64 protein-coding genes, 1 pseudogene and 1 riboswitch (1 of these 66 only partly in view) are annotated in these 56,130 nt (G+C 45.8%); of the genes and pseudogenes, 21 read left to right on the forward strand and 44 right to left on the reverse strand.

The features are described 5' to 3' along the window. Positions 1-330 precede the first annotated feature (330 nt). Both EJA10_RS12030 and EJA10_RS12035 read left to right on the forward strand, forming a co-directional pair. Entirely contained in the window at positions 331-828 is a 498-nt protein-coding gene (locus EJA10_RS12030; protein WP_125480265.1) for a GNAT family N-acetyltransferase, read from the forward strand. Between the two features lie 86 nt (positions 829-914). Then, a complete protein-coding gene (locus EJA10_RS12035; protein ID WP_125480266.1) occupies positions 915-1,265 on the forward strand; it encodes a hypothetical protein in 351 nt (116 codons plus the stop codon). 51 nt (positions 1,266-1,316) lie between these two features. On the opposite strand, the gene EJA10_RS12040 is transcribed toward EJA10_RS12035, so the two are convergent. Beyond that, the gene (locus EJA10_RS12040; protein ID WP_125480555.1) at positions 1,317-3,671 is read right to left on the reverse strand and encodes an immune inhibitor A domain-containing protein; all 2,355 of its coding nucleotides are present in this window, start codon (positions 3,669-3,671) and stop codon (positions 1,317-1,319) included. A 289-nt stretch (positions 3,672-3,960) separates the two neighbouring features. Between EJA10_RS12040 and EJA10_RS12045 the strand changes: the two genes are divergently transcribed. Further along, positions 3,961-4,905, forward strand: coding sequence for a Gfo/Idh/MocA family protein (locus EJA10_RS12045; RefSeq protein ID WP_125480267.1), 945 nt, complete (start codon positions 3,961-3,963; stop codon positions 4,903-4,905). A gap of 55 nt (positions 4,906-4,960) precedes the next feature. Here the strand turns inward: EJA10_RS12045 and EJA10_RS12050 are convergent, their stop codons facing one another. Continuing rightward, on the reverse strand, positions 4,961-5,458 hold the full coding sequence (locus tag EJA10_RS12050) for a GrpB family protein (RefSeq protein WP_125480268.1): 498 nt from the start codon (positions 5,456-5,458) through the stop codon (positions 4,961-4,963). Next, complete coding sequence (locus tag EJA10_RS12055; protein ID WP_246017792.1) at positions 5,459-5,902, reverse strand: NUDIX domain-containing protein; 444 nt, start codon at positions 5,900-5,902, stop codon at positions 5,459-5,461. 199 nt (positions 5,903-6,101) lie between these two features. On the opposite strand from EJA10_RS12055, the gene EJA10_RS12060 reads away from it, so the two are divergent. Together EJA10_RS12060 and EJA10_RS12065 are read left to right on the forward strand one after the other, a co-directional pair. Beyond that, positions 6,102-6,473: a hypothetical protein gene (locus EJA10_RS12060; protein WP_125480269.1), complete on the forward strand. Its 372-nt coding sequence runs from the start codon at positions 6,102-6,104 to the stop codon at positions 6,471-6,473. 209 nt (positions 6,474-6,682) lie between these two features. After that, positions 6,683-8,341 (forward strand): PAS domain S-box protein, encoded by a 1,659-nt coding sequence (locus EJA10_RS12065; RefSeq protein WP_125480270.1) that lies wholly within the window; start codon positions 6,683-6,685, stop codon positions 8,339-8,341. Positions 8,342-8,390: 49 nt separating this feature from the next. Here EJA10_RS12065 and EJA10_RS12070 read toward each other — a convergent pair whose 3' ends face one another. Both EJA10_RS12070 and EJA10_RS12075 read right to left on the reverse strand, forming a co-directional pair. Next, positions 8,391-8,621 (reverse strand): excisionase family DNA-binding protein, encoded by a 231-nt coding sequence (locus tag EJA10_RS12070; RefSeq protein ID WP_125480271.1) that lies wholly within the window; start codon positions 8,619-8,621, stop codon positions 8,391-8,393. A gap of 6 nt (positions 8,622-8,627) precedes the next feature. Next, the gene (locus tag EJA10_RS12075) at positions 8,628-9,212 is read right to left on the reverse strand and encodes a DUF1836 domain-containing protein (protein ID WP_125480272.1); all 585 of its coding nucleotides are present in this window, start codon (positions 9,210-9,212) and stop codon (positions 8,628-8,630) included. A gap of 131 nt (positions 9,213-9,343) precedes the next feature. Between EJA10_RS12075 and trhA the strand changes: the two genes are divergently transcribed. Further along, entirely contained in the window at positions 9,344-9,991 is a 648-nt protein-coding gene (gene trhA, locus EJA10_RS12080) for a PAQR family membrane homeostasis protein TrhA (protein ID WP_125480273.1), read from the forward strand. A gap of 117 nt (positions 9,992-10,108) precedes the next feature. On the opposite strand, the gene EJA10_RS12085 is transcribed toward trhA, so the two are convergent. From EJA10_RS12085 to EJA10_RS23355, 6 genes are all read right to left on the reverse strand, one after another. Next, complete coding sequence (locus EJA10_RS12085) at positions 10,109-10,723, reverse strand: exonuclease domain-containing protein (protein WP_125480274.1); 615 nt, start codon at positions 10,721-10,723, stop codon at positions 10,109-10,111. 103 nt (positions 10,724-10,826) lie between these two features. Further along, the gene (gene thiW, locus EJA10_RS12090; protein WP_125480275.1) at positions 10,827-11,330 is read right to left on the reverse strand and encodes an energy coupling factor transporter S component ThiW; all 504 of its coding nucleotides are present in this window, start codon (positions 11,328-11,330) and stop codon (positions 10,827-10,829) included. Between the two features lie 13 nt (positions 11,331-11,343). Continuing rightward, complete coding sequence (gene thiE, locus EJA10_RS12095; protein ID WP_125480276.1) at positions 11,344-11,991, reverse strand: thiamine phosphate synthase; 648 nt, start codon at positions 11,989-11,991, stop codon at positions 11,344-11,346. After that, a complete protein-coding gene (thiD, locus tag EJA10_RS12100; RefSeq protein ID WP_125480277.1) occupies positions 11,964-12,800 on the reverse strand; it encodes a bifunctional hydroxymethylpyrimidine kinase/phosphomethylpyrimidine kinase in 837 nt (278 codons plus the stop codon). Before thiD ends, thiE begins: the two co-directional genes overlap by 28 nt. A gap of 1 nt (position 12,801) precedes the next feature. Further along, positions 12,802-13,617, reverse strand: coding sequence for a hydroxyethylthiazole kinase (thiM, locus tag EJA10_RS12105; RefSeq protein ID WP_125480278.1), 816 nt, complete (start codon positions 13,615-13,617; stop codon positions 12,802-12,804). Positions 13,618-13,687: 70 nt separating this feature from the next. Continuing rightward, a riboswitch (TPP riboswitch) is annotated at positions 13,688-13,797 on the reverse strand. Between the two features lie 63 nt (positions 13,798-13,860). Beyond that, positions 13,861-14,013 (reverse strand): hypothetical protein, encoded by a 153-nt coding sequence (locus EJA10_RS23355; protein ID WP_170169121.1) that lies wholly within the window; start codon positions 14,011-14,013, stop codon positions 13,861-13,863. Between the two features lie 122 nt (positions 14,014-14,135). On the opposite strand from EJA10_RS23355, the gene pepT reads away from it, so the two are divergent. The 7 genes from pepT to EJA10_RS12135 all read left to right on the forward strand — a co-directional run bounded on the left by pepT (position 14,136) and on the right by EJA10_RS12135 (position 22,198). After that, a complete protein-coding gene (gene pepT / locus EJA10_RS12110) occupies positions 14,136-15,368 on the forward strand; it encodes a peptidase T (protein ID WP_125480279.1) in 1,233 nt (410 codons plus the stop codon). 207 nt (positions 15,369-15,575) lie between these two features. Beyond that, positions 15,576-16,445, forward strand: a complete 870-nt coding sequence (gene liaG, locus EJA10_RS12115) for a LiaG family protein (RefSeq protein WP_125480280.1) — start codon at positions 15,576-15,578, stop codon at positions 16,443-16,445. A gap of 505 nt (positions 16,446-16,950) precedes the next feature. Further along, positions 16,951-18,687, forward strand: coding sequence for a sensor histidine kinase (locus EJA10_RS12120; protein ID WP_125480281.1), 1,737 nt, complete (start codon positions 16,951-16,953; stop codon positions 18,685-18,687). Then, positions 18,688-19,425: a LytR/AlgR family response regulator transcription factor gene (locus tag EJA10_RS12125; protein WP_125480282.1), complete on the forward strand. Its 738-nt coding sequence runs from the start codon at positions 18,688-18,690 to the stop codon at positions 19,423-19,425. 158 nt (positions 19,426-19,583) lie between these two features. Beyond that, positions 19,584-21,035, forward strand: a complete 1,452-nt coding sequence (locus EJA10_RS12130) for a carbon starvation CstA family protein (protein ID WP_125480283.1) — start codon at positions 19,584-19,586, stop codon at positions 21,033-21,035. A gap of 2 nt (positions 21,036-21,037) precedes the next feature. Beyond that, positions 21,038-21,193 (forward strand): hypothetical protein, encoded by a 156-nt coding sequence (locus tag EJA10_RS23360; RefSeq protein WP_170169122.1) that lies wholly within the window; start codon positions 21,038-21,040, stop codon positions 21,191-21,193. A gap of 69 nt (positions 21,194-21,262) precedes the next feature. Then, entirely contained in the window at positions 21,263-22,198 is a 936-nt protein-coding gene (locus EJA10_RS12135; protein WP_125480284.1) for a ketopantoate reductase family protein, read from the forward strand. 114 nt (positions 22,199-22,312) lie between these two features. On the opposite strand, the gene buk is transcribed toward EJA10_RS12135, so the two are convergent. From buk to EJA10_RS12150, 3 genes are read right to left on the reverse strand one after another with little or no spacing between them, the layout of a single operon-like run. Continuing rightward, positions 22,313-23,371, reverse strand: a complete 1,059-nt coding sequence (gene buk, locus EJA10_RS12140) for a butyrate kinase (protein WP_125480285.1) — start codon at positions 23,369-23,371, stop codon at positions 22,313-22,315. A gap of 14 nt (positions 23,372-23,385) precedes the next feature. After that, positions 23,386-24,306, reverse strand: coding sequence for a phosphate acyltransferase (locus EJA10_RS12145; RefSeq protein ID WP_125480286.1), 921 nt, complete (start codon positions 24,304-24,306; stop codon positions 23,386-23,388). A gap of 20 nt (positions 24,307-24,326) precedes the next feature. Beyond that, positions 24,327-24,734, reverse strand: coding sequence for a Rossmann-fold NAD(P)-binding domain-containing protein (locus EJA10_RS12150; protein WP_246017770.1), 408 nt, complete (start codon positions 24,732-24,734; stop codon positions 24,327-24,329). A gap of 17 nt (positions 24,735-24,751) precedes the next feature. Between EJA10_RS12150 and EJA10_RS24060 the strand changes: the two are divergent. After that, a pseudogene (locus tag EJA10_RS24060) lies at positions 24,752-24,871 on the forward strand (leucine dehydrogenase); the annotation flags it as partial. A gap of 66 nt (positions 24,872-24,937) precedes the next feature. On the opposite strand, the gene EJA10_RS12160 reads toward EJA10_RS24060, so the two are convergent. From EJA10_RS12160 to EJA10_RS12190, 7 genes are all read right to left on the reverse strand, one after another. After that, entirely contained in the window at positions 24,938-25,402 is a 465-nt protein-coding gene (locus EJA10_RS12160) for a Glu/Leu/Phe/Val dehydrogenase dimerization domain-containing protein (protein WP_425462088.1), read from the reverse strand. A 600-nt stretch (positions 25,403-26,002) separates the two neighbouring features. Beyond that, positions 26,003-27,127 (reverse strand): NADH-dependent flavin oxidoreductase, encoded by a 1,125-nt coding sequence (locus EJA10_RS12165; protein WP_125480290.1) that lies wholly within the window; start codon positions 27,125-27,127, stop codon positions 26,003-26,005. A 127-nt stretch (positions 27,128-27,254) separates the two neighbouring features. After that, a complete protein-coding gene (locus EJA10_RS12170; protein WP_125480291.1) occupies positions 27,255-27,713 on the reverse strand; it encodes a DUF1259 domain-containing protein in 459 nt (152 codons plus the stop codon). Between the two features lie 98 nt (positions 27,714-27,811). Then, positions 27,812-30,052 carry a sensor domain-containing protein gene (locus tag EJA10_RS12175; RefSeq protein WP_125480292.1) on the reverse strand — a complete coding sequence of 747 codons (2,241 nt, stop codon included), beginning with the start codon at positions 30,050-30,052 and terminating at the stop codon, positions 27,812-27,814. 146 nt (positions 30,053-30,198) lie between these two features. Further along, positions 30,199-31,503 (reverse strand): DUF2254 domain-containing protein, encoded by a 1,305-nt coding sequence (locus tag EJA10_RS12180; protein WP_125480293.1) that lies wholly within the window; start codon positions 31,501-31,503, stop codon positions 30,199-30,201. A 111-nt stretch (positions 31,504-31,614) separates the two neighbouring features. Next, positions 31,615-32,685 carry a lipocalin family protein gene (locus tag EJA10_RS12185; protein WP_170169123.1) on the reverse strand — a complete coding sequence of 357 codons (1,071 nt, stop codon included), beginning with the start codon at positions 32,683-32,685 and terminating at the stop codon, positions 31,615-31,617. Positions 32,686-32,786: 101 nt separating this feature from the next. After that, the gene (locus tag EJA10_RS12190; RefSeq protein ID WP_246017771.1) at positions 32,787-33,227 is read right to left on the reverse strand and encodes an SRPBCC family protein; all 441 of its coding nucleotides are present in this window, start codon (positions 33,225-33,227) and stop codon (positions 32,787-32,789) included. A 124-nt stretch (positions 33,228-33,351) separates the two neighbouring features. Here EJA10_RS12190 and rluF point away from each other — a divergent pair, with 124 nt between their 5' ends. Continuing rightward, entirely contained in the window at positions 33,352-34,077 is a 726-nt protein-coding gene (gene rluF / locus EJA10_RS12195) for a 23S rRNA pseudouridine(2604) synthase RluF (RefSeq protein WP_425462089.1), read from the forward strand. 36 nt (positions 34,078-34,113) lie between these two features. On the opposite strand, the gene EJA10_RS12200 is transcribed toward rluF, so the two are convergent. After that, on the reverse strand, positions 34,114-35,382 hold the full coding sequence (locus EJA10_RS12200; protein ID WP_125480295.1) for an MFS transporter: 1,269 nt from the start codon (positions 35,380-35,382) through the stop codon (positions 34,114-34,116). Continuing rightward, on the reverse strand, positions 35,383-35,853 hold the full coding sequence (locus tag EJA10_RS12205) for an ArsR/SmtB family transcription factor (RefSeq protein WP_246017772.1): 471 nt from the start codon (positions 35,851-35,853) through the stop codon (positions 35,383-35,385). A 226-nt stretch (positions 35,854-36,079) separates the two neighbouring features. Here EJA10_RS12205 and EJA10_RS12210 point away from each other — a divergent pair, with 226 nt between their 5' ends. Together EJA10_RS12210 and EJA10_RS12215 are read left to right on the forward strand one after the other, a co-directional pair. Further along, positions 36,080-36,520 carry a MarR family winged helix-turn-helix transcriptional regulator gene (locus EJA10_RS12210; protein WP_125480296.1) on the forward strand — a complete coding sequence of 147 codons (441 nt, stop codon included), beginning with the start codon at positions 36,080-36,082 and terminating at the stop codon, positions 36,518-36,520. Positions 36,521-36,535: 15 nt separating this feature from the next. Further along, the gene (locus tag EJA10_RS12215; RefSeq protein ID WP_125480297.1) at positions 36,536-37,744 is read left to right on the forward strand and encodes an MFS transporter; all 1,209 of its coding nucleotides are present in this window, start codon (positions 36,536-36,538) and stop codon (positions 37,742-37,744) included. A 236-nt stretch (positions 37,745-37,980) separates the two neighbouring features. Here the strand turns inward: EJA10_RS12215 and EJA10_RS12220 are convergent, their stop codons facing one another. Continuing rightward, positions 37,981-38,496, reverse strand: coding sequence for a CBO0543 family protein (locus tag EJA10_RS12220; protein ID WP_125480298.1), 516 nt, complete (start codon positions 38,494-38,496; stop codon positions 37,981-37,983). A 111-nt stretch (positions 38,497-38,607) separates the two neighbouring features. Here EJA10_RS12220 and EJA10_RS12225 point away from each other — a divergent pair, with 111 nt between their 5' ends. Beyond that, complete coding sequence (locus EJA10_RS12225; RefSeq protein ID WP_125480299.1) at positions 38,608-38,982, forward strand: hypothetical protein; 375 nt, start codon at positions 38,608-38,610, stop codon at positions 38,980-38,982. Here EJA10_RS12225 and EJA10_RS12230 read toward each other — a convergent pair. From EJA10_RS12230 to EJA10_RS12245, 4 genes are all read right to left on the reverse strand, one after another. Then, a complete protein-coding gene (locus EJA10_RS12230; protein WP_125480300.1) occupies positions 38,967-39,923 on the reverse strand; it encodes a 5-oxoprolinase subunit C family protein in 957 nt (318 codons plus the stop codon). The genes EJA10_RS12225 and EJA10_RS12230 overlap by 16 nt on opposite strands. Continuing rightward, the gene (locus tag EJA10_RS12235; RefSeq protein WP_125480301.1) at positions 39,920-40,687 is read right to left on the reverse strand and encodes a LamB/YcsF family protein; all 768 of its coding nucleotides are present in this window, start codon (positions 40,685-40,687) and stop codon (positions 39,920-39,922) included. Before EJA10_RS12235 ends, EJA10_RS12230 begins: the two co-directional genes overlap by 4 nt. Before the next feature lie 2 nt (positions 40,688-40,689). Continuing rightward, the gene (gene pxpB, locus EJA10_RS12240; RefSeq protein ID WP_125480302.1) at positions 40,690-41,409 is read right to left on the reverse strand and encodes a 5-oxoprolinase subunit PxpB; all 720 of its coding nucleotides are present in this window, start codon (positions 41,407-41,409) and stop codon (positions 40,690-40,692) included. 105 nt (positions 41,410-41,514) lie between these two features. Beyond that, positions 41,515-42,147: a pyroglutamyl-peptidase I gene (locus tag EJA10_RS12245; RefSeq protein ID WP_125480303.1), complete on the reverse strand. Its 633-nt coding sequence runs from the start codon at positions 42,145-42,147 to the stop codon at positions 41,515-41,517. A gap of 128 nt (positions 42,148-42,275) precedes the next feature. Between EJA10_RS12245 and EJA10_RS12250 the strand changes: the two genes are divergently transcribed. After that, positions 42,276-42,722 (forward strand): GNAT family N-acetyltransferase, encoded by a 447-nt coding sequence (locus EJA10_RS12250; protein ID WP_125480304.1) that lies wholly within the window; start codon positions 42,276-42,278, stop codon positions 42,720-42,722. A gap of 39 nt (positions 42,723-42,761) precedes the next feature. Here EJA10_RS12250 and EJA10_RS12255 read toward each other — a convergent pair whose 3' ends face one another. The 3 genes from EJA10_RS12255 to EJA10_RS12260 form a co-directional block, all read right to left on the reverse strand. Beyond that, the gene (locus EJA10_RS12255; RefSeq protein WP_125480305.1) at positions 42,762-43,280 is read right to left on the reverse strand and encodes a GNAT family N-acetyltransferase; all 519 of its coding nucleotides are present in this window, start codon (positions 43,278-43,280) and stop codon (positions 42,762-42,764) included. Positions 43,281-43,302: 22 nt separating this feature from the next. After that, complete coding sequence (locus tag EJA10_RS23915; protein WP_281274497.1) at positions 43,303-43,431, reverse strand: hypothetical protein; 129 nt, start codon at positions 43,429-43,431, stop codon at positions 43,303-43,305. A 102-nt stretch (positions 43,432-43,533) separates the two neighbouring features. Beyond that, the gene (locus EJA10_RS12260; protein WP_246017773.1) at positions 43,534-44,154 is read right to left on the reverse strand and encodes a cell wall hydrolase; all 621 of its coding nucleotides are present in this window, start codon (positions 44,152-44,154) and stop codon (positions 43,534-43,536) included. 480 nt (positions 44,155-44,634) lie between these two features. Here EJA10_RS12260 and EJA10_RS12265 point away from each other — a divergent pair, with 480 nt between their 5' ends. After that, complete coding sequence (locus tag EJA10_RS12265) at positions 44,635-45,840, forward strand: MFS transporter (RefSeq protein WP_125480307.1); 1,206 nt, start codon at positions 44,635-44,637, stop codon at positions 45,838-45,840. A 131-nt stretch (positions 45,841-45,971) separates the two neighbouring features. Here EJA10_RS12265 and nadR read toward each other — a convergent pair whose 3' ends face one another. Next, positions 45,972-47,003: a multifunctional transcriptional regulator/nicotinamide-nucleotide adenylyltransferase/ribosylnicotinamide kinase NadR gene (gene nadR, locus EJA10_RS12270; protein WP_211340564.1), complete on the reverse strand. Its 1,032-nt coding sequence runs from the start codon at positions 47,001-47,003 to the stop codon at positions 45,972-45,974. Continuing rightward, the gene (gene pnuC / locus EJA10_RS12275; protein ID WP_246017774.1) at positions 47,000-47,707 is read right to left on the reverse strand and encodes a nicotinamide riboside transporter PnuC; all 708 of its coding nucleotides are present in this window, start codon (positions 47,705-47,707) and stop codon (positions 47,000-47,002) included. Before pnuC ends, nadR begins: the two co-directional genes overlap by 4 nt. Before the next feature lie 131 nt (positions 47,708-47,838). On the opposite strand from pnuC, the gene EJA10_RS12280 reads away from it, so the two are divergent. Beyond that, a complete protein-coding gene (locus EJA10_RS12280) occupies positions 47,839-48,561 on the forward strand; it encodes a DUF3784 domain-containing protein (protein WP_125480308.1) in 723 nt (240 codons plus the stop codon). 35 nt (positions 48,562-48,596) lie between these two features. Here the strand turns inward: EJA10_RS12280 and EJA10_RS12285 are convergent, their stop codons facing one another. The 11 genes from EJA10_RS12285 to EJA10_RS12335 form a co-directional block, all read right to left on the reverse strand. Further along, positions 48,597-49,157: a maltose acetyltransferase domain-containing protein gene (locus tag EJA10_RS12285; RefSeq protein WP_125480309.1), complete on the reverse strand. Its 561-nt coding sequence runs from the start codon at positions 49,155-49,157 to the stop codon at positions 48,597-48,599. Between the two features lie 35 nt (positions 49,158-49,192). Next, positions 49,193-49,849 (reverse strand): DsbA family oxidoreductase, encoded by a 657-nt coding sequence (locus tag EJA10_RS12290; RefSeq protein ID WP_281274505.1) that lies wholly within the window; start codon positions 49,847-49,849, stop codon positions 49,193-49,195. Positions 49,850-49,979: 130 nt separating this feature from the next. Continuing rightward, positions 49,980-50,432, reverse strand: coding sequence for a GNAT family N-acetyltransferase (locus EJA10_RS12295; protein WP_125480561.1), 453 nt, complete (start codon positions 50,430-50,432; stop codon positions 49,980-49,982). A 2-nt stretch (positions 50,433-50,434) separates the two neighbouring features. Beyond that, entirely contained in the window at positions 50,435-50,956 is a 522-nt protein-coding gene (locus tag EJA10_RS12300) for an AAA family ATPase (protein ID WP_125480310.1), read from the reverse strand. A 106-nt stretch (positions 50,957-51,062) separates the two neighbouring features. After that, positions 51,063-51,911: an STAS domain-containing protein gene (locus tag EJA10_RS12305; protein ID WP_125480311.1), complete on the reverse strand. Its 849-nt coding sequence runs from the start codon at positions 51,909-51,911 to the stop codon at positions 51,063-51,065. Between the two features lie 141 nt (positions 51,912-52,052). After that, on the reverse strand, positions 52,053-52,880 hold the full coding sequence (locus tag EJA10_RS12310; RefSeq protein ID WP_125480312.1) for an SPL family radical SAM protein: 828 nt from the start codon (positions 52,878-52,880) through the stop codon (positions 52,053-52,055). A gap of 117 nt (positions 52,881-52,997) precedes the next feature. After that, entirely contained in the window at positions 52,998-53,609 is a 612-nt protein-coding gene (locus EJA10_RS12315; RefSeq protein WP_125480313.1) for a protein kinase family protein, read from the reverse strand. Between the two features lie 24 nt (positions 53,610-53,633). Further along, a complete protein-coding gene (locus EJA10_RS12320; RefSeq protein ID WP_125480314.1) occupies positions 53,634-54,026 on the reverse strand; it encodes a sporulation protein in 393 nt (130 codons plus the stop codon). Between the two features lie 19 nt (positions 54,027-54,045). After that, positions 54,046-54,171 carry an FbpB family small basic protein gene (locus EJA10_RS12325; RefSeq protein WP_342773913.1) on the reverse strand — a complete coding sequence of 42 codons (126 nt, stop codon included), beginning with the start codon at positions 54,169-54,171 and terminating at the stop codon, positions 54,046-54,048. Between the two features lie 270 nt (positions 54,172-54,441). Next, positions 54,442-55,296 carry a pirin family protein gene (locus tag EJA10_RS12330; RefSeq protein WP_125480316.1) on the reverse strand — a complete coding sequence of 285 codons (855 nt, stop codon included), beginning with the start codon at positions 55,294-55,296 and terminating at the stop codon, positions 54,442-54,444. 124 nt (positions 55,297-55,420) lie between these two features. Then, a protein-coding gene (locus EJA10_RS12335) for a M20 family metallopeptidase (RefSeq protein WP_342773914.1) crosses the window boundary here: on the reverse strand, positions 55,421-56,130 show its 3' portion. Its footprint extends 439 nt past the window's final position; 710 of the gene's 1,149 nt are visible here — the last part of the coding sequence; its start codon lies beyond the right edge, outside the window — the gene reads right to left on this strand; its stop codon occupies positions 55,421-55,423.

Raw genomic sequence — 56,130 nt, forward strand, 5'->3', positions numbered from 1 at the left:
CACTGCTTCTCCATGGGATTTTGTCCGAAGTCCTATCAACTTCGGACATTTCCAGTGCTTCTCCACCGGATTTTGTCCGAAGGCATGCCATCTTCGGACATTTTCACTGCTTCTCCATCGAATTTTGTCCGAAGGCCTTCCATCTTCGGACATTTTCATTGCTTCTCCACCCTATTTTGTCCGAAGTTTTTTAATTGTTTTTTTGTAAAACAAAAAAACCTAATCGATGGCCCCAAACACAAAGTTTACGAAAAGAGCCTATTTTTAAAAGGAAATCTTCCATCCAATCTAGAATTTAACTTTTCATGCTATTTAACAGAGGTGACCATTATGGAAATCAGAAGATTGAATGCAGGGGATGCGGAGAAATACCGGATCACCCGGCATGAAGCTTTAAGGACTAATCCTGAGGCTTTTAGTTCGAGCTACGAGGATGAAATGTCATATGAAGTGGCGGAATACCGGTACAGACTGGAACGCCAATCTACGTATACTTTTGGAGCGTTAGATCAGGATCGGCTGGTCGGGATTGTGACGCTCGTTCCAGAAGGCAAACAGAAGTTAAAACACCGGGCACCGATTTTTGCGATGTATGTCACTCCTGGTGTGCGTGGCCAGGGCATCGGGCGGTTCCTGATGAATACGGCGCTGAAACAGGCTGCTGAGTTGATGCAGGTTGAGCAGGTGTATCTGACAGTGACAGCCAGCAATGAGGCTGCCAAAAAGCTTTACACCTCCCTTGGGTTTAAAACATATGGGGTAGATAGAAATGCCATGCGCATTGAGGACACTTACTTTGACGACGAACTCATGGTGCTATTTTTATAAAGGCCAGCTTTGGCCTTTTTTTCATGTTTAAATTTCGCTGGAAAAGGAAGTAGATAAGGGATGAGTTTTTTGAAAGGAGACTGCCCATGTTTTTAGATGCATACGTAAACCAGAAAATCCAAGTGAAATTAAGGAACTTCCCCGATAATATGGTTGGGGATATTACAGGAATCTATCAGCCGGACGAGTGGTATCTCGTAAAATTGGTTCATACGGAGAATATGGGGATCTGGGTAGAGAACCCTTGTTATAAGCGGACTCCAATCCAAAAGGAAGATGGAACCGCCATCCCTGCCGAAAGCCAGGTCGAAGAAACCTGCACCACCCATATGTTCCTGCGCTGGGATTACATCGCTTCTGTGATCACATTCCCCGATGCGGACCCGATGGCTGATAAAAAAGCGAAATTGATTGGATTTCAGCCTGATCTTGATTAGCTTAATACAGAAAAACGCTGCCGAGAAATCCGGCAGCGTTTTCTTCTCTTATTACTTGTGGATCAGTACCTTACCGACTGTTCCGTCTGGGCTTGAACCTAGAACACGGAATTTCAGGCCGTAAGATGTGATGTTACGTCCAGCTTGAGGCAGGACTGGTGAAGTGTACTTAGAGCTGTCATCGAAAATCGGCGTCCTTTGTGTTGCGTTATCCGTCAGGACGGATCCAAAGATCGACTTATAATCCAAATACATATTTTCAGTTTTACCCTGGTTGAACGCTGCATCATGGACCTGGTAGCGTGAAGAAGCAAGTGCGCCATCACTCCATCTGTTGATCGTCTGATCTGCGTCAACAACGCCAAGGAATCCGTCACCCGGGTGAACTCCTGTCCAGTTATTATCGAATGCTTCGTCCACATACCAGACAACAAGCCCTGAATCATAAGTCATCAGGCTGGCACCGCGGCGGATATTCTTCAACCCTTCATCCACACCATTGTGTGATCTCCACTCCAATAGGTAGTAATGTTTTGTGGAAGTTTTACCTTCGTGCTTTTTAAAGCCATTCAATGCAAATGTTGTTTCACCCTCAGCACCATCGTTGAAAAGCACAGCACCGTCAGCCGTTACCTTTACATTATCCACAAAGAAGCCATCCATATTTGTGCCCCAGTCCGTCATATAACGGAATTGCAGCTTGACTTTTTGTCCTGCATATTCACTTAAATCCACTGATTCGTGAATCCAGCCATTGCTTGAGCCTGTGTATCCAGGAAGATTTTCCATGATTTCTGGATATCCATCTGACACAATGTCAGAGTCAGTATTTGGTGTTGACAGGGACTTCCAAGTAGCTCCGTTATCCGTAGAAACCTGAACCATCGCATAATCCCAATTATCTTCGATTTGATACCATGCATCATACTCAAGCGTAGCTTTTGATGCGTTTGTTAAGTCCACTACTTTGACCATCTTGTGATCGATTTCATCGCCATTGCCGCCATAATATTCCCATGCACCTGCAGCCGGCTTGTTGATGACCCTTTCCTTATTCGGCAGGTCAACTTTTACTGCATCATTGTTTGTGCCTTTGGAGTTTGCCTGGTCAAGCAATACTTCAGTGCCTTTTTTCGTCACTTCATTCGCATGGACAGTTGTACCAGTCAGCCAGTTGCTGCCAGGCATTGAAGCATGCAGGAATTCCCTTGCATATGGACTGAAGCCCGTAGGTTCTGTTCCTGGAACCTTTCCTGCCCAGCTTCCCGCTGACATGATCGACCAGTACGCAACCGGCTCACCTGCAGAGCTGCTGTAAATGGTGTCATATTCATCTGGTAGTCCAAGGTCATGGCCGTATTCGTGAGCAAATACACCCGCAGCGCCATCAGCTGGTTCGATTGTGTAGTCGTAAGCAGCCATGACACCACCCCAATATGGGACTTCTGCTTTTGTACCCGGTAAAACTTTAACACCTCCAAGGTTCCAACGGTGGGACCAGATCGCATCCGAGCCCAATTGTCCACCGCCAGCTTCCTCACCTACTGAAGAGTGGACCACCATCAAATGGTCGATGAGGCCATCTGGCTCACGGTAATTTCCGTCGCCATCAAGATCATAACGGTCTTCTTTGTCATAATCCTGAAGGTTGACATCTGGATCCTGAGCAGCTGCCAGCAAGGCTTCATAGACTAAGCTGCGAGGAGCTGCATCATTATCAGAGGTATTATTACCACCATAGTATGCAGCTGGATGTTCTGCTTTGTACCATCCTGCAACCTGGCCTCCAATAGAATAGCTTCCGCCAGATTGTTGTTCATAGTATTGCTTTACAGAGATTAAATTCTCTCCATTAGGACCTGCATAACCTTTGTCCCCAAAAATCATATCTGTATAGTGCTCTTTTAAATACTCATCATAAAACATGTCCGTTTCGCCAGGCTGGATATTTGTCGCTGGGAAATCTGGATATTCAATTAATAGTACAAGAACATTATCTTTCCGTTGACCTCCATCCCACTTTTCTTCCTTTACCGGGTCGACGCTTGTCCCTTTTGTTTGCCCGACCTTATTTCCCTTGCCATTAACAAGGCCTGTTGTGTTAAGCTTTTCTTTCAGGGTGCTGTCTAACTCCTTTTCATGGCCGTGAAGCTCGCCATGCTCTTTTGATGAACCACCTGCTCTGTTCTGCAAATATTTCTGCAAAGCCTTCTCTGCTTCCGCTGGCTTTGCATCCTTCGCAATCTTTCCTTCTTTCTTAAGCATTTCTATCAATCTCTCATCGTTCGCGATGCCTAAATCGATTGGTGCTCCTCCATGGGCCTGGTAGCTTTGCTTTTCAACTGCTTTTACTGTCGCCGGTCCCGCAGACGCGAATGAGAGCGTGCTTGCAAGCATAGCAGTCATTGTAATGCTTGACAGGACCTTTAAGCCTAGATTTTTCTTCAATTTCCTACCCCTCTCTTAAAATAGAGTCAGAATATTTAGTACACTACTATTCTACCAATCGGTCAAATTGTTTAAAATAATTCGAATTATCTAATTATTATCCAAAAACCACCCTATACCAATGTTAAACCCACCCTAAAAGACCCATATATTTCGGAACATTGAAATTTAGACACACTAAACTATTTAATTATCAAGATAATTTGTATAATAAAAATTAAGTTCTATTAATCAAGGGAGGCTCCTTATGATAAAAGTCGGAGTGATTGGCCTTGGTGCCATCGGCCAGCGTTTGATAAAAGGGTTTGAAGATCATCCTGAAACGGAGATTGCGGCAATTTGTGATTCGATGGAAAGCAGAGCGAAGGATACGGCTGCAGAGCTTGGCGGGACCCCTTTTTTCACAGATCATCAAGCAATGCTCGATCAGGCTGAGTTGGATTTAGTTTATGTTGCTGTTCCGCCTAAGTTCCATCATCAAGTTGCTTCTGATGTCCTCTCAAAAGGGATACATATTTTATGTGAAAAGCCGCTGGCAAACTCGGTGGAAGAAGCGGAGAGTCTATTGAAACAGGCTGAAGAGGCTGGGGTCATCCATGCGATGAATTTCCCGCTGAATTACAGCGCTGGCAGTAAGTCCTTCGAGAAATTGATTAAGGAAAACTATGTCGGAGAGCTGAGAAGGATTCAGCTGAAGATGCATTTCCCACAATGGCCGCGCCCGTGGCAGCAAAATGCCTGGGTTGCAAGCAAGGAACAGGGCGGCTATGTTTTGGAAGTCGGGGTTCATTTTATCCAGCAGCTTCAAAAAATCTTTGGTGCTGTTAAAGTAAAGGATGTTCATCTGCAGTTTCCAGAAGATTCGCAGGCAAGCGAGAATGCGATTCTGGCAATCTTGCAGCTTGAAGATGGAACGCCGGTTTTGATTGACGGCATGAGCCAGGTTGCCGGAAAAGAGGAAATCGCTTTTACCGCTTTTGGAGACGAGGGTACACTGTCGCTGCTGAACTGGGCCCAGCTTGAGGGCGGCAAGGTAGGCGAAGAAGTCCAGCCATTGGAGGCAGACACTTCCCTGACAGATTCATTGATTGAAAATCTTGTAAAAGCCATCAAGGGCGAACCTGCTGTCATCATCGATTTCAAGGCAGGATATGAAGCACAGATTGTATTAGAACAATTACGAAAAGGTTGAATCTGGAGCGCCCCGCAAGCGCTCCTTTTCCTATTTTTACGAAGGTTCACTTCAACTATAAACTTCTAAATTCCTCAGAATCCATCACCTTTTGAAAAAACAGACTCTTCTCCTGCCTGTACTCTTCCATCCTCTTTCCATGGCAGGAACTCTTCAATTGGTCGTACTCTGTTCTGAGATGTTCATTCTTCATTAAAACATCACGTAATCTCCAAAAGATATCTAAGTCACTATCAATGACGGTTAACTGGATTCCAAGCGGAGGAGTTGCGCAATCATCTTTGAAAGACTGGAATGATTTTGTCTGTGTACTTCCATCATTGATTTCATATATGGCTGAAAGTGCCTCGGCTGTATCCTGAAAATCTTCAGGGCTGACACGTACCTGTATGTCCAGGTCTCCTTTTGTCATACTGCCTGGAATGGCTGTGCTGCCTACATGTTGAACATCCGACCGCGGAATTAATTCCAGGATTCTCTTCTTTGTTTCATTAAATGCTTGTTCTGCAAGATGAAATACTTCTTCAGAATTGGTAAACCGTAGAACTTCCATTCATTCACCATGCTTTCTCACCCATCCAGTATTCCATTGGAATAGGGTTTTATCTTGTTTCACTTCCATGAAAATACTCTTAGGATAAGGCAAGGCCAGTTCAGGCATGTGATCTAAGCTAAAGTAAGCGAGTTCTGCTGTTTCACTATCGACAGGCTCCAGCACTCCTCCCACTGCCTTGCAGTCAAAAACAAAGACTACATATTCCACTTTGTGCCCGTTTGGATATTCGTAGCGGTAATCCTTCCCGCCAAATACCCCAAGTAATTTTTCCGGTACGACATGAAGGCCGGTTTCTTCGCATACTTCACGGACAACTGCTTCTGCAGGGGCTTCGCCTGGTTCGATTGCTCCTGCCGGCAGGCTCCATTTTTCCCCACTCCCTTTGTTTTGGAATAGGATTGCACCTTTTTCATCCCGGATGATTCCGGCCACACTAGGCATGAAAATCAATTCACTGCCCACTTTCTTTCTGAGTTCCTAATAATAATTTGACATTCCCATTCAGATCACCGCCTGTTCATCCATTCGCCACCGCCCCAATTTTTTCCTCCTTTAGGCTAATGCCCTTCACCCTCCGCGGATACCCACATATTTTATAAGGAATTACTTTGTCATTAACAGAAATAAGGAGTGTGCCAAAATGAACCCTTATCAATACTTTTACAGCCCGCAGCAGTTTGACCCTTATACGTATTATGATTATAACTATTCTCAACAGCCAGGTCCCAACGATTATGAAAGACAGCCTGCGCTTGAGCGCAGAGTGACACAGCTTGAACGCCAGTTCCAGGTGCAGAAAACCGAGCTGGACAGACAGAATAGGGAGATTGGACGGCAAAATCGGGAAATCACCCGCCTCAATAAGGAGATTGGACGCCTGAACCAGGAAATATCCAGGCTGAACCAGAACGACGAGCGGCATACACGCCGTTTGAACCGTCTGAATCAGCGGCTTCGTGCAGTCGAAAACCGTTTGAATATCCCATTTACAGCCACTGACGGGGATTTTTAAACACTCAGTTCATTTAATCTCTAACACTTGTTGATTCAAGAAGACAGCAAAGGGCCACAAGTAACTGGTCCTTTGTATATTTTTACCAAATCAATGGGATGATAATTTAAAAATAATCTGCATCTTAATTTGACAAATTTATGCTACTATAAACAAGTATACTTACAATAATCTTTTGGGCATCCGATGCTCATTTTAGGAGTTCAGATATGAAAAAAACGCGATATGTCCTGATCTTTTTCATCCTCAGCATCGTCTGGATTTTCGGGACAAACTATCTGCTTGAACTATATGCACCGACCCCTTTCATTCAAGTGATCGAGCATACAAAGGAAATCCTCTATGTCGTTCTTGCGGGGTGGTTTTTCTACTTCTTCATCTCGAAAATGGAGGAATTGAGCGCATCAAAGGAAGAAGAAAAGCGGCTTTCCACCCTGATTAATTCGATGGTTGATTTCGTTAACTTCAAGGATGGCGAGGGTCGCTGGATCCAGGCCAATAATTTCGGCTTGAAGCTGTTTGATATAGAAAATGTCGATTATCGGGGCAAAAAGGATTCGGAGCTTGCCGAGTACAGCGATTTTTTCGCCGATGCGCTAAGGTATTGTGAAACTTCCGACGAAGAGGCCTGGAAAGCAGGAGGAATCATCCGGGTGGAAGAAGTACTGCCGCAGAAAGATGGCAGCACGAAGACTTTTGATACAATCAAAGTTCCTCTGTATAATGATGACGGCAGCAGGCAGGGACTCGTCATTATCGGCCGTGATATTACCGAGCGGAAAATTGTCGAGAATCTGCTGGAAGAGAGCCGTCAGCAATATCGCTCATTGTTCGAATACAGCCCTGATATCGTCACGATGCTCGACCTGAATGGCACCATTACGAATCTCAATCCACAGTTTGAAAAAATAACCGGATACAGCCGGGACGAATACATCGGTAAAAATCTCTCTGAATGGCTGCCGGATTCCCATAGAGATATGGTACTAAGCAAGGTCAAAAGTGTTGTTGAAGATCGCTGTCCGCAAATGTTCGAACTGGAAATTCAACATAAGAGCGGAAAAACGCTAATTTTCCAAAGCACGTCACTCCCCATCATTGTGAATGACAAGATTGCCGGCATCATCTGCAATTCTCGGGATGTCACCGAATTACGTCAGACGGAGGAACGTCTGCGCAGAACGGACAAGCTATCTGTCGTCGGCGAGCTGTCCGCGAGTGTCGCGCACGAAATCCGCAATCCGCTCACATCTTTGAAAGGACTCGTCCAGCTGTTGCAAATGGAGGATGAGCGGCATCAGCTGTATTATCAGATCATGATTGATGAACTGAACAGGATCAATCATATCGTCAGCGAACTGCTGCTCCTGGCCAAGCCACAGCAGATTAAATATACGGAAGCAGATTTACAGGTGATCTTGAACGATGTCATTTCTTTGTTAAAAACGGAGGCCAGCCTGCATAATATCCAAATTGAGTTCGATGCAAGGGCAGAGCCAGTGATAATCGAGTGCGAACCTAACCAGCTGAAGCAGCTGTTCATCAATATCGTCAAAAATGCGATCGAGGCATCTTCAGCAGAGGATGTTGTCCTGCTTTCACTGCAAAGCTCCGACAATCATGCTACCGTTCGAATTAAAGATGAGGGTATTGGAATTTCAAAAGAGTTGCTTGAAAGAATTGGCGAGCCTTTCTATTCCTCCAAGGAAAAAGGCACCGGCCTTGGGATGACCGTCAGCTTCAAGATTGTCCAATCCCACAACGGTACGATCAAATTCAACAGCGAGCCTGAAAAAGGAACCGAGGTCATTGTTCAATTGCCGATTAAACAAGAAGGCAAAGTGACAAAAGTCGGAAAAACCCATTAAAAACGCGAAAGGACTCTGTCCTCTCGCGTTTTTGTGTGGCTGCGTATAATTAATCCTCATCCTTGATATCAATATCCTCGGGCACCGGTTCGTTCATAACTTCTTCCACCAGCTTTTTATATTTCTCGACCTGCTTTAAGTGCGTGTTGAACTGGTCTTTATAAATCAAATAGTGGTCCCCATCATGGATTGCTCTGATTTTTCTTTGGAAAATCAGTTTTTCCACCTGTGCTTCCGGCATCGATAAATATTCTGCTGCTTCTTTAACGGTCAAGTACACTTTCGCTCATCCCTTTTTCGTATGTTTGTCAGCGAGCTGGTCAACAAGCTTCTCAGCTGTCCTTCTGTAAAAATTGCTGATGTTAATCATGGAAGCAATCAGCAAAATCGTTTCCAGCTCTTCGGAGTCCTCAGCATCCAATTTCTTTACTTCTGCTTTTGCATCTTTTTCCCTCTCCAGCACATCCTGATTGAAAACCTCAATATTCTTCTCGTGGAGATTCAAATAGCTGCGGTAGAACTGGTCCAGCGGAAATTCACCGGACTCTGTCCTGCTGTTGATCCCTTCCAGTGTCTGCTTGATATCCTGGATGGAAAGGCCGCCCTTCAGCTGGTAAATCAGGCTGATCAGGATGAGATGCTCTTTTGAGTACTTCTTGTTTTTTATTGGAAAGAAGAGTTTTCCCTTAGCATAATTGTTGATCATTGTCTTCGTAAGGACTTTTTCTTCCTCATTCCTTGTTGAGTTTCCGAAATTCTTTTCGAACAGCTGGATGACCTGGTCCATGTAAAGATCAATTCCAGGAATATCTTCAAGCGCGATATTATTTTCAAGGCCGAGATCGGCAAGCAATTCTGCTAAATTGTTCAATTGAATCCCTCATGTTTTTATTTTTAGTATAAATCAAAAAAACACAAACGTAAACCTTGACTACATGTTATTATGGTTATATCATTATAAGTAGTTATTAAAACTATATGATGAAATGTGGAGGTTTTACAATGAACAGCTTTATCCGTGAACCGATTAACGGTCTGACACACCTGGCCGGTGCTTTTCTTTCCTTTGTTGGACTGCTGGCACTTGTCATCAAAGCTTCGTTGACGACAGGCTCGGCTCTGGCCATCTCTTCGGTAATCATCTTTGGCATCAGCATGATTCTTCTATATACAGCATCCGCTACTTACCACATGGTGATCAGCAAGGACAGTGTGATTGCCTTCCTTCGGAGGATCGATCATTCAATGATCTTTGTACTGATGGCCGGATCCTATACACCTTTTTGCCTGATCAGCTTAAATGGAGTGACAGGCTGGACGCTGTTCGGCATCATTACGTTTGCTGCTGTCTGCGGAATCCTCTTTAAAATGATTTGGTTCAGGAGTCCGAGGTGGCTTTCGACCTCCATTTATATCATCATGGGCTGGATGGTCATTTTCGTAGTCTCTCCCCTTTCCTCCGTCCTGAGTCCCGGCGGTATTTTCTGGCTCGTAACCGGCGGAATCATGTACACCATCGGCGGCGTCATCTACGCTTTAAAACCAGAAATCCTGCGTTCAAAGCATCTTGGTTTCCATGAGATTTTCCACATCTTCATCATGCTCGGAAGCCTTGCACATTTCCTGAGTGTCTATCTGTATGTTTTGTAAAAAAGGTGCCTGCACATTTGCGCAGGCACCTTCTCGAATTTTAATAAAAGCTGTTTTCGCATTGATTGTTGCTTTTCTCATGTAACCTTGAAACCAACAAAGTTTACGAAAAGATCCTTAATAAAACATCCGTCTCCGCTGTTTGACAGCAGGCTGGTATTTCCTCATCGGACCGTAGTCGAGGACTTCCTTCAAGTAATAATCACCGTTCGGATTTTGCTGTTTCAGCAGTTCAGTCAAATATGTAATGTCATCCATCGCCCGGTGCGTCTGGTATTTCGAGATGTTATGCGCCTGCAGCAGCGTCAGGAGTTTGCTATTCGGGAAGCCATGGTTTTTCCATTGCACATTTTTCATTGTGCAATACCATTTCATCTCATTGACCTCTGGATACATCCTGAATAAAAAGCTGCGGTCGAATGATGCATTATGGGCAAAAATCGCATCGGTGCGGTTGAAATATTCGATGATTTTTTCATCATAAAATGTCTTGCCCCTGACGAGATCATAGGAAATCCCATGAATCCTGTATGCTCTGTCATAATTGCTTTGTGCTGTCTTGGACAGCGGTTCTCTTAAGTAAGAGTCCTCATCAAGAATATCAATGATCTCTCCTGTTTCCTCGTGAAAAGAAAACAGCTTCAGCGCCAATTCGATGATTTCATCTGAATCGGGACCCAGTCCAGTTGTCTCTACGTCCACTACCAATCCGAGCTTGCTATCTGTGTTCAATCATGTCACCCATTTCAGCTGGAATATATGAATCTATTTATTATCATATCGGAGGTTTTCCTCCATTTCCAGCTTTAGCAAAGGCAATGAAATCATTTCCAGCTTACAGCTTGTTCACCATCTCTACCCGGTGTGCTGCGTTCTTCATGAAAATTTTCAGCAAAGCAAACCCAATCGCTGCTCCGGCAACCGAGCTCGCCAAAAAGGCAGGGACAAGACCGAATAAGGCTGCCTCCTTGCCAAGAAACAGTGTCGCGATCGGGTAGCAGGCAATCGCCCCAAGAATTCCAGTGCCAACAACCTCGCCTGCAAACGCATATCCCATTTTTTTCGTCTTTTTGTATAGATAGGCAGCCAGGAATGCGCCAATCATGCTGCCCGGAAAAGCGAACACCGAGCCGGTGCCCATTAGATTCCGCAACAACGATATCCCTAGAGCCTGCACTACTGCATAATACGGCCCGAGCAGGACGGCGGCTAATACATTGATAAAATGCTGCACCGGAAATACCTTGACGATGCCAAGCGGGATGAACAGCATATGGCTGGTCAGCGTGCCAATCGCCATGAACATGGCAGTTAAAGTTAACTTTTGTGTATTCTTCATGTTTCTCTACTCCTTAATGAAAGATTTTGCCTCTTAATCTAGCAGCCGCTTCTTCGACGCTTTCCGAAAGACTGATGGCGGTTATGACCGAAACACCGTCCGCTCCAGCTTCGATGACAGCTGAAGCATTATCTGCGTTGATGCCGCCAATTCCTACAATCGGAATGCCAAAGCCTTTCATTTCTTCAAGCAAAGCTGTTCCCTGCACAGGTCTTGTGTCTTTCTTGGTTGAAGTCGGAAAAATCGGGCCGACGCCAAAATAGTCTGCACCGGCACGCCGGGCTTTTTCTGCTTCTTCGACGCTGTGTACGGAAACACCCAGGATCTTATCGCCGATTCTTTCGCGAACGAGCAAAGCCTGTTCATCCTCCTGGCCGATATGGACACCATCCGCATCCAGTTCAAGCGCCAGCTCGATGTCATCGTTGACGATGAACGGTATGCCGTTTTCCTTGCAAACCATTTGCAAGCTCCTCCCCAGCTCCCTTTTCTCCTCTCCAGTTAGGCAGCCTGCCCCTTTTTCCCGATATTGAAAAAGGGTAATGCCTCCGCGTATTGCTTCTTCTACGACACGTTTTGGCTCCTTCAGGCAATTCGTGCTGCCTGCAATGAAATAAACCTTCAGCAGTCTCCTCATTTGTTCAGGACTGATTCTTGCCATGATTCGCTCTCACTTTCCTGTTTAAACTTATAAGCCCAGTGGTTCGTCGGTCCATGCCCACTGCCAATCTCAAGTGGATGGGCAATCGCAGCCTGGATGAAATCCTTTGCCAGAGCGACTGCATCATGGACAGCTTCCCCTTTCGCCAACTGTGCGGTTATAGCCGCTGAAAAAGTGCAGCCGGTTCCATGGGTGTTCCTCGTTTCAATCCTTGCTGTAGAAAAGTACGCAAATTCCGTTCCGTCAAACAGCACGTCTACTGATTCATTGGCATCGTCGTCATGGCCCCCTTTTATGACGATGTTCTTTGCTCCCAGAGCATGAATTCTCCGTGCTGCTTCCTTCTTCTCCTGCTCACTCCTTATGGACATCCCAGTGAGGACTTCAGCTTCAGGAATATTAGGAGTGATGACGAGGCAGAGCGGCAGCAAGTGCTTTTTCAAAGCGGCAACCGCTTCCTGCTGAAGCAGCGGTGCCCCTCCTTTCGCGATCATGACAGGGTCGACAACCACCTTATCCCAGCCAAATGACTTTATTTTTCCAGCGACAGCCTCAATGATTTCAGCATTGAAGAGCATCCCTGTTTTCAACGCATCCGTACCGATGTCCTCTCCCACAGACTGGATTTGCTTGGCAACGGCCTCTGCCTCCATCGGGTAAACCCCTTGGACGCCAAGTGTGTTCTGAGCGGTAACAGCCGTCAGTGCCGACATCCCGAAAACATTCAGTTCCTGAAACGTCTTAAGGTCAGCCTGAATTCCTGCACCGCCGCCGCTGTCCGATCCCGCAATTGTCAATGCCTTATACATATCAATCTACCTCCTTTTGGAAGAATGAACATTTACTGATAAGATCCTCTGCACCAACCAAGTAAAGCTGATTCAAAAGTTCAATCTGAAAGCTTCCTGGTCCCTGTTCACTGCATTTTTCTGCAGCAATTTCAGCAGCCACTCCATAAAACGAAACAGCTGCAGCTGCGGCATGAAGATGATTCTTTTCTACAGCCGCAAACGCTCCGATGAGTGACGTAAGCAGGCAACCTGTACCCGTTACCTTTGTCAGCAGCCGATGACCGGTATGGTTGATGAATATAGAACGGCCATCGGTAATGATGTCTTCTTTCCCAGTGAGGACGACAATCGACTTCAATTTTTTGGCCGCCGAAATGGCAAGTTCAGAAACATCACCGCCTGATTCTCCGGCATCCACTCCGCGAATATCCCACTTTTCCCCGGCAATATTGGCAATCTCGGCTGCATTTCCTCTAACGATCGCAATCTCCAATTCTTCCAGCAGCTTCCTGGCGGTTTCAGTTCGATAGGCAGTCGCCCCTGCTCCTACGGGATCAAGGATGACTGGCACTCCAACCTCGTTTGCCGCTTTCCCGGCAATGAGCATCGCTTCCACCACGTCTGGCTTTAATGTACCAATGTTCAGCACAAGGCTGCCTGCAATTCCAGCCATCTCGGCAGCTTCCTCATGGGCATAGGCCATTACTGGCGAAGCCCCCAGTGCCAGCAGGCCATTGGCGGTGAAATTTGTGACCACCACATTTGTGATGTTATGGACGAGCGGTTTCTCCCGGCGGACCCTGTCCAGCAGTTCAGCAATCTCTTTCTTTTCCATTCTCTTAACCTCCTTAAAAATAAAAAAGCCAGATCCACAAAAGGACCTGGCTTAAAAGCAAAGTAAGAAGAAATCTCTCACACTACTTTCCTACGCTGGTATTACCCAGATCAGGTCCGAAGGGTCAAAAAACTGACTGTTTTTCTCTCAGCCCGAAACAGGGCACCCCTAGTAGTACAACGAATATTCAACTAATTTCATCCTAGCCTTAACTCTTATATATGTAAAGCGAAAGATTCCTATTCAGCTATTTTTGTCTTTGGATTCAGGGACCTTTCCCTCAGTAAGATCATCAAAAGGTGTATAGTGGTTGCTCGGCATTTTTCCAGAGCGGATCATTTTAAAAATGGAATAGAATACGACAGCGATTACGAAAAATAAAAAGATGTACCCCAATTTACACTCCTCCTTTCTCCCATTATACAATACAAAAAATGGAATTTTCATTCTTTTTCGAATGGCCTTCCTCCTCTTCTATGCTAATATGAAAATAGATTACTGATAGGAGTTGAATGGATTTGAAAAACGAGATCATTGAAAGATTTACTTCCTATGTAAAAGTGGACACGCAGTCGAATGAAAACAGTGAAACCTGCCCGTCTACAGAGGGCCAGCTCACTCTTGCCAATATGCTCGTAGAGGAGCTGAAGTCGATTGGCATGGAGGAAGTCACAATTGACGAAAATGGATATGTGATGGCGACGCTTCATGCCAATACAGATAAAGAAGTGCCCACAATCGGATTTCTTGCGCACGTTGATACAGCCACAGATTTTACCGGCAAGAATGTCAGCCCGCAGGTCATTGAGAACTTTGATGGCAATCCCATCGTTCTGAACAAGGAATTGAATATCATTCTTTCACCAGCAGATTTTCCGGAACTGCCTCAATACCAAGGGCATACACTGATCACCACAGACGGGACGACACTCCTTGGCGCGGACAACAAAGCAGGAATTGCCGAAATCATGACGGCAATGGATTATCTGATCAAGCATCCTGAAATCAAGCATGGAAAGATTCGTGTCGCCTTCACTCCTGATGAAGAGATCGGCAGAGGACCGCATAAATTCGATGTCACATCCTTCAATGCGAAATTCGCTTATACCGTTGATGGCGGCCCGCTTGGAGAGCTGGAGTATGAAAGCTTCAACGCCGCGGGTGCCAAGGTTGTTTTTAAAGGAAAGAATGTTCACCCTGGGACGGCAAAAGGGAAAATGGTGAACTCCGCCAAAATCGCGATGGAATTCAACAGCAAGCTGCCTGCTGAAGAAGCACCGGAGCATACGGAAGGGTATGAAGGCTTCTTCCACCTCAGCTCCATCCATGGTGATGTCGAGGAAACGACTCTGCATTATATCATCCGTGATTTCGACCGTGACCGCTTCCAGGCCAGAAAGGATCTTATGCAGAAAATCACCAATGAACTAAGGCTTACATATGGCGAATATCGCGTGGAGCTTGAAATGAACGACCAGTATTACAATATGAAGGATAAAATTGAACCTGTAAAAGAAATCGTCGACATCGCCTATGAGGCAATGGAGAACCTCGGTATCAAGCCGATCGTCAAACCGATACGCGGCGGTACGGACGGTTCGCAGCTCAGCTATATGGGACTGCCGACACCGAATATTTTTACAGGCGGTGAAAACTTCCACGGCCGCTTCGAGTACGTTTCCGTTGATAATATGCTGAAGTCGGTTGAAACCATTGTGGAGATCGCTAAATTGTTTGAAGCAAAAGCATAAGTTACGGTTTGCGAAGCAGTGCGTGCCAAACATCATGTGGTGTTTGGCCTTTTTTTACCTGCTATACACATCATGTTTCCTCTCACAAAAAGCCTTATAGCCAAATCAGCCTCAGGTCTTATCGAGATTTAAATCCAAGGTACATTGGGAAAAGGAATGATTTGCCTTATCCTGAATATAGAAAGTGATTGAGGGGAGTTTTAGAAAATGATGAAACGAATATTAATAATTTTTTTAGTTATTACTGGTGCTTACCTTGTGTTGAATTATCTGGTTGAAGGCGGGTTTGGAATCAATCTGGCAAAAGGACAGGACTCAGCCAGGGTAACGGATCGGACGGAAACGATTTCGATTGATATTTCCTCTGTGAAAACAGAGATTGTACCCGAAGATCGGGACGACGTCCGAGCAGAACTCAAAGGCAAAGGAACGGTAAAAGTAACGACACATGGCGATGAGATACATGTTAGCGCCAAACGCAAAGGGTTCTTCTGGTTCAACTGGTTTGAGCTTGATCAAACCTCATTAATCGTTTACATTCCTGAGAATTTTAAAGAAGAGATGGCAATCAGGCTAGGGTCTGGTGATGCAGTATTCAAAGGGCCTTCCGCTAACGAACCGATGGAACTCAAGAAGCTGGCATTGGATATTGGTTCTGGCAGCATGGTGCTAAAAAATATCGATGCTGACATACTTGAACATCATAGCTCATCAGGCGATGTTCAAATGGACGCCATCACGGCCGGCTCCGGCACATTCAAGGTGAGTTCTGGAAGCGTGAACGTCCAAAACTACGCTGGACAACTCGACGCCAATGTATCATCAGGCGAGCTGGAAATCCAGATGAATGAACTAAAGGATTCCATCAACTTAAACGTAAGCTCCGGCGATATCGAGCTCGATCTGCCGGACGATGCCGACTTTACGCTAAAAGGAAAAATGAGCAGCGGCGATGTCACCAGCAGATTCCCGCTTGAAAATAAAGAAGAAACCAAAAACCACCTTCGCGGCAAGCACGGAAGCGGAAAATACGAAATCAACGCAGACGTATCAAGCGGGGAAATTGAAATATTCTAATGAAAGAATGTGCGAACTGGAAAACATAGATTTTCCAGTTCGTTTTTTGGGGGCGCTATTATAGCGCAACTTTAATTTTCTCACCAGTTGATTGTAGTGGAAGGCGCGTAGACTCCCGCGGGATCAGCGGGACAGGTGAGACCCCACAGGCGCTACTAGCACCAAGGAGGCTCACCGCCCGCCCCGCGGAAAGCGAAGCGCCTGGAACGGAAATCAACAACCGAATTGAACAGAGTTTTTTTTGGTAAAAAACACGGATATTTTCCAGTTCGCTATAAAAACGAATTTTTCGCTATAATAATTTGTTTTTCGCTATTAAAATAAGATTTTCGCTATAAAAATTCCGCTTTCGCTATAAAATCATGATTTTCGCTATAAACTTAATGAAAGAAGGATATTGTTACCCCAGAATCGAACTCTTTGACCCCCTTCCGCATCAAAATCTTTGTTTTTCCCACTTCTTCTATTAAAATGAATGCAAACATGTTCCCTGAGGTGTACGTTTATGTTCGAATTACTGATCACGATGCTGGAACGTCTCGGCATCATCGTGACGATTGCCTTCATACTGACAAGGTTCCGCTTTTTCAGGGGATTGATTTACCATGATACCCTGAAGCGGCGCCAGCAATATTTTGCGATTGTCTTCTTCGGCTTTTTCGGAATCATCGGTACGTATTCCGGAATGAGCTTTTCCACCGATACATTGCAATTCAACCGCTGGGCAGCCGATCTTGCTTCGGACGAAGCGATTGCCAATTCCCGCGTCATCGGGATTGTCATTGCCGGATTGCTTGGCGGCTATAAGGTTGGAATTGGCGCCGGATTGATTGCCGGCCTTCACCGTTTTACACTTGGAGGCTTTACTGCCCTGGCCTGCGGGCTTGCTGCGATTGTTGCCGGGGTCCTGGCCGGGCGTTTCCAAAAGAAGAAAAAGAATATCAACCTGACGACTGCTTTTATGGTCGGTGCGCTGGCCGAAACGCTGCAAATGCTGATCATCCTTCTGATTGCGAAGCCTTTTGATCAGGCGCTGACACTCGTCGAAATTATCGGGGTGCCGATGATTGTCGCGAATGGACTCGGCTCCGCCTTATTCCTGATGGTCATCAAAAACGTTGTTTCCGAGGAAGAAAAAACCGGAGCGATGCTGGCGCAAAAGACGCTGCGGATTGCCGATCAGACTCTTGCCTATCTTCGCAAAGGAATCAATCCCGAGTCAGCACGGGCCGTCTGTCAAATCCTGCACAATGAAGTGCAGACAAGTGCTGTGGCGATTACGAACCAGACAGAAATTCTCGCCCATATCGGCCTTGGCGATGATCACCACCGTTCCAGCAGCCCAATCCAAACCCAGATCACCAGGGATGTGCTGCAAAGCGGCAAGCTCGTTATTGCCAATGATGAAACGATCCATTGCCGCCAGCAGAACTGTCCTCTTGGTGCTGCCGTCATCGCGCCTTTGAAGCTGCGGGACGAACCGATTGGCACCCTGAAGTTTTATTTTAAATCGGAAAAAGAAATCACCAATGTTGTCATTGAGCTGATTTCCGGACTCAGCATCCTCCTCAGCAACCAGCTGGAGATCGCTGAAGCAGATAAGGCCTATCAGCTTGCCAAGGAAGCAGAAGTAAAAGCACTGCAGGCCCAGATCAGTCCGCATTTCCTGTTCAATACATTGAACGTCATCACGTCACTCATCAGGATCGATCCGGCAAAAGCAAGAAAGCTGCTAGTATCTTTATCCCACTTCCTGAGGCAGAACCTTACGGCCACTACGCAGCCAATCACTACCCTTGAACAGGAACTGGGCCATGTCAAAGCCTACCTTTCCATTGAAGAGACGAGGTTTGTGGAAAAACTGAAGGTTACCTATGATGTCGAGGATGAAGCCCTGAGTGTAAAAATACCTCCCCTCACCCTTCAGCCAATCGTTGAAAATGCGGTGAAGCATGGGATTAAAAATATGGATCACGACAGTCATATCCACATTGCCATCCATAAAAATATAAGTGGGACAAGAGTATGCGTGGAGGATAATGGCCAGGGAATGAACCAGGACAGAATGAATTTATTGGGCAAACAGATCATCGATTCTGAAACAGGCAGCGGCATCGCCCTTTTTAACGTGAACAGAAGGCTTACGATGAATCTTGGTGAAGAGGCATCACTGAAAATCAAGAGTGAACCTGGCAAAGGAACGAAGGTTTATTTTACGATCCCATTAGCGGAGGAAATATAGATGGAGAACACAATACGGACTTTGATAGCAGATGATGAAATGTACAGCAGGGATGAACTGAAACACTTATTGGCAGCCTTCCCGTCGATTCAGGTGGTCGGTGAGGCCGAAAGCGGTGAAGCGGCCGTGATGAAAGCACTCCAGCTTCATCCTGATGTCGTCTTTCTCGATGTCGAAATGCCGAAGATGGACGGGATGCAGGCAGCTAAATCGCTGATGGAACTGAAGAAAGTACCGCTGATCGTTTTTGCGACCGCTTACCCGCAGTTTGCCGCCGAGGCATTCCGCTATGAAGCAGTCGATTACCTGCTTAAGCCATACGATGAGAATCAGCTGAACGAAACCATCCAGCGAATTGAGAAGCACTTCTCAGCACAAACAGAAACGGAAGCAGAAGCAGCCAGACCATCCGGAAAGCTTGCCGTGGAGGGTGATGGAGAGATTTTTTATCTTGACCCAAAGGACATCCTTTATGTCTCCAAGGAAGAAAAATTTTCAAAAGTCGTCACCAGGACAAAGGAGTACGAAACGAAGACGCCATTAAAGGACCTGGAAATTCGGCTGGCTCCTTACTCCTTTTTCCGCATCCATAAAAGCTACCTCGTGAACCTGGACCATGTCACCCGCCTCACCCCCTGGTTCAACGGAGCGTACCAGCTTGAAATCGTGGGCCGGGACGAAATGCTTTCGGTCAGCCGGAACTATGTAAAAGCATTGCGGACGAAGCTGGAATTGTAAGAAGCATCTGATCTGGATGCTTCTTTTTATGCACGTAAATCGACAAATTTTGCACTTCACCCCCGAATTCCTGCATCTTGTTCACAAATCCGCCAAAATTGTTGTTTCTCCCTTATACTCTTTGTAAACGCATACATTATTCTCGGAGGAGGTTTCATATGTATACCTTTCTAGCTGGTATCGCACTATTGATTATTGGTTATTTTACGTATGGCAAATTTGTGGAAAAAGTTTTCGGTGTGAACGAAGGTCGTTCTACTCCGGCTTACACGCATAAAGATGACGTGGACTATGTTCCAATGTCCACAGCGAAAAACTCGCTCATCCAATTATTGAACATCGCTGGTGTTGGTCCTATTTTCGGACCAATCATGGGTGCGCTTTATGGTCCGGTTGCTTTCCTTTGGATCGTGCTTGGCGCCATCTTTGCCGGTGCTGTCCATGACTATCTGACCGGAATGATTTCGATCCGTAACCGCGGAGCCCACCTTCCTGAACTGGCAGGCAAGTTCCTCGGCAAATTCATGAAGCATGTCGTTAACGCATTCGCAATTCTTCTTTTACTTTTGGTTGGAACCGTTTTCGTCACCGCTCCAGCTGGCTTGCTTCACAACCTGATGGACGGAAAAGTGACAATGGGTCTGATCATTGGAGCTATTTTCATCTACTATATTTTAGCGACACTGCTTCCTGTTGATAAAATCATCGGACGCTTCTACCCGATCTTCGGTGCATTGCTGTTGATCAGTGCCATCGGAGTAGGTGCAATGCTTGTGTTCACGGGTGCACCAATCCCTGAGCTGTCCTTGACGAATTTCCATCCAGGCGGCGCAGCGATTTTCCCATTATTGTTCTTGACGATTTCTTGCGGTGCGCTATCTGGTTTCCATGCAACGCAAACACCAATCATTTCTCGTACAACGCAAAATGAAAAGAATGGCCGTAAAATTTTCTATGGCATGATGATCGCTGAAGGTGTTATCGCGATGATCTGGGCTGCTGCTGCGATGAGTTTGTTCGATGGCTACAATGGCCTGAACGATATGCTCGCAAACGGCGGACCTGCTGCAATCGTAAGCGAAGCTTCCACATTGATGCTTGGCGCAATTGGCGGAACACTTGCTGTTCTTGGTGTAATCGTGCTTCCTATCACATCTGGTGATACTGCATTCCGAAGCGCTCGTATGATCATTGCTGACTACTTTAATTTTTCACAAAAGAAGATTGCCAGCCGTTTATGGATCGCGATTCCTTTATTCGTTATCTCTTTCGCTTTGACAAAGGTTGATTTCACACTCCTTTGGAGATACTTCTCATGGGCTAACCAGTCAACAGCCGTCATTGCACTTTGGGTTGGCGCCATGTACCTGTTCATCGCCAAGAAGAACTACTGGATCGCGATCATTCCTGGTATGTTCATGACAATGGCGACAACGTCCTATATCCTTAATGCACCAATCGGATTCGGACAATCATTGACAGTTTCCAATATTGGAGCTGCAATCGTAACAATCGTCATCACTGCCCTATTCTTCAACGCAGCGAAAAAAGCACGGGCCAACAATATCCAGCTTGATGAGGATATTTCGAACTATAATAAGGTGGCATAACCGTGAGCGGCTGCTGCAGTCCGAATTACCGCAAGTCTGTCAATGAGAAAGAAGAGCAAATCAATCACAAGGGGAAGGAAAAGCTTCCCCTTTTCGCGAAGATTATCATTATCCTTATTACAGCAGGCGGGCTTCTTGCAGCCTTCCTCGCAAAGTAATAAGACAACACCAGGTGCACGCTTGATTCCAGGCGTGCGCTTTTACATAGTCAGGGAGGTTGAGGTTTTATGAAAATATTAATCGCGGGAGCAGGCGCCATTGGCGGTTATTTCGGCAGACGGCTGATGGAAAAAGGAGAGGACGTTACGTTCCTGGTCCGCGAGAAGCGAAAGCAGCAGCTCCTTTCGAATGGTTTAACGGTGGAAAGCATTCATGGGGATATGCACTTTTCGGAACCCAAGGTCATTTTAACAGGGGAAAATGTGGAGCCATATGATGTCATCCTGGTGTCCACAAAATCCTATCATTTGGCTGGTGCGATTGAGAGTGTCCGGCCATATGTCGGAGAAAAGACGATGATTCTCCCATTATTGAACGGGATCGCGCATCTTGATGTCCTGACGGAAGCATTCGGAGCTGAAAAGATCATTGGCGGGCTATGCTTTATTGAAACAACATTGACCCAGGACGGAAAAATTGTGCAGACGAGTCCGATTCATGACTTCGTCTTCGGTGAACGGACTGGAGAAACAACAGAACGGATTTTACAGCTGGATACGGCATTCAGCGGTACAAAAGCCAGCTTCCGCCTTTCTGAAAAAATCGAGCAGGAAATGTGGCACAAATACTTATTCATCACTTCATTGAGCGGCATCACCTCCCTGTTCAGGTCCCCAATCGGGCCGATCCGGGAGCAAGTACACGGCTTGGAAACACTTGAATCCCTGGTACGGGAGGCAGCGGCCACCATGGAGAGAATCGGCGCACCGCTTGCGGAAGGGGCAGTCGAAGCCACACTGGCAAGATTGCAGGAAATCGGTTACGGAATGAAATCCTCCCTGCAGCGTGATATGGAAAAATCACTCCCGACTGAAGGGGATCATTTATTTGGATACTTGCTCAAAAAAGCTGCGGAGTTTGGGATTGAAACACCTACCCTTTCCGTGATTTACGGCAATACGAGTATCCATGAAAGCCAGCTTGAAGCTGGGAGAAGTGCGTAATATTTTACTAATAGGCGCATAAGCCACCACCCTTTTTTGCGAAAAATTACATCACGAACAAAAAGTGCCTGAGCCTTAATGTGTCTGTTCAAAACACATTAGCTCAGGCACTTTTTAATAGCTTTTCGCTGTTTCTTCACCCTTCAACACTCTTAGAGCACCTGCTGCCAGTGCTTCCATTTCTTCTTCACCTGGCAGGACGAAAACGGTTCCCAGGAAACGGATTCTATCCTGGATCCAGCCTGTAATCGTCTCAGAATGAGCAATTCCGCCGGTAAGGATAATACCGTCAAGCTGTCCTCCCAGCACAGTGGCCATGGCGCCAATTTCTTTGCCGATCTGATGGACCATCGCTTTTAAAATAAGACCTGCCTCCCTGTCGTCCTCAGCAGCGCGTCTCTCCACTTCAATGAGATTTTTGGTGCCCAGATAAGAGTACACCCCGCCCTGCTTCGTCAATCGCTGGAGCAGTTCCTTTTCGCTGTATTTTCCTGAGTAGCAAAGCTGGACGAGCTGCTTCGCCGGGAGTCCGCCTGCGCGTTCTGGTGAAAACGGCCCCTCATTTTCAGCATTATTGACATCGATGATCCTGCCGCTGCGGATCGCAGCCACCGAAATGCCTCCGCCAAGATGGGCCACGACGAAGTTGGTTCCAGACAGCTCCATCCCAATCTCGGCAGCTATTTTTCGGGAAACTGCCTTGATATTAAGGGCGTGAACATGGCTTTTCCTCTCAATGTCAGCTATGCCGGAAATCCGCGCTTCATCGACCAGCTCATCCACCCCGACCGGGTCGACGATAAAAGCCGGAACCTTATGTTCATCTGCCAATTCAGCAGCTAACATCGGCCCCAGGTTAGAGGCATGATTTCCATATTTCCCTGAACGGGCATCTTCAAGCAGCTCTTCGTTGACAGCATATGTCCCGCTGCTCATTGGTTTCAGCATTCCGCCACGGCCAACGACTGCATGAAGTGCAGATGTTTCAATTCCTCTATCCCGCAAAATGGACTTGATCACCTCAAGGCGATATGGCAGCTGTTCTCCCAGGTCTCCCAGCCCCAAGAGAAGCTTGTCATCATGCCTGATTGTTTCTTCAAAAATAACAGACTCATTTTCATACACTGCCAGTTTTGTCGAGGTGGAACCAGGGTTGATTGCTAAAACCTTCATCCTCTCGCCCTCCTTCACACGCTCACCTTTGTATTAGAAGCTGCCACCACAGCCAGAGCGATCGATGCGAGCTTTGCCTCGGGTGTATCGGACCGGGAATTCAGGACAAGCGGAACTTTGGCCCCAAGGACGATTCCCGCCATCGTTCCCTTTGCAAAATACGTAATCGCCTTGCCAAGGAAGTTTCCGGCCTCTATGGTAGGCACAATCAGCAAATCCGCCGCTCCCTCCAGCTCACTTTGAAGCCCTTTGTGCAGAAGGGACTCCCTGCTGATGGCAAGGTCCAATGGAAGCGGTCCTTCAATCATCAGCGGGTGGCTGGTTTCTTTTTGGACGACCATGGCCAGGTGGTCGGCTTCAACCGTGACAGGCATCTTCTCACTCACACGTTCATTCGCCGCCAGTATGGCGACCCGCGGCAAATCCATCCCAATTTGCATAAGGAATTCTGCTCCATTCAGGATGATTTGCTTTTTTTGCTCAAAATCCGGCGCAATGTTAATTCCGCCATCACTCATGCTGATCAGCTTTTCGGCACCAGGTATATCAAAAACAGAAATATGGCTGATGACTTGCCCTGTTTTCAAGTTGAGTTCTTTATTCAATACACCTTTTAAAAAAGGAGTACTGTTCACGAAGCCCTTCATGATCACCTGGACATGGCCTTCACTTGCAAGCTTTGCCGCGATAAAAGCATTTTCATTTTCGGTATAGGCGGGATAAACCGGATAATCCTCTACCGAAAAATCGAGCTCCCTTGCCAGTTCAAAGATTTTTTGCGGATCGCCGACGAGATGCGGTTCGATTATGCCCAGCTTGACAGCTGCCTTCACTGCCTGCAGGACATCACGGTCATGTGCTGCCGCCACACTCATTTTCACAGGCGGCCGTGTTCGTGCAACGGCAATGACTTCCTTAAAATTTCTGTAACGCATGAAATTCGCCTCCTGCTGAGTCAGCCTGTGAACTTGCTCTGGATCCGGCTGATTTTTTCGATCTTCTCTTCTACTACTATATTTGCAGCTTTATAGGTTGGTATATCGTGAGTTTTGGACATTTTGTAGATTTTCTTCAGTACATCATAAATCAGGCTGGCGTTTTTGAATGCCCGCTCCTTGCTGTAATCATGGAGTTCGTCCGCAACCTGGATCAACCCTCCGGCATTGGCCACATAATCTGGTGCATAAAGGATTCCTTTTTGGTGCAGCAGGTCTCCGTGGCGCTCCTCCGCCAGCACATTGTTCGCTGCCCCTGCGACAGCAAGGCATTTTAATTTCGGGATTGTAACATCATTGATGACCGCCCCCAGTGCGTTCGGTGAAAAAATGTCGCATTCCACACTGTATATATCTAGTGGCGCCACAGTTTCAATATCCGGATACCGATTCACTGAAAGGATTGAGAATTGCCGTTCAGGGACTCGGAAAGGTCGGCCGATTGCTTGTAGGTCACCTCTATGAAGAGGGAGCCACGCTTATTGTCACTGATATTTTTGAGGAGAATGCGAGGAATATGGAGGCAGCGGCAACTCCGCAGTCATAACGGCTTTCGGGGTGTGGCAGGCGATCAAGGCGACGGCGAAAGAAGTGTTTGGCGCAAACCGACCAGGTAGGATGTCTGCTTCGCGGCGGAAACGAAGTCCATGCCGACCGTGCCGACATCTGTTCCTGTATAAAAGCGGCCCTTCAATGTTTCGATGAATGAACCGAACGCCTGAAAAAGCTCATCCGATTTTTCCGATTTCGGGTCGCCCATGATGACCGCCTTCCCGCCTCCATATGTCACACCCGATACGCCGCATTTATAGGTCATCCCTTTGGAAAGCCGCAGAACATCCTGCAACGCTTCATCGGTCGATTCATAATCCCACATCCGGCAGCCCCCAAGCGCCGGGCCAAGCGTTGTATCATGAATCGCAACAATCGATTTCAGGCCGGTTGCCTTGTCATAATTGAAAATCACCTGTTCATGCCCCTGGTTTTTCATTTCCTCAAAAATATCCAAAACCATTTTTTGTTCTTCCGTAAGCAACACAAACATCCCCCTCCCGAATTAGGACCTGGCATAGCTGGAGCAAGCTTCTGGCGGTTTCCAGATCAGCAAATAAATGTAAGCCCTTACACAATTTCATTATAAAGACTTTGGGAGCTGCTTACGGTGATATATCTTACACTTCTGTGGCGAAACCCTTTTATATCTGGATCTGTAAACTGGTAAAAAACGCTGATTTTTTCCAGTTCGCCAATAAAATCGGTTTTTCGCCAATAAAGTGTTCACTTTCGCCAATAAAATCAGATTTCCGCCAATAAACTAGTCATTTCGCCAATAAAATCAAGTTTTCGCCAATAAGTTAAATCCTGATCAAAATGTTTGGTCATTTTAGCGGAATTCAAGCATCGTTTCCCTGAATCAAGGTACGGAATCGCGGAAATCATGCTCAGTTTCGTTGAATTGAGTCACTATCGCAGAAATCAGGCGCAGTTTCGTTGAATCGAGTCACACTATCGCAGAAATCAAGCACAATTTCCTTGAATTAAGTCACGTTATCGCGGAATCTCTGCCTAAGATCCAGAGCGCATCACTTTTCCCCTCAAAAAAAAGAACCAAAGCACAGCTGCTTTGGTTCTAATCTTAATGAACACCCGGAAACCAGCCTGGTGTGTTGACGATTGCCTGCCATAATGGGTCTGGAACAACGAGTCTGGACTGGGCGCCGAGATCAAGCGTGGTTTCGATGTCATCTTCTCGGCCGGTTTCGACTTTCTCAACCCAATCAGGATCGATGATCAGTTCCCGTCCTAATGCAAGCAGCGGTACGCCTGTTTCGAACGCTTTGATGACGTCATCGGCGCTGTACAGGGAGCCGACACCGATAACTGGTACTTTGCTGCCTACGCGCTCATGGATGATTTCCATTCTGGAACGGTTGTCTTCCACACCTCTTCTTGGTTTGGACCAAAAGTCGTTGAGTGACACATGCAAGTAATCGAGATTTTTCCCGGCGAGGGCATCAATCAGTTCAAGTGTATCAGCCATCGTGATTCCAGGTGTCTCTGGCTCCTCTGGTGAAAATCTGTAGCCGACAATAAAAGGTTCCTTCGCATGCTCAGCAGTTACCCTTTTTACTTCTTCGACAACCGCCAGTGGGAAAGCCATCCTCTTCTCAAGTGAGCCTCCCCACTTGTCGTTGCGGCGGTTGGAATGCGGAGAGAAGAATTGCTGGATCAGGTAACCGTTGGCTCCATGGATTTCGACGCCATCAAATCCGGCCTGAATCGCACGCCTGGTCGTTTCTCCAAAAGCTGTGATGATTTCCTCGATTTCTTCGCCCGTCAACGCACGGGGAGCTTTTGCACTGTTCCGCTCAGACTGGACATCGCTTGCGCTGACGATCTCGCCTTCAGGTACGAGATCTGGCGGACATTCACGGCCTCCATGGAAAATCTGCAGAACTGCTTTAGCTCCCTCCTCTTTAATCGCTGAAGCCAGTTGACGCAGACTTGGGATCATTTCATCTGTATCCGCCCCAAACTCCCCTTTAAAGCCCTTCCCATTCCGGGTCACATATGTACAGGCGGTCACCACCATACTGACCCCTTTTGAACGGCGGGCATAGTATTCCACCTCGGCGTCCGTAACAGTCCCGTCCTCATTGGAAGAAAAATTCGTCATTGGCGCCATCACGAGCCTGTTTTTCAGGCTGACTCCATTCGGGAATGAAAAGGAATCGAATAGCGGTTTATATTTTTGGTTCATTTTCAACAACCTCCTTCTTTAACATACAAAAGTGTAATAGCCTGCAATCTCCACTGCTAAACACCCTGGTTATTATTTGTATCTTTTCCGAAAAAAAAACAGCGGGATCTTGTTCCGCTGTCTGAACTTATTTGCTTGTTTTATCAATTGCTGACTTAATGGTCTTTGCTTGCTGCTCAAGATCACCCATTCCCTGAAAATGGACGTACATGATTCTTGGTTCTTCGTGCATCATGTGATTGTGCAACGCGGAAATATCCAGCTTACCTTTTCTCAATTCAACCAGGACGGGGTTGACCTCCTCTTGCAGAAGGGCTAACTCACCAATCACAACCGTTTGTCCATCGACCTTTTCAAAGCTAAAATTGAAGGCAAGCTCAACCGTTTCAGGAGACAGCTGCTTTCCCATAAGTGCAAGCTTAATATTTTCACGGACAATTTCCGCCTTGCAGACCCCATTTTTCAGCTCTGCTTTTGTATTAAGTATTTCCTCCAGCTTTTTGCAATCAGGCTGTCCCTGAGCCTGGGCAGCGAATGGTAAAACAAATGCAAGAATCAAAGCTGCTGCTAATAGGATTTTTTTCATCAAAGACCCTCCTTGTTAGCTTTAGCTTTCCTGTTTCTTTTCTCGCTATGCACGTAAAACCGTAAGCGCCTTGGTAAGCATTAAAAAAAGACATCCTGCTAAAGCAGAATGCCTTCCTGATTCTGATTCTTAATGAGCAGTTCTTCCATTTCTTCCGGCGGCAACGGCTTGCTGAAATGATAGCCCTGGCCGACCTGGCAGCCGTTCTCCATAAGGAATTCTACTTGCTCTTGTTCCTCGACACCTTCAGCTATGACGCTGAACTGAAGATTATGGCCCATATCGATGATGGTTTTTACCATCGCACCCTGGTTGGCATGATGAATGATGTCATCGACGAATGATTTATCAATCTTAATTTTATCAATTGGCAGATGCTTTAACAGGCTAAGGGAAGAATAGCCTGTCCCAAAATCATCAATGGCCAGAGTGACACCCAGTTCTTTTAACTGATCCAGAATCCTTGCCGTCTTCTCACTGTTCTGCATGACACTTTCTGTTATTTCTAGGTCCAGAAAGCTTGGCGCCAGCTGTGTGTCATCCAGGATTTTTTTCAGCATATCAATGAAACGGTCTTCCTGAAGCTGGCGGACAGACAGGTTCACGGATACAGGAATATGCCTCAAGCCCTTGTCCTGCCATGCTTTATTCTGCGCCGCCGCTCTTTCCAGCACCCATTTCCCAATCGGAACGATCAATCCTGTTTCCTCTGCCAGCGGAATGAATTCTCCAGGGGATATGACTCCCTTTTCGTGATGCTGCCAGCGGACCAGCGCTTCCACCCCGATGATTTCTCCCGATTCCAGGTGTACCTGCGGCTGGTAATGGAGCAGGAGCTGGTCCTGTTCCAAGGCTTTTCTCAGGCCGTTCTCCAATTCCATTTTACGCGAGGAAAGCCCATGAAGCTGATTGGTATAAAACTGGTAATTGTTCTTCCCGCGCTCTTTGGCAAGGTACATCGCCGTATCCGCATGCTTGATAAGTGTTTCTTCATCCTTGCCGTCTGCAGGCGCCATGCTGATTCCAATGCTTGGCGTGACAAAGAACTCCTGTCCTTCAACCTCGATCGCCTCGGCAAACTCTTGAAGCACCTTTTCAGCTACCTCTATGACAAGTTCCTTCGTCATTCCTTTAAGCACGATTATGAATTCATCACCGCCCTGGCGTGAGACAAGCCCTCTCTCTTGTACCGCATTCTTCAGCCTGCCGGCGACAACCTTAAGCAGCAGGTCACCGACACGATGGCCCTTCGTATCATTGATGATTTTAAAACGATCCAGGTCAAGGAACAGGACAGCAAGCTGTTCTTCTTCATTTTTAAGCGAAGCTTTCAGATGCTTCCTGACCATGTTCCTGTTCGGCAGTCCTGTGAGCACATCATAATAGGCCATGTACTTGATCGTTTTTTCCGCCTTCTTGCGCTGTGTAAGATCGCGGCCGACGATTTGCTCCGCCATCCTTCCTTCATATAAAATCGGCATCGCTGACATCTCGACATCGATTTTCGTACCGTCCATCTGGGTTGCTTTGAATTCAAACCAGAGCTTCTCTTCAAAATTCTCGTCAATCGTCAATTCGCGATTTTTTATATGAGCCAGGACATCTGGGGGAATCAGTCTGGAAATCGGCTGACGTATCAATTCGGCGGGGTTATCCACCTTGAACAGCCTGCAGCCTGCCTCATTGATATAATCCAGTTTGCCTCTGCTGTATACAGCGATCAAATCGGGGGACATCTCTACCAGGCTGCGGTACCGCCCCTCGCTTTCCTGCCGATCGGTGATATCGAAAAGCACACTGGTAAAGTCAACGAAATGCCCGTTTTCATCAAGTACTGGTATTCCCCGGTCCTGAATCCACCGAACCTCGCCATCAGGCCGGATGATCCGGTAGACACTGGTAACGGCCTCACCGCGAGCAAGCCCCGATTCTCTTTCAGCTAGAATGTGGTGATCGTCAGGATGAATGACCTTTCTCCAGAGTGTATTGTCTTTGTAAAATTCCTCAGAGGAATGACCGTAAAGTTTTTCAATGCCGGACGTTATCAGCAAGGTATCTGTTTTCAAGTCATGCGACCAAATTGCCACATCCAGTGAATCAAAAATATTTTTCAGCCTTTTTTTATAATCCCGCAATTCCTTCTCTGTGCTGCTCATTCCCCTGAAGACAAGGAAAATTAAAAAAATGAAGATCGCGGAAACACCCATGTCAATCAAATAACCGGTCACTTTACTTATAGAAAAATAGAACGATGTGAGCCAATCAATCACCTCTGCGAAGATAAGAAAGATAATAATAAAAAATCCGTTGTATTGATAAAGGTTCCTGTCACTGTCCATCAGAATGTATCCTCCATGTGCTCAGCGTGAGACTCCTAAAAAAAATCTGGAATTGCTGTCTATTATTAACAATAACAAACAAAACAGGGTTGGCACAATGGAAATCCTTCCATGTATGCAGGGATTTTAATCATCTTTGCAGGCTGTTAAAGCGCAATACCCAGAACAGTTGAGAGCTCTCTTTTCTTTTCATTCAGGTAAAGCTGGTCAAGTTCCTTCAGCTCTTTTGAATTGAACTTTTCCATATTGTAGATATATAGCTCCCAAATGCTTTTCTTCAATGAGTCATCTGCTGATTTTCCAATTAACTTAAATGCGTCGATGATTGCAAACAGGATGGATATGTCTTGCCTCCCATAATGGGAGATTTGATAAAAGGATAAATAAAGAATGTCCATAGTCCGTTTCTGTTTCCCAATGATTCTCGGCTGCATATCTCCATCATAATATGCAATATACCGGCCATTCGAGCGGACCCGACATAAGTCGGCCAATGCCATGCCCAAGTATGAAATGCAGATTCTCGCTGTATTTGGATCATTCACTGCGGGGGAAATGGCCCTCAAAGCCACCTCGACTAATTTTTGAAGGGCAAATTCGGGATCTTGAATAGAAGACCGTTCTTTGCCAAGCCTTAAGTATTGATTCAATACCTTCTCAATATCCTCATCAATCTCACCATCATGATGAATCCTGAAAGCGATACTCTCTTCTGTAAGAAAATCTCCGTTCAGGAAGTTAGCTTCAATTGCCAGCCCTTTTTCGGAAGCATATTTCAACAATCCATCATAATCTGTCAGTTGGACATATCCAAACCCTCTGCACTTCACATCTCTTACAAATTCATAAGTGAAACCAGCGTCTTTTCGCTGATCAATCACATTGGTGTATTCGCTCTTAAGTGTTTCTTCCTGGCTTTTAATCACCTTTAATGCACCCTCTGTGATTTCACGTATCAGCGTACTTACCTGAATCGAGTTTGCGACATTGTGGATAAAATAGGCAAAAAACGCCAGACATATGAATGCGATCATTACCCCAACTGCGGCCGAGATCACCTGTCCTTCATTCCATGTTTCACTCATGAAAAGCAGCGAAAAGATCGAATAGACAAAACCGCCCATGAAGATTCCCAGAACACGCATCGTCACAGGATTATTAACAAAATTATTCAGCGTTCTCGGTGAAAATTGAGAGGAATAGGTAGTCAAGACAATCATGATCGTCGAAAACGTGATCGTCGTCATCGTCAGCAGGGCGCCTGATATGGTTCCGAGGATTTCTTGTGCCAACTGCACGTTTGTCAACATAAAATCAGGGACTATTCCCTGCGCAAGCTCATAGTGATCTATATAAATTACCAGCAAAGCCAGCAAAAACGCCAAAAGACTATAGATACCCGGCATCAGCCAGAAACTTTGCCTAACCCGTAAAACCGTTTTTTTGACCATAAAATCCAGCCCCTTATTGGCAATCCTTTGAATTTAATTTAAACCAAATAAGGGGTGTTTCATCCTCTGTACCAAAAAAAGACCTCACCGATAAACTCGGGAGGTCGAATTTCATTTCACATACCCAACAAGCTCCATGAACCCTCTGCCGGTCAGCGGCCTTATTTTGCCATCAGAAAGCTTTTCCCTGCCAACCACCTTGCAGGTTCCTTCCCAGATCGCCTGGATCGGGCCGATGATCAGCATCTCCTGGTTTGGAAAATCGGCTTCAACTTGAAGCTCTATATCAAACTCAGGGACATGAATCTCCCATTCTACCGGGTATCTTGCGTTTGTCTTCAGGCTTTTCCAGTACTTGATCTTTTGAAAGTGTATGTTTCTAGTAAATTCAACGCTGCCATCGGCTCCAATGATATTGGCCATCGGCTTGCCCGGGGTCATTTGATTCAAGAGCAATTCGCGTCCATCGCTGAGCTGGAGTCCGAACCAGTTCCAGCCTGCTCCCTTGATCAGCGAATAGTCCCGTCCCCATTGATGATCAAACCATCCCTGGCCGCTTACATTTTCCATGCCGGCATCCGTCGTAATTTTCCCGTTGACCATATTCCGGGTAGCAGAATAATAGTACAGATCATCCGGTTTCCCGTCCCCGCCGATGAGCGCGACTGGTTTAGCCGGGACAAACTCCAGTTCCACCTCAGAATGCTTCTCTTTTAAAAGTACATCGAACGCCGATTGGTCTTCTCCTTTAAAGCTGAGTCGATGGCTGCCGTATATCAATTCAGCAGGATCCTGCTGAATTCTCGCATGCTTCATTTTTGTATGCGGTGAAGGAATTTTACCTTTCAGCAAATCTTTATACAACCTCCACATCCCTGTATCCAAAGGATTCCGCAAAAGATAGAATGGCAGATAAACAGCCAGCATCCCGAGCTTCACCTTTGAGTCAATGGAGGAAAAATTGAAGCGCTTCTTCCTTTTCAGGTCAATCAATGTATGAATTATATAATGCCCTTTTCCAATCTCAAGCTCGCCTACCTGGAAAAAAGAAGCCATTACGGCATAACGTCCTCCCCTGTCGCCATCAAGAAAGGCAAAAAAATACCACCATTCAATATTGGCATCGGCATGCGGCCCCGCGTCCTTCGGCAGCGAAATCGGTTTTATTCCTTTCTCATTCATCCCAGCACACACCTTTTGTTTTTTAGTAAGGTATGCAGGTGTGAAAGAATGCGGGACTGAAAAAGAACCCAGGAAAGTCATAAACACTTCCTGGGTTCTTTTTAGCTTTCCAGTATCTGTTTGATTTTTTTCAAATCCTTACTATTGGCTTTTTTCATCATGGAACCCATGAATGGTGCTGCCAATTTCGAAAAACCTGACGGCTGACCTTGATTCCTCAACTTCATCAAAGTGGTATTTGCGTCAATTTTCTCCCAAGAATAACTGGTCTTCATAGGAAAGGGACCTTCTGAGGTTTGCATTACCATTTTCTCGCCTGGGGTATACTCCACAACCTCATATATGTAAGCAAGCTCTCGTCCCAAAAATTTTGCTTTAAAACCAATCTTCGAGCCAAGCTTCAGCGGTTTTCCAGTCAGCCATTCAGCCGAATCAATATTCACATACCACTCTGGTGCATGATCGGGATTCGCTGCATATTCCGCCACCTTTTCGAGCGGGCAATTGATCTTTATTTCTGTACGGACGTCAACCACTTTCATTCCTCCAGCAAATCATTCTTTTCCATCATTATAATATAAAAAGCGCCATTTTCCTCTGGCTGTTTGACGAGTCAATGCTTGAAATTAACTCCGCCGTGGAATATTCTTAAGGATATACTTCAGAATGAAGGATGGGATGATCCTGCGTATCAATAAATTCATCAGCGAATCAGGTAAGACATCAAGGCGCGGTGCAGACCGGCTGATTGAGGAAGGCCGTGTGACCATCAATGGAAAGGTTGCGAAAATCGGCAGCCAGGTAGAGCCAGGCGATGTTGTCCGCCTGAATGGCGAAGAAATCAGGATGGCACAAAACTATGTCTATATTGCACTTAATAAGCCTGTCGGCATCACCAGCACGACGGAAAAGCATGTAAAGGGGAACATTGTCGACCTCGTCAATCATCCGTTGCGGATTTTCAACATTGGCCGGCTGGATAAGGATTCAGAAGGACTGATCCTGCTTACGAACGACGGAGATATCGTCAACGAAATCCTACGCGCCGAGAACAGGCACGAGAAGGAATACATTGTTTCTGTGGACAAGCCCATTACGCCGGAATTCATCAAAGCGATGTCCGAAGGCGTCAGGATCCTTGGCACGAAAACACTTCCTGCCAAAGTCGTTCAGCTTTCCAAATTCGAATTCAACATCATCCTCACACAGGGCTTGAACAGGCAAATCCGCCGCATGTGTGAAGCCCTTGGCTATGAGGTTTACCGCCTGCAGCGCATCCGGATCATGAATATCCATCTTGGAAACCTGCCGGTCGGACAATGGCGCGACCTGACGAAGAAAGAGAAGAAACAGCTTTTCAGCGAATTGAATTACGAACCGAAGGAATGGTAAAAAGGATGGGCGCTCGCCCATCCTTTTTTTGCTGCCTTAAATCGATACAGCCTTAGGCTGGTCCTCTTCCCTCAGAAGTTTCAGGAATACTTTTTCCTTGTACAGGTACAGGACAATGGCCATCAGGCTGAAGCTGCAGATGCCCAGAAGCAGCCATACAGGCATTTTTTCAAGCAGGAAACCAAACAGGATGAACCCAAGCGGTGTCATTGCGCTTGAACCGGTTTCGAGCAGCGCCATCACTCTCCCACGATACTCATCAGGTGTATTTTTCTGCAGGAGGACGAACACGGGCGTATTGATGAACATGATCGATGCAGATAGAATCAGGACGATGCCAATCAAATAGGCAAAGACCATTCCATTGGACAGTTCCATTAGCGACGGGACTGCAGGGAGGCCGATCAGCATGATGACCGTAGACATCACGACCATTCCCCCGGTTATAGAGAATTCTTTCCTCCTGATTTCCTTCCTTGCAGACAGGAACAGTGCCATGATCATCATCCCAACTGAAAACGCTCCTTCTATGATTCCCAGCTGAACTGAGGTCATTTTCCTGATCGTTAAAACGAGATAAGGCATGGCAACGGGGAACACGGCAAACCAGAAGTTAAGCCAGATGCTCAGGATCACCAAATGAAGCAGGAACGGCTGGCCTTTCACATAAGAAACCCCATCTCTCAGATCCTCGCCGATCGAGGTGCTTTTCTTCTTTTCAGTTCTGCTTGAAAACAAATTGTAGTTTATGAGAATGCTTGCAAATGCTGCAATTAGGAATGTCAGGATGTTAAGTGCCATGAAGATGTGAATGTCTAAAATACCGAAGAACACACCGCCTAGTACCGGACCCAATATCGTTGATAAAGAGATTGCGGCCTGGTTCAGTGAAGTGGCTTTTTGCAGGTGGTCAGGCCCTACCATGTTGTAGATCGAAGAGGTAACTGAAATGGAATAGAAGGTGTTTATAATGCTTAGCCCAGTAGTCGCCACGTATAACACCCAAATTTCTTGTGACAGGAATGTGAATGCTCCAAGGATGATGGCGAGCCATATGGCACTGGCAAAATTAGCGGAAATGATGATTCTTTTGCGGCTCAGTCGGTCGCTCAGCGTTCCAGCGACAGGAGCAAGCAGGATTCGTGGCAGCACACTGAGCACTAGAGTGATCGCAAAATTCAGGCTCGATCCCGTTTCAGCGAGGATATACAGCCCAATTGCGAAAGCGTATATCGATGATCCAAGGACAGAGGTCACCTTACCGGACAGGAATAAAATTAAATTTTTCTTAACTGCATTCTCCAATCAGCTCTCCTCCTGGGTTTGCTTTTTCAATGTGAAGCTTATTTCATAAGACATCTTCTCAGCATCCTTCTTCTCTGCCGATTTTTTTACGTATTTTAAAAACAGCGCATCAAGATCCTCCTGCAGTTCCTTTCTGTCGTCTTCGGTTAATGAGATGAATGTACCCTGTACCTGCTCAGAAGCTGGCTTTTCTTCGTCATTCTTCAGGTTAAAATGGGTAGCTTTCGAACGATAGTATTTTTCGATGATTCCCCGATTCTCTTTCGTTTCCTCTAGTTCAAGAATTCCGCCATTGAATAGTTGCTGGATATGGTAATGGATGCTGCCTGCCGATTTCCCCAGCTCATCGGCAACCTGTTTAGCCGTCATCGCTTTCATCGCCAGTAAATAAATGATCTTTACCCTAATCGGACTGGAGATCAGTTTTTGCTGCTCCAAATTGATGTCCATCGTTTTCTTTATATAACCCAAGCTGAATCACCTTCCAATTTATTCATTTGTTCTATGTTTATTTTACGTTCTAAATTTTTAGAATGCAATAAACTTTTAGAATAAACCGAAAACCAACCTATTGATTAATCCAACCCAATTGATGTCGAGAATTTTTCTAAAAAATAATTTGTATACAAACTATATTTACACAAAATATATTAAGTGATAGAATATTTTATAGAACATTTAGGAGGACATAATCGATATGTCTATGGATAAAGCCATCGGCTCGGCTTCTGTTCGGCTGAGCAAGAAGCTGACTCGAATCATTAACTTTTACTTAAAGCCTTACCACATCACGACGGAACAGTGGAGTGTCCTGCGCACCTTGAATGAGTCTGATGAGATTTCACAAAAAGAACTATCGATCCGGTCAGATAAAGACCAGGCAACATTGACGAAAATTCTGGACCTTCTTGTAAAACAGCAAAATGTCGAAAGAATACCAAATCCCATCGATCGCCGTTCTTTTTTGGTAAAAATAACTCCGAAAGGCGCAAGAGTTGCGGAGGAAGTATCCCCATACCTTGAAACGGTATTCGAGAAGATCACAATTGGAATAAATGAAGAGAGACTGGCATTGTACCAGGAAGTTTTACACTCATTGGAAGACAATATTGAAAGACTTTTGGAGGAAAACAATTAGAAAGAAGGCATTAGAATGCAAAAAACATCTAAGTTATGGACAGCACAGTTTACGGCCATTGTGATAATGGCTTTTTTATTTTTCCTATGCCTGCAGCTGCTGACTGCCGGCTTCCCTGCTTTCATTACAGACATTAAGAACAACCCGGCCCATGGCGGCTTGATGACAACGGTCTTCATGGTATCCGCCATTGCCACCCGCCCCTTCGTCGCTTCCTTGATGCAGAAGATGGACAATAAGAAGTTGAGCCTTATTTCCCTGGGGTTCATCGCCATTTCGGTTGGCTTGAGTTACGGACAGGATTCAGTGTCCCTGCTCCTCCTGCTGAGAGTTTTCCATGGGGTTGGTTTTGGCATCATTACGACGATTTTCTCCACTATGGCCACGAAGATTATTCCTGTCCACCGCCTTGGCGAAGGAATCGGCTATTATGGCATGGCAACAAGTGTGGGAACCAGTCTGGGCCCGATGCTGGCACTGGCATTGCTGCAGTATGTTTCTTTTAATATATTGATTTCAATTTCGGTAGCATTGACTCTGCTTACCTTGTTCCTGAACCTTTTTGTAAAAAGCCCAAACAAGCCGGTACCTGCTAAAGCGGATGCGCAGAAAGTCAACTGCAGGGAGCATGCCTTTGATCGCCACGCGTTCACACCAGCGATTCTTACCGCCTTCTTCTCCATCACACTTGGCGGTGTTGTCAGCTTCCTGCGTGAATTAGGCAAAGAAGCAAACCTTGGGGCTGCCACATCCCTGTTCTTTCTTGTCATGACGGTGGTGATGATTGTCATCAGACCCATTTCAGGGAGAATGTACGATAAATTCGGCCATAAATTGATTATCTACCCTGCCGTCATTTCCGGAATCATTGGACTGACACTGTTAGCGGTCACCCAAAATACTTTGACCCTTCTGATCGCTGCCTTCTTTTACGGAATTGCCTATGGGACAGTAGCGCCGACACTGCAAGCACTCACGGTAAGCGCAGTATCAAAGGAAAAACAGGGAACCGCGAATGCGATGTACTTTTCTTCTATGGACCTGGGAATGGCTCTTGGATCAGCCGGACTTGGCCTGCTTGCATCCTATACAGGCTACCACTTCATTTATGGGTTCTCAGTCATATTCATGGTCGGACTGCTCGTCGCATACTCCATGATTTTTGTTGTAAAAAAGAAGCCAAGGGAACATTTTGCTGAGACTACTAAGGAAGTTGGGGTCTAAAAGTGAAGGGACCTCACCGGAAAAAGACACGATGAGAACTGTCTCACCGTGCCTTTTTTGTTTTTTCAGGATAAAAATATTGGATATTCCTTACTTTCGAAGTTTATTCCTTATTCTCCCGCTTGACATCATGCCTGCTGATGTAAATCCACATCGAGATATAAGTCAAAGAGAGCAAGACAAGGAACACGGGTGCTGACAAAACGTTTTGAATTAACATGAATGTGCCACCCCTTTTAATTTAGGCTTTCCAGCGGAAACGAAAAAAATAAATAGAAAATGACTGCAATTGGGACGGAAAGGATCCATGCCATCACCGGCTTCCGATAATGAATCCACAAGACCACGAACAATATCAAATTCAGCCAGATGTTATGCCAGCTGTTCCAGCCGTTATCGTATACAAACATTCCCCTGTGCGCGAATAATGCCTCTATGATCGTGTAAAAGGCTACCCATATGCCAACATAAATTACCTGATTCCTCCTTGTTGACGGAAAACGCTGCAGATAAATGATCAGCCCGACTGGACAAATGAAAAATGTGAACGCAATGTTGATGATGGAGTGGTTCAGCCATTCTGCCGTTATACCGCGGAATGCCCATAAGGTGTGATTATAATAAAGCGTATTATAGAGCAAGTTCACGACCATAAAAAACAGGATGGTGGGATACTGCTTTTTCCATTGTGACCAATCAACAAACTTATAAGCGAAAAAAATCCAGACCAACAAGACCAATAATAAATACATTTTCTTCTCTCCCCAAAGATCCTGATTTTATCAGTTATATCCTGCAGGGTGTTTTTTATACAAATATCAAAAGCGCAGACTCTGCATCTGCGCTTTAATATTTTACATTTTTTGAAACATTTAGCTTTTTTATCCGTAAGAAGAAACAAGGAGGCGATACCCATCGGAAAAATCATCAGTTTCATTCTTACCTTGCTCATCATCGGACTTATTAATTTTGGCCTTACTTCGGTCACAAGTTATAGCTTTATTGATGCTTCACCATTTGTCGGTGCTGCGAGTGTCTTCTTGATTTATTTTTTTAGTTCAGCCGGCGGTATCGCAAGCCGCCATGTGGATATGCAGGTACAGGCTGAAACAGGGATCAAAATGAACCAGACTGAGAAAAAATTCTTGCCTTCATACGCGTTTTTGGCAGCCATCGTTTACTTGATTGGTTCAATTGTCGCCACGTTTTGGGTCTATCGGGACTACTTTTTCCAATAAGAGCCTGCAGCAAAAGCCAGGAGTCTCATCTTTTTCTTCTGTTCCAAATAACTCGCCTGGGCTTCCTGAATCGAAGTCTCTTTGAAGGTTATCACCGTACCGGGCATCGCCTGGGCAAGCAATGGAATATCGACGGATATCACGGTCGCGATCCTCGCATAGCCCCCGGTCGTCTGGCGCTCGGCCATTAGAATGATGGGCTGGCCGTTTGCCGGCACCTGGATTCCTCCTAAGGGGATCGCATCGGAAATGATATCTGCTCCGTCATTGTGCTCCAGGCTTGGCCCCTGCAGTCTGAGTCCCATCCTATTGGATTGCGGAGAGATTTTGTACTCACTGGAGAGGAAGCAATCAACCGTCCTTTTAGGGAATCGATCGAAGTGCGGTCCAAGACTCACTCGCACTTCAAGCTTTTTTCGATACTCTGGAACAAAGTCTTTATGTAAAAAGCGGCTCTTCCTGACAAATGGATTTCCATATAAAACGTCCCCTGCCTCGAGCGCGCGGCCCTTGTATCCGCCAAGCTGTCCATTGATAAAGGTCGACTTGCTGCCCAAAACCGGATGGATGTCGATTCCGCCGGAAAAACTTATATAGGCTCTTGCACCGTTCCGGCCACTGCCGAAGGACAGAATATCCCCTTTTTTAAAAACAAAGCTTTTCCACATTCCTACTTCGTTCCCATTCAACACAGGCTGCAAATCCCCTCCGCATATAGCGATGGAAACATCATGCAATGCTTCCAGTTCAGGTCCTAGCATCGCGATTTCAAGCCCGGCTTCTCCTGGCAAATTGCCGACAAGAATATTGGCCATCTGCAAAGAGTAGGTGTCCATCGCACCGGATGGACTGATGCCGAATTGCTGATATCCAGTTCTTCCTAGATCCTGGACCGTCGTCTGCATGCCAGGCTTTCGGACTTTTAAAATAGGTTCGGTCATTTGCATCCCCAACCAGGCCGGATTTCGATTCCTTCCGCAGTGAAAGCTTCTTTTAATTTCCTGGCAAATTCGAGGGCGTTTGGTCCGTCACCATGAACACAGATGGTATCCGCTTTGATCGCAATATCCGTTCCATCCGCTGCCTCAACTCTTCCTTCCCGCACCATTCGCAACACCCTTGCTATGGCGAAATTCGTATCATGGATCATCGCATTCTCCTCTGAACGCGGGGTCAGCGTGCCATCAGCCTGATAATTGCGGTCAGCAAACACTTCATTTGCGACCTGCAGTCCTCTTTCCTCTCCTGCTTTTACGAGCCAGCTGCCAGCAAGGCCGAACAAGATAAGCTTACTGTCGACATCTGCCACTGCTTTTGCCACCGCATCAGCCATCGTTTTATCCTTTGCCGCCATATTATACAAAGCGCCATGCGGTTTTACATGAATGACTTTTGTTCTGCAAGCCTTGGCGACAGCAGCAAGCGCGCCAATTTGATAAAGAGTCAGATTGTAAACCTCCGAGACACTCAGTCTCATTTCCCTTCTGCCGAATCCATGCAAGTCAGGAAAGCCAGGATGCGCGCCAATGTTCACACCATGTGCTTTTGCCATTTTTACCGTCTCCATCATGACATTATGGTCGCCCGCATGATAGCCGCAGGCAATATTCGCTGAGGTGATATGCTTCAGTACCTCCTGGTCATTGCCGATTTTATAAAAACCATAGCTCTCGCCTAAATCACAATTCAGATCCACAGATAGCATTTCTAGCCCTCCTTCTCGTATTTCTTCACCTGATAGGCATCGCCCATTTGTTTGATCGCTAAAAATTGCTCCTCGTCAATTGGGATAAACTTAATGTAGTGACCGGAACGGACGAGAAAAGGTTCTGCTTTCTCAGGCGCAAACAAGGTTACCGGCGTTGTTCCGATAATTCTCCACCCGGAAGGAACATCAGATGGATAAATCCCTGTCTGATTCCCGCCAATCCCGACTGAGCCAGGAACCACACTCTCTCGCGGCTTCTCCAGCCTCGGTACTGCCAATTTTTCCGGCAAGCCTCCCAGGTAGGGAAAACCGGGCATGAATCCCATCATATATATAAGATATTCCCTGTTTGCATGGAGGTTGATCACTTCCTGCTCCGGCATGCCATGATGGTCAGCGACAAAGCCCAAATCCTGCCCCCACTTTCCTCCGTAGCAAACAGGGATTTCGTTGACGATCGAAGTTGAATCCAGAGAATGTTCGTTGCGAAGATGTACTTTGTTGAGTTCAGCAACAAGAGATTCATAGGGAAGGATATCAGGCTCATAATATACAGTCAGTGATGTATAAGCAGGAACCCATTCGACGATGCCTTTGATGTTCGCATAGTCCAGCTTCTTCATGAACTGGCGGATCTGCACATTCGTTCTATCAGCAATCACATCCCCAAATGAAATCACAATTGCCAAATCCCCCAGCGGCAAAATATCAAGTTTCATTTCATGCTCCTTTTGGGATCCTTGTATTTCCTATTGATGATTCTTTAAGACCGATTTAGTTTATCACTTCTTTTCAATCTTATAGAATACAAGCAAAAGCCAACTTTAATTCACTACTTCTGTCCTGACACAGGTCTCGACGATTACCTTCAATGCTTTTGTCATCATTTCCAGCGGCAGGGATGGCAAGGAAGGGTTGCGCGCGGCCATTTCTGCCGAAGCAGGGAAATGGATGAAGCCGGCCTTGATTGGCAGGTCATTTTTGCTGATATGATTTAAAACGGCATAAAGCGTGTTATTGCAGATGAATGTTCCTGCGCTGTTGGAAATGGCCGCAGGGATATTCTCCTCTTTCAGGTTCCTTTCGATCTGCCGGTTCGGAAGAGTCGAAAACAAGCCATCCGGGCCTTGCTCGTCAATGACTTCATCGACAGGGATATTGCCTTTATTATCAGGATAAGGATCCCCGGAACCGGTGTCTTTCACATTGATGCCGATTCTCTCTGGCGTGATCGACGTCCTGCCAGCCGCCAGTCCGCACGAGATCACCACGTCCGGCTTGACTTCTTCCATTCTCGCAATCAACTCCCCTGCACACTCATCATAATTTACAGGCAGCAAAATTGTTGATATTTCTACATCCTCAATCTCAAATCTTTCTGCCTCTTTCAGCAGCTCCTCAGTCGGATTGATGCTCATCTTCCCAAACGGCACGAAGCCGGAGATCAGAACCTTCATTTTAAAAACCTCATTTCTACAAAATAGATGTATTAAAAATTTTACTATAGTTAACTATGGATATATACCTTTTAAACTTTTAATATTGACTATAGTTCTAATATTCTAATAAATGGTCAGGTGATGGGATGGAATTGGAATACGGGAAAGCAACCGGTCGGGAAGTGGAAGAAATTTTCAGCCTTGCTGGACGGAACAGGGCGGAAGCCACAGGAATTCAGGCCGATAATAACAAGGAAGAGATGATTGCGGCTTACAAGAACTCTCTGAGCCAAGGAGCTTATTTTCTGGTAGCCAGGACCGAAGATACTCTGACCGGTTGGGTTTTGGTGGACCGGAGCCTCGATTGGTTCACCCAAAAAGAAATTGGCTGGATCAGCGATGTTTACGTTAAGCAGGAGTTCAGGAAGAAAGGGGTCGCCGAATCTTTGCTTGAGCAGAGCTTGATCGAGTTTAAGTACCTGGGATATGACGATGTCCGCCTTAATGTCTTTACTTTTAACGAAAAAGCCATTCGTTTATACGAGAAACTCGGGTTCCGGGATTTGAACAAGTTTATGAAGATTGAAATATAGAAAGAAACCCTGTCATAAGAGGCAGGGTTTCTTTCATCATCAGAATAACTTTTCGAAGCAAACATATAATTCATGGCCTTCTGGCTTGCCTTTCATGATGACTTCGCCGGTAATATCATAGTCTCTTTTTTTATAAAAACGGACCGCACTCTCATTTCCTGAGTATGTATCAAGACAGAGCGCACTGTACCCATTTTCCTTCGCAAAATCCTCAGCGAACTGGAGCATCCTGCTTCCATACCCTCCCCCCTGGGCAGAAGGATCAACACAAAACGAATGGAGAATCAGCGGCTTGCCGTCCGTTTCCGTCCATTGGGCTGCCTCCCATTCAGGGGTCTGCCATTCATCCAGTACCATAACCCCGATTGTTGCCTCACCCTTTTTCAGGACAAACAATTCCTCACCCTGCATTGCGTTTTCAAAGTATTCATGGTTGGGATATTTTTCATCCCATTGCAAAATGCCCCTCGATTCGAGGTACTCTTTGCAATCTGCAAACATCTCACCAATGACAGGCAAATCCTCTTCTGTCGCCCGTACAATCTTTTCTTCAGCCATTTTCCATGCTCCTTTATTCCCGTTATTCGCTGTCTGGTGTTACATTAAAAAAGTTGGCACTTTTGTTCTTTTTCTTATCTTCATTTTTGTGCTTATCCATTTTCCCATCCGATTCATAGCTCAATTTGAAATCCTTCTTATCCTTTTTCATGCTTTCCAGCTCCTTTATCCTGGTGATTGTGGATAGTTTGTCCTTTTTCCCCTGTAAAATGTAAAAAAGCACCGATTCAGGCTTTGAATCGGTGCCGTGCAACTAGTAAGCAAAATAATGATTGCCGATTTGCTTCGTTACTGTTCTGGTAAAGATCCATTGGCTGGTAGCAAGTCTCGGGTTGTAATAATAGAGCGAGCTATTAGAAGGGTCCCAGCCGAGCAATGCATCCTTCACGGCATGGTAGGCGATATCATTGGGCTGTAAATAGTATTGGCCGTCGTTGATCGCTGTGAAAGCATTTCTTTGAAAAACGACATCCCGAACGGTATCCGGAAAGTCATTAGAGTCGACACGATTCAAAACCACCGCTGCAACGGCAACTTGTCCCTGGTAGCTCTCTCCGCGTGCTTCACCGTAAACGACATGAGCCATCATTTCCATCTCGTTGAGCAGCTGCGCTGTCTTCGGGCCGACTCCTCCAGTGGTCTCGATGCCAAAATCTCTCTGGAATTGTTTAACCGCATTGACGGTAATCGGTCCATAGTATCCGGTTGTTTCGGTTTTGAAATAGCCCAGCTTCTTTAAAATGGATTGAACATACGTTACATCAGAACCAACTGTTCCAGATGTTAACGTTGCAGCCTGTGCTTCGGGCTGTCCAAAACCAAGGATCGCAAAAATCGTAATGGCTGCCGCCAGGCTCTTTATGTACTTTTTCAAATTTCCCACTCCTTTTTTATGTATCGATATGTACGGCAATTCGAGAAAAGATTCACCTCCTGTTCCGTTCTCACCCTTATTTCCTTTCCCTGTTATTCACATAGAAAACTCGGCCAAAAGAATGGAAAATGTTATCCCGGATGGTATAAATTTCATAGAAGCGTATCTTTTCCGTTATCTTCAACGTTTTTATATTGTAATTCCATAAATATTTAGCTTTACGAAGAATTGGATTTAAAGGATAATTGTATACTGTAAGGTTTATTATTTATTAGGCTCTATTAAACTTAGCTGTTGATATTTTCGTTCCAGGCGCTTCGCTTTCCGCGGGGCTGGCGCTGAGCCCAAAGGAGTCTACGCGCCTTCCACTACAATCAACAGGTGCTAAAAGCACATTCTGCTTTAACAGAGCCATTTATTATATTCATTAGACAACCTGCGTTTAATACAAAATCATCAGAAATCGTGAGGCGTTCAGATATGTGGAGAAACAAGAATGTGTGGATTCTATTGGCCGGGGAATTTATTGCCGGGCTTGGGCTGTGGCTGGGGATTATCGGGAATCTCGAGTTCATGCAGGAAAAGATTCCTTCAGACTTTTTCAAATCGCTGCTGCTTGCAGCCGGGCTGCTGGCCGGGATCGTCGTCGGCCCTATGGCAGGAAGGCTGACTGACCAATACAGCAAGAAGATGGTGATGCTTGTTTCGGGATTTGTCCGTGCAGTAAGTGTCGTCTTCATGCTTATCGCGATTCAAACCGGATCAGTGTGGTGGATGCTGGTCTTCCTTGTGCTCTTGCAAATATCTGCCGCATTTTATTTTCCTGCACTCCAGGCAGCCATCCCGCTGGTCGTGGAAGAAAAGGATCTCCTCCAGCTTAATGGAGTTCATATGAATGTGGCCACTATATCGAGGATCATCGGTACAGCAGCAGCCGGAATCCTTCTGGTCGCCATCCCGCTGGATGCGGTCTACCTCCTGTCCATGGCAGCTTACGTTATTCTGTTCGGAATGACATGGTTCCTGCAGTTTGATGAGAACAAAAAAGGGAATGCATCCAAAGGAAATGCCCAGAATCAAGGCTTCAAGGATGTATTTCCTATCATCCTCAAGCTGCCGATTGTGATGATGACCTTGATATTGACCTTGATCCCGCTGATTTTCCTTGGAGGCTTCAACCTGGTCGTCATCAATATCAGTGAGCTGCAGGCCAGCTCTGCCATCAAGGGATGGATTTATACCGCCGAAGGAATTGCCTTCATGAGCGGAGCGTTTTTAATCAAAAAGATCAACGATAAGTTCTCACCCTATAAAATCTTATTTTCCAGCTCCATGCTGATCGGTTTTTCTCAACTTCTGCTCTACTTTGCCGATCTGCCCGTGCTGACAATCATCGCCTTTTTGCTGTTCGGCTTTTCGGTAGGCTGTTTTTTCCCAACGGCCGCAACAATTTTCCAGACTCGAGTGCCAAAGGAATATCATGGACGTTTCTTCTCCTTCAGGAACATGATGGACCGCGTTTTCTTCCAGGTTGTCCTCCTGATGACCGGATTCCTGCTCGACGCAGTCGGACTGCAGAACATGAGCGTCATGTTCGGTGTTCTGTCCATCGTCATGACCACCATCTTCTTCCTAAAATCACGGAATTTGCGAGCAACCTCCGAAGCCGAACAAAATGCAAGCTGATCATTATATACGAAAAGCTGCCTGGTAGTGCACAGGCAGCTTTTTTTGGTTCCTATTGGTTATGACGGACACTAATCGTTGGAAATCCTTCTTTATTGTCCGTCATACCAAGTGAATTAACCGGCTGTCAGCTATGTAATCAGTTCATCTACAAGCTGGACCGCCTTGCTTAATCTTTCAGTATAATCCCCGCTTATAATTTCAAAGACTACGCCATTTTTATACAATAACTCCTTAAGTGTTTTGTTATTTGCATCCCGAATGGATTGTAAGCCAAAGCTTCTGGTACCATCATCGAACCATTTTACATCAGGTTCGAGGAATAGCCATAAATCATAGTCTTGGATGGAAGCAAGTGAATCCAGAACAGATTGGTGTTCCCCGAGATAAAGCCCTGCAAAATATTGTGTAACGGTCGCTTCTGTATCAATGAACAATACTTTATTGGCTTTTCCCGCTTGCTGTTTTTCGTGATACTTATGCTCTATCGCGATTTCAGGGAAGTCCGTTGACAATGTGATTGTTTCGAAGTCTCCCAGTCTTTCATAGAACGTTCTGCCGATTTCCTCGACATATACTGTATTGTAGAGGGCTGCCAGATTGCTTACGAGTGTCGATTTGCCGCTGCTTTCTGTCCCTACGATGACCACTTTTTTTACAAAGAAGGGCTGTACCACCCTGGGAAGCATATCCCAATACTTAAAAGCTCCTTCCGACCTGATTGCCGTCGCGGAAATCGGATACTTCTCCCTGCCGGCATCGATTACGACATGCTTCGCTTGAGGATATAGGACATCAAAATAATGGCTGTACTGTTGTTCTGAGCTGAAAACAAAGTCGATTTCCTTGCCGATTGCTTCCCTGATGCTCTCTGATCCTTTTTCCCAGTCGGAAAATTGACCAGTCTGGATTTCTTCAATTGCGTGGACATGGACATGATGCAGGTCCTTTGTCAGCTGTTTCCACCATCTTAACCTCACTTGAAAAGGTATATACGGTATCTTTGCATCCTTGAAAATGACCTCTTTCTCATATTCTGTATCATAGGAAACAATGACATGAAGTTCGTCGACCATTGTGCTGGCCTTGATCATCGCGTACACATGCCCAAGATGGACGGGAACGAATTTGCCCCCGAACATCCCTACTCTGCCCTTCATCATGATGATTTTTCCAACTCCTGCTCCTTTGACATTTTCGTCCAGTTCATATATCCATAGATGGAGTTTACCAGGAACGCGGACCACATCACGAGCATCGACAGTTCGTTGCCTCCCGTGGAAACCAATGCACCAAACCACAGGATGATGGAAAGTACATTAACGGAAATCCACAATGCCCATTGTTCAGCAAATCGCCTAAGCATCAATATTTGGGCTGAAACGGATAGCACGTTGGTAGCCGAATCAATCCAGACGCTTTTCCCGCCCAGGTATTTCAGGAAGAAACCGTACGCAACAATCGAAATGGCGACAACAGCAAGCAATTTGACCCAGCCCTGTTTCGTAAGGCGCTGAACAGGGATATCTTCCCCTTTCACACTTTCACTGTTTTTCAGCTGATTCTTCTTCCACATATAAATCCCAATGAATTGGACTGGGAAGTAAAAAAGTCCATTCAGCATAGCCTCGCCATACAGTCCATATGTATAGGCAATGTAGGCATAGGTAGAAGTCTGGATGATCCCGAAATAATAGTTTGAAATTTTTCCCTTTGCCACAAGTACTACGCAAAGCATTCCTGTGATGGAGGAAATCAGGCCTAAGAGCGAATCCTCCCAGGCAAAAAACAAATAGATGTTGACCGCCGTGAAAATAAGCAGCCAGCTTTTTTCAAAAGCAGTCCAATCCTTTAGAAATCTCATCATTTACACTCCCTGCTGTTAGTTACTTTGTCTTCCATTTTTAATTCAACAAGCTTCATGATTTTCCCTTTTTATTCATATCTATGAAACTTGCTCAGCGGCCAAAACGTATATTTGTTAAAAGAGGTGGTTGTATGAATTTTTTATTAGGTATTCAAATTTTCCTCATTCTTATGTTTCTTTTCTTTGGCTGGGCGATCATTAAAAAGGAATGGTACTGGCTTATCTCGAATTTCAACCGCAAATCTGAGGATGAAAAACAGCGGCTGATCCAGAATGGCTATCCTCAGGGAGTTGGCAAGCTGATGCTAGCTACCGCTGGCGGGATGATCATTCTCCTGCCTTTGAGCTTCACTGGATTCCTGTATGGAGTCGAGGTTCAATTTGGCTTCATGCTGGTGTTCCTGCTTGGAGGACTGATTTACTTAACAAGGTATGAGGTCAGGGAGAAACGGAAGCGGAGTTATATCATTCAGTCCAGCATGGCCATCATTACCATTGGCTTGGTTGCAGGACTGTATTACTTCGGCTACCAGGACTTTGAATTAAAGGAGAACAGTGATTCCTTCGAGGTTACCGGATTATACGGCGGTGATTGGAAGTACTCTGAGATTCAGGATGTTCAATTATTGGATGAAATGCCGGAAGTGACATGGAGACAAAACGGAATCGGCCTGGCAACCATGTCAAAGGGTCAGTTCAAAGTGACAGGTTACGGAAGCAGTCTGCTGTTCATCCACAAAAACTCCTCCCCTTACTTGTATATCGAGACTGACAGCAAGAAGATTTTTATCAACAGCAAGAATCCAGAGGATACAAGAGAATGGTACGAAATGCTTTCTGAAAAAACGGATTAAAAAATGGTGCCCGGATCAATTCGGGCACCTTTCATTTATACTTCAACCATTTTAATGATCTTCGCCGGATTTCCGCCGACGATTGCGTTATCTGGTACATCTTTCGTGACCACCGCTCCGGAGGCAACAACGACATTATTGCCAATTGTCACGCCAGGATTGATGACTGCCCTGCCGCCGATCCAGCAATTATCACCAATGGTGACTGGCTTTCCGTATTCAACGCCAGAAATCCGTTCGATCGGGTGGAGCGGATGCGTCGCTGTGTAGATGTGCACCCCCGGTGCCATGAAGCAATTTTTGCCGATCCGCACTTCGCAAACGTCAAGAATCACGCAGTCAAAATTGGCATAGAAGTTTTCGCCGATATGGATGTTGTAGCCATAATCACATCTGAAGGTCGGCTCGATATAAAACTGATTTTCTGTTGAGCCCAGGAGCTCTTTAAGGATGCTTATCCGGTGGACATAATCTGTTTCAACCGTTTGATTATATAGCCTTGTAAGCCTGCGGCCATTTTCCCTCTCCTGCACCAGTACAGGATCGGCTGCATTGTAAAGCTCGCCATCAAGCATTTTTTCCTTTTCCGGTTTCATTCGCTTATCCTCATTTCAGCTGCAGATTTTTCCCGCTAGTCCTTATTGGGGATTTCACAGCCATCATCATCGCAGATCATTCCTTCATCGCTGTTCAAAACAGTAATTTTATTTTCAGCAATGATTTTCTTTAAAGACTGTACGATCACGTCTGTTGGCTGGGCACCTGTAATCGCGTATTTCTTATTAATCAGGAAGAATGGGACACCCGTAATCCCATACTGCTGGCCCGTTCGCTCATCGGCTCGGACCTCGTCAGACATTTCATCGCTGGTAAGCATGTTTTCAACAGCTTCACGGTCCAGCCCAACTTCAGCACCAAGCTCAGCAAGGGTTTCCCTGTCACCGATATGCTTTGATTCGGTAAAATAAGCCCGCAAAATGCGTTCAGTCATCTCGGCCATCAATCCATGTTTTTTCGCAAACATTGTCAACCGGTGGGCATCGAATGTATTGGTTAGAATAAGTGTATCCATCTGATAATCCAGCCCTGACTCTTTCGCCATTTGCACCATATTTTGTGTGCTTGCTTTGGCCTGGGCTATGCTCATTCCATATTTCTTCGCGAGGGCTTCGTATATATTTTCTTTAATTTCCGTTCCCATATTTGGATCCAGCTCGAAGCATCGATACGTCACTTCAATTGGATGGTCAATCTGTTTAATGGCGTCATCCAGACGCCTTTTGCCAATATAGCAAAATGGTCAAGCAAAGTCCGTCCACATTTCAATATGCATAACAGGTCCCTCCTATTGTTTATTCCCACTATAGTATAGGTGGTAAGTATTCAAATTACACGAGAATTGCTTGCTGGCCAGGGTTCTATTCGATTTCATATACCAGCCATTGTGATTGCTTTCCGCCCATTTTATCATATAGCCCTTGAGCAACATAGTTATCCCGGGCAGTTTCCCATGTCATATGGGCGAATTGGTTTTCCCTTATGTAATTCAGGCATTTGGCAAAAAGCTGCTCGCCTGCTTTTTGGCCTCTCGCCTCAACTGTAACGAATAAATCATTCAGGATTGCTGCCCGTTTGACCTGCAGTGTGCTGAAGGTAAAATACAAAGTTGCGAAGCCTAACAGCTTCCCTTCTTTTTCAGCAACAAACTGCAACCCTGAATCCGGGTGGTCCAGCAGATGGCGAATCAGCTTTTCCAATTCCCCTTCAGCAGGCTTTGGCTTTTTATAAAAATCAACAATATACTGCTCCATTAAATGTGCAAGCATAGGTATGTCTCTTTCTTCTGCTGTCCTCAATCTTAATTCAGTCATCATCAAAACCTCCAATTATCATTATCCCTAAGTTCTCTGGCATCACGAATCAACACCAGCTTTTCTTTATAGTCACAGAGGATGGCCAGGATTTCTTTCCTGTTCTTTTCTTCGAAATTCCGGTTCCACTCAAACATTTTTCGAAACATGCTGAATGATGGTTTGTAATTTGCTTTTTCCATGCCTAGATTTTGTAAAATAAATCTTCTCGTAATCCTGTATAACCTTCTCCTGTAAGGCGGATCCAGAAGGATGATGACATCCGCATTATCAAAGCTATCCTTAACCCATCCATAATGGACACCTTCAATCACCCATGAGGCTGACTCGAGGATGGTTCCCAAATATTCATTCCTTTCATCCTCGCTCCGCCTGATGTCGCCTGTTTTCTCCCTCTGCCATACGACATTATCAAGTTCATAATGGGGAAGATTCAGAGAGGCCGATAGATTTTTGGCCATAGTTGTTTTCCCGCTTCCGACTGAGCCGATGATATGGATTTTTCGAGGTATTTTCTTGTTCATAACATCATCACTTTGCATTTTGTTTATCTTCACCATTCTCTTTAAACAGGCAAAATCCTCTTTTTGCTCCAAATAAAAAAAGCTGCGCTGGGCAGCTTTGATGCATTTATGCATTTTTTAAAGTCTGGATTTCCTTGAATGCCTGATGGAGGTTTGATTTTACCGTAATGCCTTCAAGATTCAGTCCGAGTGTTACCATTGTGTGGGCAACTTCTGGGCGAATACCGGTCATGATCGTCTTGACGCCAACAAGTGACAGGGCGCTGATGACTTTGAACAGCTGATCCGCAACCATGGTGTCGACAATCATGACACCGGAAACGTCAAAAATGAGATGGGTCAGCTTAAGCTTAACCGCCTGTTCCAGTGTTTCTTCCATCAAAAGCTGGGCTCTCTCTGTATCTACGTTCCCGACAAGCGGCAGCACGCCTACCCCTGGCAACAATGGAACGACCGGTACGGATAGTTCAAGCAATGCTGTTTTCGCATTTTCAAGGCTCTTTTGATGTGACTCAACAAATGTAAGGCTGAAGCTGTATATCGCGTGATCCATTAATGGGTCGATTACTTCCAGTACGTCGAACACAGTTGATGCAGACATATCCCTGGCTTCCTCTTTAATGGCTTTCCAGATATGTTCACGGTAAAAGCCAGTATCTTTAAGGGCTTCGTCTAAAGAAGCTCCCAGTTTATAGATATACTCACCTGTTTCTTTTCCCCAGGTGGTGATTTTTCCGAAATTCTTTTCCTGCTCTTCATGGTCGATCAGGGCTTCACCAAACAATCCAATGAAGTTCGCTCTGACCTCAAGGATATGCTGCTCGATTTTTCCAAGCTCGTGTTTTTGGGCTTCAGTCAAAACCGCCTCAGAATACCTGTCTGCGTGGACAGCTTTGGCGATTTCATGCTTCTTGCGGACGATTGCTTCTCCTAATGCCTGCAGTTCTTTTGTCATTTATATTCCTCCATGTACCGATGACGATTTTTTCATCTATATCTTTAGACCAAATGGATTTCAAAATTCACTGTTATCATCCATCATAACGCAGGAGCAGAAAGCAGGACAAGTTTTTACACTTGCTCGGGTATTCACTGATTATCGGCCAGGGCTGAAGCCATGTTGCGAGACAAGTACTTCTGCACCCTCTCCCAGTTCATCTTTCAGCATTTTTAAAACCACCTTATAGGCCGATGGGTTGTACCATTTTCCCATGCCGAACTGGTCATAGATCTTGGAGATTCCAAGCCTGGCAGTCCGCCTGCCTCCGCTGCCATCTCCCATCCAAAAATCATCAATGGCAATCCGGTTTGCCAGCCCCTTCAGTTTTTTTGGAAACTCCCGGGAACACGGCAATAACGGAGAGATGGTCGCCTGGGTCAGGACGCCTGCCTCTGTTATTGTCTTTAAAGCGTTCATACGCGCTTGAATGGGAGGAGCAGTTGGCGCAAAGGCTTTGCGGATTTCTTCCTTATCCGTTTCGATTGTCATCGACACCCTAAGCCTGTCACCAAATCGTTTAAAAACATCAAGGTCCCTGGTGACGAGCGGTGACCTCGTCTGTACAAACAGGAAATCAGGCGGGTTCTCCAGCATGACTTCGAGCAAGCTGCGAGTCAGCAGCGTTTTCGATTCTATAGGCTGATAAGGATCTGTAGCGGATGACATAAAAATGGTCACCGCTCCTTTTTTCTTTGCCTTGATCAATTCTTTCCGCAGCAGTTCAGCTGCATTTGCCTTAATATCAATCCATGTCCCCCACTCTTCATCCCGGAAAAGGGAAACAGGAAACTCCCTTACATAACAATAACTGCAGCTGAATGCACACCCTGCATAAGGATTGAGCGAATGGGAGTATTCATTCAGCAAGCCTGTCCCTTTCGTCAAGATCGATTTGGAGACAATTTCTTTTACATTCTGTTTCATCCTTTTCACCTCTTCAGGGCAGCTTCTTTCATTATAAGGACCTGCAGGCAAATAGACCCTTTTTCAGAGTCTGGTAATTTATGTATCGGGACAGGCCGCCGCTTTCAGCTCCACCGATTAAAGCGACGGAAACAGTCCTTTTTTATAAATATAAGCGATGGTGTTCAAGGCAATCTCAGGCATTTTTTTCGGAAAGAACTTAAGCCTGTAAAATTTATGGAATGCTGCCTTTAAATCATCCCACTGTGAGCATCGCTTTGTCTGCCGGAAGCGCGCAACATCAATCAGCCTTATGTCTCCTTGGGGAGTGATGATGATATTGCGGAGATGGATATCGGATGGGTTCAGTCCATTCTTCCTGGCCAGCTGAAGAGCTTCATCGACCTCTTTAATATGGCCTGCAGCAATCGGCATCCCTTTGACCAGGCATTCAAAAAATGTCGTACCCTGAACATAATCAATCACGAGATAATTCCTCCCGGATTCGTGGAGTTCCGGGAAGAAATGGTTATCCTTGAGATGTTTATAGATTTCGGCCTCTTCCGCAGCTATTTTCTCGAACTGAGGGAAAAACACCTTTAACACGTACTTTGTGCCGCTAATTCTGAAGGCAAAGGCACTCCTTCCCTTTCCAATCAGCTTTAGACGCTGGTCTTTATTCAACAAAACTACCTGGGAACCCTTGACGGAATACCTTACACTATTGGCTAGACGTTCATACTGGTTCATCTGGTTCCACTCCTTTCCTCTCAATCAACCCTTCACCACTTTGATCATGTCTTCATCCCAGCTTTCTACTCCCTGATCAAATGTAAGCTTTGTTTTAAAATGATAGGAGATCTGCTTGTTGGATGGCGGAACATCCAGGGGCAGCTTAAAGGAAAAGGGAACCTGGTGATCTCCATCGGGCTGGATCACGGTTTTGATTTCGGTAGTTGCCGTATCCATGATTTTTTCAGTCTCGGTTTTCGAATTCACCATGACAAGGGAACATTGAATTTGCCTGAGATCCTGATGTACCGTTCCACCCTTAATCAGAAATTTTCCATTAACTGATTCTCCAGGCTTTAGCACATCCTTCTCCAGAATAAGGTCGATTTGGGCCGACCCCACACCCATCAATGACATATACTTCCGTAAGAGCATCCTTTTCCTCCATCTAACGTTACTTTTTTGGTTTCGTATATTTCTCGTCAAGACGCTTCTCGATTTTCTCCAGAAGCTGCTGATCTGCCAATAATTCTTCCTTGTTCTTTTTTACCAATTCATCAAAGCTAAGCTTTTTCTTCATGATTGATCACACTCCATTATTAAAATTTATGTTGGAAAAGGGAAAAATGATTTTATTGAAATAAAAAAACCTTCACCTGATCCGGTGAAGGTTCCTGAAAACAATAAAGACCTTCACCAAAAATGGCAAAGGTCTTGCTAGCAACGATGGTTGCCAACAAAGCCGGGAGAATTCTCCGTAATGACGACTCTGTTGTAAAAGCTACTCCCCTTTAGGAGACACTATTCAAATGTATACCTTCATCATAATGGAGAGGCTGAATTCTGTCAATCACTTCGCCTCTGCGCCAAATTTCCCTTCCTGATAATCACGGTAGGCCTGGCGGATTTCCTCCATTGAGTTCATGACGAATGGTCCATACGCGACGACTTCCTCTTTGATCGGCATGCCTGAATATACCAGGACTCTGGAACGCTTGTTGGCTTTTAGTAAAAGCTTACTTGAACCATCACCGCCGTCATTAAAGGTCACGGTCGCTGCTGAGGATTTCTTCAGGTTTGTCGGGTTGGCACCGGCTTCGATATCCCCTGAAAGCACATAAAGGAACGCATTGTGGCCTTCCGGAAGCTCATAGGTGAATTCCGCTCCCTCAGACAGACGGATTTCCGACAATGTAAAAGGCACCAATGGCTCAAGCGGGCCTTTCACTCCTGCACTTTCCCCGGAATACACCTTCAAAGTCCCGCCATTAATATCGACCGTTGGCGCTGACTCGGAATAGACATTTTGGTAGGATGTCTTTGTGCCTTTCAGCTCTTTCGGCAAATTAAGCCAGAGCTGCAAAGTATGGGCAATATCGTCCTCGACCGCTTCCTCTGCGTGACGTGCTCCGCTTCCGGCATTCATGTACTGGATGTCCCCCGCTTCAAGGATGCTGTGGCCGCCATGGTTATCGATATGTTCAAGCCTTCCGTCTATCACATACGTGATCGTTTGAAAACCCCGGTGCGGATGGTCTGAAAACGCCCCTCTTTTGAACCAGTCCTCCGCCATAAGAATGAACGGATCCAGCTCCCGCCAATCTTGCGGATTCAGGACCATGCCTGCCTGCACATGGGGCAGGCTTCTTTCTTCGTATTGTACAGTCCAATGATTTTTCACATTCCTTTGAAACACTCTTCCCATCCTCCCTGTTCCTGTCATTTCCTGTTAAAAGGTGACTTTTAGTAAGTATACCCCCAAGTGTGGTGCACACACAAAAAAAGCGCTCCTCCGCGAAGTGCGAAGGCAGCGCTTTTCTTTATCAGGACTAAACTTCACTTAAACGTTCAATCGTTTTAGCTAAAAGAGCAGTCCGTTTCGGGAACGTCTTCAAATCGACATATTCATCTGTTTCACTGTGGGAAAATTCGCCTAAAGGCCCCATCCCGTCTACTGTAGGCACCCCTTCGATTGAGGTATAGGCAGCATCAGAACCGCCGCCTGTGCTCACTTCCTGGATCTGCATGCCAATTTCCTCCCCAACGGACCGGATGGCATTCACCAGCTCTTCTGTGCCCTCGACTTTTTCCATAGGAGGCCTTCCGATCCTGCCGCTTAGTTCAGTCGTGGTACCTTTGACTTCCTCATCATTGGCGATATCCGTAATCTTGCTCGTGATTTCATTGGCCTGATCCATGTTCCTTACCCGTACATCGACCTGGGCCTGTGCTTCAGGAGCGATCGTGTTGGAGGAAATGCCACCGTTAATAAGGCCAACATTCACGGACAATCCTTGTTCAAGATCGGTCAGATTCTGGAGCTTAATGATTTTATGGGCCAGCTCCTCAACGGCACTTATCCCTCTTTCCGGCTCAACCCCGGCATGGGCACTCTTGCCTTTTACATCGAATACGAACCGGCCTATTCCCTTTCTTTCGGTAACGATCGCATCCCCGGGCCGGCCCGATTCAACCACGAGTGAATAGGCTTTTCCTTCTGCTGCTTCTTTGATGATTCCTTTTGATGTCCTTGATCCGA

Source organism: Mesobacillus subterraneus, assembly GCF_003937825.1.
In the GTDB taxonomy this organism is placed as follows: Bacteria; Bacillota; Bacilli; order Bacillales; family Cytobacillaceae; genus Mesobacillus; species Mesobacillus subterraneus.

Excerpts from the sequence above, each read along its gene's own strand:
- EJA10_RS12030 (WP_125480265.1), top strand. The coding sequence starts at position 331 with ATGGAAATCAGAAGATTGAATGCAGGGGATGCGGAGAAATACCGGATC.
- EJA10_RS12035 (WP_125480266.1), top strand. The coding sequence starts at position 915 with ATGTTTTTAGATGCATACGTAAACCAGAAAATCCAAGTGAAATTAAGG.
- EJA10_RS12040 (WP_125480555.1), bottom strand. The coding sequence starts at position 3,671 with ATGACTGCTATGCTTGCAAGCACGCTCTCATTCGCGTCTGCGGGACCG.
- EJA10_RS12045 (WP_125480267.1), top strand. The coding sequence starts at position 3,961 with ATGATAAAAGTCGGAGTGATTGGCCTTGGTGCCATCGGCCAGCGTTTG.
- EJA10_RS12050 (WP_125480268.1), bottom strand. The coding sequence starts at position 5,458 with ATGGAAGTTCTACGGTTTACCAATTCTGAAGAAGTATTTCATCTTGCA.
- EJA10_RS12055 (WP_246017792.1), bottom strand. The coding sequence starts at position 5,902 with ATGCCTAGTGTGGCCGGAATCATCCGGGATGAAAAAGGTGCAATCCTA.
- EJA10_RS12060 (WP_125480269.1), top strand. The coding sequence starts at position 6,102 with ATGAACCCTTATCAATACTTTTACAGCCCGCAGCAGTTTGACCCTTAT.
- EJA10_RS12065 (WP_125480270.1), top strand. The coding sequence starts at position 6,683 with ATGAAAAAAACGCGATATGTCCTGATCTTTTTCATCCTCAGCATCGTC.
- trhA (WP_125480273.1), top strand. The coding sequence starts at position 9,344 with ATGAACAGCTTTATCCGTGAACCGATTAACGGTCTGACACACCTGGCC.
- thiW (WP_125480275.1), bottom strand. The coding sequence starts at position 11,330 with ATGAAGAATACACAAAAGTTAACTTTAACTGCCATGTTCATGGCGATT.
- thiE (WP_125480276.1), bottom strand. The coding sequence starts at position 11,991 with ATGGCAAGAATCAGTCCTGAACAAATGAGGAGACTGCTGAAGGTTTAT.
- thiD (WP_125480277.1), bottom strand. The coding sequence starts at position 12,800 with ATGTATAAGGCATTGACAATTGCGGGATCGGACAGCGGCGGCGGTGCA.
- thiM (WP_125480278.1), bottom strand. The coding sequence starts at position 13,617 with ATGGAAAAGAAAGAGATTGCTGAACTGCTGGACAGGGTCCGCCGGGAG.
- liaG (WP_125480280.1), top strand. The coding sequence starts at position 15,576 with ATGATGAAACGAATATTAATAATTTTTTTAGTTATTACTGGTGCTTAC.
- EJA10_RS12120 (WP_125480281.1), top strand. The coding sequence starts at position 16,951 with ATGTTCGAATTACTGATCACGATGCTGGAACGTCTCGGCATCATCGTG.
- EJA10_RS12125 (WP_125480282.1), top strand. The coding sequence starts at position 18,688 with ATGGAGAACACAATACGGACTTTGATAGCAGATGATGAAATGTACAGC.
- EJA10_RS12130 (WP_125480283.1), top strand. The coding sequence starts at position 19,584 with ATGTATACCTTTCTAGCTGGTATCGCACTATTGATTATTGGTTATTTT.
- EJA10_RS12135 (WP_125480284.1), top strand. The coding sequence starts at position 21,263 with ATGAAAATATTAATCGCGGGAGCAGGCGCCATTGGCGGTTATTTCGGC.
- buk (WP_125480285.1), bottom strand. The coding sequence starts at position 23,371 with ATGAAGGTTTTAGCAATCAACCCTGGTTCCACCTCGACAAAACTGGCA.
- EJA10_RS12145 (WP_125480286.1), bottom strand. The coding sequence starts at position 24,306 with ATGCGTTACAGAAATTTTAAGGAAGTCATTGCCGTTGCACGAACACGG.
- EJA10_RS12165 (WP_125480290.1), bottom strand. The coding sequence starts at position 27,127 with ATGAACCAAAAATATAAACCGCTATTCGATTCCTTTTCATTCCCGAAT.
- EJA10_RS12170 (WP_125480291.1), bottom strand. The coding sequence starts at position 27,713 with ATGAAAAAAATCCTATTAGCAGCAGCTTTGATTCTTGCATTTGTTTTA.
- EJA10_RS12175 (WP_125480292.1), bottom strand. The coding sequence starts at position 30,052 with ATGGACAGTGACAGGAACCTTTATCAATACAACGGATTTTTTATTATT.
- EJA10_RS12180 (WP_125480293.1), bottom strand. The coding sequence starts at position 31,503 with ATGGTCAAAAAAACGGTTTTACGGGTTAGGCAAAGTTTCTGGCTGATG.
- EJA10_RS12185 (WP_170169123.1), bottom strand. The coding sequence starts at position 32,685 with ATGAATGAGAAAGGAATAAAACCGATTTCGCTGCCGAAGGACGCGGGG.
- EJA10_RS12190 (WP_246017771.1), bottom strand. The coding sequence starts at position 33,227 with ATGAAAGTGGTTGACGTCCGTACAGAAATAAAGATCAATTGCCCGCTC.
- rluF (WP_425462089.1), top strand. The coding sequence starts at position 33,352 with ATGAAGGATGGGATGATCCTGCGTATCAATAAATTCATCAGCGAATCA.
- EJA10_RS12210 (WP_125480296.1), top strand. The coding sequence starts at position 36,080 with ATGTCTATGGATAAAGCCATCGGCTCGGCTTCTGTTCGGCTGAGCAAG.
- EJA10_RS12215 (WP_125480297.1), top strand. The coding sequence starts at position 36,536 with ATGCAAAAAACATCTAAGTTATGGACAGCACAGTTTACGGCCATTGTG.
- EJA10_RS12220 (WP_125480298.1), bottom strand. The coding sequence starts at position 38,496 with ATGTATTTATTATTGGTCTTGTTGGTCTGGATTTTTTTCGCTTATAAG.
- EJA10_RS12230 (WP_125480300.1), bottom strand. The coding sequence starts at position 39,923 with ATGACCGAACCTATTTTAAAAGTCCGAAAGCCTGGCATGCAGACGACG.
- EJA10_RS12235 (WP_125480301.1), bottom strand. The coding sequence starts at position 40,687 with ATGCTATCTGTGGATCTGAATTGTGATTTAGGCGAGAGCTATGGTTTT.
- pxpB (WP_125480302.1), bottom strand. The coding sequence starts at position 41,409 with ATGAAACTTGATATTTTGCCGCTGGGGGATTTGGCAATTGTGATTTCA.
- EJA10_RS12245 (WP_125480303.1), bottom strand. The coding sequence starts at position 42,147 with ATGAAGGTTCTGATCTCCGGCTTCGTGCCGTTTGGGAAGATGAGCATC.
- EJA10_RS12250 (WP_125480304.1), top strand. The coding sequence starts at position 42,276 with ATGGAATTGGAATACGGGAAAGCAACCGGTCGGGAAGTGGAAGAAATT.
- EJA10_RS12255 (WP_125480305.1), bottom strand. The coding sequence starts at position 43,280 with ATGGCTGAAGAAAAGATTGTACGGGCGACAGAAGAGGATTTGCCTGTC.
- EJA10_RS23915 (WP_281274497.1), bottom strand. The coding sequence starts at position 43,431 with ATGAAAAAGGATAAGAAGGATTTCAAATTGAGCTATGAATCGGATGGG.
- EJA10_RS12265 (WP_125480307.1), top strand. The coding sequence starts at position 44,635 with ATGTGGAGAAACAAGAATGTGTGGATTCTATTGGCCGGGGAATTTATT.
- nadR (WP_211340564.1), bottom strand. The coding sequence starts at position 47,003 with ATGATGAAGGGCAGAGTAGGGATGTTCGGGGGCAAATTCGTTCCCGTC.
- pnuC (WP_246017774.1), bottom strand. The coding sequence starts at position 47,707 with ATGATGAGATTTCTAAAGGATTGGACTGCTTTTGAAAAAAGCTGGCTG.
- EJA10_RS12280 (WP_125480308.1), top strand. The coding sequence starts at position 47,839 with ATGAATTTTTTATTAGGTATTCAAATTTTCCTCATTCTTATGTTTCTT.
- EJA10_RS12285 (WP_125480309.1), bottom strand. The coding sequence starts at position 49,157 with ATGAAACCGGAAAAGGAAAAAATGCTTGATGGCGAGCTTTACAATGCA.
- EJA10_RS12295 (WP_125480561.1), bottom strand. The coding sequence starts at position 50,432 with ATGACTGAATTAAGATTGAGGACAGCAGAAGAAAGAGACATACCTATG.
- EJA10_RS12300 (WP_125480310.1), bottom strand. The coding sequence starts at position 50,956 with ATGAACAAGAAAATACCTCGAAAAATCCATATCATCGGCTCAGTCGGA.
- EJA10_RS12305 (WP_125480311.1), bottom strand. The coding sequence starts at position 51,911 with ATGACAAAAGAACTGCAGGCATTAGGAGAAGCAATCGTCCGCAAGAAG.
- EJA10_RS12310 (WP_125480312.1), bottom strand. The coding sequence starts at position 52,880 with ATGAAACAGAATGTAAAAGAAATTGTCTCCAAATCGATCTTGACGAAA.
- EJA10_RS12315 (WP_125480313.1), bottom strand. The coding sequence starts at position 53,609 with ATGAACCAGTATGAACGTCTAGCCAATAGTGTAAGGTATTCCGTCAAG.
- EJA10_RS12320 (WP_125480314.1), bottom strand. The coding sequence starts at position 54,026 with ATGCTCTTACGGAAGTATATGTCATTGATGGGTGTGGGGTCGGCCCAA.
- EJA10_RS12325 (WP_342773913.1), bottom strand. The coding sequence starts at position 54,171 with ATGAAGAAAAAGCTTAGCTTTGATGAATTGGTAAAAAAGAACAAGGAA.
- EJA10_RS12330 (WP_125480316.1), bottom strand. The coding sequence starts at position 55,296 with ATGGGAAGAGTGTTTCAAAGGAATGTGAAAAATCATTGGACTGTACAA.